Origin of the sequence: Acinetobacter sp. YH12145, assembly GCF_013418335.1 — a bacterium.
Classification (GTDB): Bacteria; Pseudomonadota; Gammaproteobacteria; order Pseudomonadales; family Moraxellaceae; genus Acinetobacter; species Acinetobacter amyesii.
Genome location: NZ_VPCE01000016.1, coordinates 1 through 57671, shown reverse-complemented (window position 1 = coordinate 57671; position 57671 = coordinate 1). Strand labels below are relative to the sequence as shown.

General features: G+C 40.7%; 41 protein-coding genes, 5 tRNA genes and 1 other RNA gene (1 of these 47 running past the window's edge). 25 read left to right on the top strand and 22 right to left on the bottom strand.

Features of this window, described 5'->3' with window-relative positions; translation table 11 throughout:
* Nucleotides 1-91: the start of an L-lactate permease gene (gene lldP / locus FTU80_RS14620; RefSeq protein ID WP_180085832.1), read on the bottom strand. It extends 1577 nt beyond the left edge of the window; the window shows 91 of its 1668 coding nt (coding positions 1-91); the start codon lies at nt 89-91; the stop codon falls past the left edge of the window.
* A 618-nt stretch (nt 92-709) separates the two neighbouring features.
* Between lldP and argG the strand changes: the two genes are divergently transcribed.
* On the top strand, nt 710-2053 hold the full coding sequence (gene argG, locus FTU80_RS14615) for an argininosuccinate synthase (RefSeq protein WP_180085830.1): 1344 nt from the start codon (nt 710-712) through the stop codon (nt 2051-2053).
* A gap of 82 nt (nt 2054-2135) precedes the next feature.
* On the opposite strand, the gene FTU80_RS14610 is transcribed toward argG, so the two are convergent.
* Nucleotides 2136-3392 (bottom strand): diguanylate cyclase, encoded by a 1257-nt coding sequence (locus FTU80_RS14610; protein ID WP_180085828.1) that lies wholly within the window; start codon nt 3390-3392, stop codon nt 2136-2138.
* A gap of 151 nt (nt 3393-3543) precedes the next feature.
* On the opposite strand from FTU80_RS14610, the gene pyrC reads away from it, so the two are divergent.
* From pyrC to FTU80_RS14535, 16 genes are all read left to right on the top strand, one after another.
* Entirely contained in the window at nt 3544-4578 is a 1035-nt protein-coding gene (gene pyrC, locus FTU80_RS14605; RefSeq protein ID WP_078192914.1) for a dihydroorotase, read from the top strand.
* Nucleotides 4563-5222 (top strand): ribonuclease T, encoded by a 660-nt coding sequence (gene rnt / locus FTU80_RS14600; RefSeq protein WP_078192915.1) that lies wholly within the window; start codon nt 4563-4565, stop codon nt 5220-5222. Before pyrC ends, rnt begins: the two co-directional genes overlap by 16 nt.
* 20 nt (nt 5223-5242) lie before the next feature.
* A tRNA-Glu gene (locus FTU80_RS14595) sits at nt 5243-5318 on the top strand.
* Between the two features lie 201 nt (nt 5319-5519).
* Nucleotides 5520-6254, top strand: coding sequence for a Plug domain-containing protein (locus FTU80_RS16455; protein WP_257221558.1), 735 nt, complete (start codon nt 5520-5522; stop codon nt 6252-6254).
* A 47-nt stretch (nt 6255-6301) separates the two neighbouring features.
* Nucleotides 6302-8062, top strand: a complete 1761-nt coding sequence (locus tag FTU80_RS14590) for a hypothetical protein (RefSeq protein WP_257221555.1) — start codon at nt 6302-6304, stop codon at nt 8060-8062.
* 60 nt (nt 8063-8122) lie between these two features.
* On the top strand, nt 8123-8959 hold the full coding sequence (locus FTU80_RS14585; RefSeq protein WP_180085826.1) for a hypothetical protein: 837 nt from the start codon (nt 8123-8125) through the stop codon (nt 8957-8959).
* Nucleotides 8956-9219, top strand: coding sequence for a hypothetical protein (locus FTU80_RS14580; protein WP_180085824.1), 264 nt, complete (start codon nt 8956-8958; stop codon nt 9217-9219). Before FTU80_RS14585 ends, FTU80_RS14580 begins: the two co-directional genes overlap by 4 nt.
* Entirely contained in the window at nt 9212-9724 is a 513-nt protein-coding gene (locus tag FTU80_RS14575; protein ID WP_180085823.1) for a hypothetical protein, read from the top strand. Before FTU80_RS14580 ends, FTU80_RS14575 begins: the two co-directional genes overlap by 8 nt.
* A 65-nt stretch (nt 9725-9789) precedes the next feature.
* A complete protein-coding gene (locus tag FTU80_RS14570) occupies nt 9790-9942 on the top strand; it encodes a hypothetical protein (RefSeq protein WP_180085821.1) in 153 nt (50 codons plus the stop codon).
* 128 nt (nt 9943-10070) lie between these two features.
* On the top strand, nt 10071-11501 hold the full coding sequence (locus FTU80_RS14565) for an amino acid permease (RefSeq protein WP_180026815.1): 1431 nt from the start codon (nt 10071-10073) through the stop codon (nt 11499-11501).
* Nucleotides 11502-11692: 191 nt separating this feature from the next.
* Nucleotides 11693-11768: transfer RNA gene (locus tag FTU80_RS14560), tRNA-Glu, on the top strand.
* Between the two features lie 123 nt (nt 11769-11891).
* The gene (locus FTU80_RS14555; protein ID WP_180085819.1) at nt 11892-13310 is read left to right on the top strand and encodes an amino acid permease; all 1419 of its coding nucleotides are present in this window, start codon (nt 11892-11894) and stop codon (nt 13308-13310) included.
* Nucleotides 13311-13419: 109 nt separating this feature from the next.
* Complete coding sequence (locus FTU80_RS14550; protein WP_180085817.1) at nt 13420-14325, top strand: alpha/beta fold hydrolase; 906 nt, start codon at nt 13420-13422, stop codon at nt 14323-14325.
* 132 nt (nt 14326-14457) lie between these two features.
* A tRNA-Glu gene (locus FTU80_RS14545) sits at nt 14458-14533 on the top strand.
* 24 nt (nt 14534-14557) lie between these two features.
* Nucleotides 14558-14633: transfer RNA gene (locus FTU80_RS14540), tRNA-Glu, on the top strand.
* 58 nt (nt 14634-14691) lie between these two features.
* Nucleotides 14692-14767 (top strand) — tRNA-Glu (locus FTU80_RS14535).
* A 66-nt stretch (nt 14768-14833) separates the two neighbouring features.
* Here the strand turns inward: FTU80_RS14535 and FTU80_RS14530 are convergent.
* The 7 genes from FTU80_RS14530 to FTU80_RS14500 all read right to left on the bottom strand — a co-directional run bounded on the left by FTU80_RS14530 (nt 14834) and on the right by FTU80_RS14500 (nt 25760).
* Nucleotides 14834-15433, bottom strand: a complete 600-nt coding sequence (locus tag FTU80_RS14530; protein WP_180085815.1) for a YiiX family permuted papain-like enzyme — start codon at nt 15431-15433, stop codon at nt 14834-14836.
* A gap of 88 nt (nt 15434-15521) precedes the next feature.
* Complete coding sequence (locus FTU80_RS14525) at nt 15522-16766, bottom strand: NADH:flavin oxidoreductase/NADH oxidase family protein (RefSeq protein WP_111885862.1); 1245 nt, start codon at nt 16764-16766, stop codon at nt 15522-15524.
* Nucleotides 16767-16878: 112 nt separating this feature from the next.
* Nucleotides 16879-18480: an ABC transporter ATP-binding protein gene (locus FTU80_RS14520; RefSeq protein ID WP_180085852.1), complete on the bottom strand. Its 1602-nt coding sequence runs from the start codon at nt 18478-18480 to the stop codon at nt 16879-16881.
* Nucleotides 18455-19468, bottom strand: coding sequence for an ABC transporter permease (locus FTU80_RS14515; protein WP_180085813.1), 1014 nt, complete (start codon nt 19466-19468; stop codon nt 18455-18457). Before FTU80_RS14515 ends, FTU80_RS14520 begins: the two co-directional genes overlap by 26 nt.
* Entirely contained in the window at nt 19468-20535 is a 1068-nt protein-coding gene (locus FTU80_RS14510; RefSeq protein ID WP_180085811.1) for a microcin C ABC transporter permease YejB, read from the bottom strand. The genes FTU80_RS14515 and FTU80_RS14510 overlap by 1 nt, the downstream gene beginning before the upstream one ends.
* A gap of 33 nt (nt 20536-20568) precedes the next feature.
* Nucleotides 20569-22407 carry an extracellular solute-binding protein gene (locus tag FTU80_RS14505; RefSeq protein WP_180085809.1) on the bottom strand — a complete coding sequence of 613 codons (1839 nt, stop codon included), beginning with the start codon at nt 22405-22407 and terminating at the stop codon, nt 20569-20571.
* Nucleotides 22408-22433: 26 nt separating this feature from the next.
* Nucleotides 22434-25760 (bottom strand): LysM peptidoglycan-binding domain-containing protein, encoded by a 3327-nt coding sequence (locus FTU80_RS14500; protein WP_180085806.1) that lies wholly within the window; start codon nt 25758-25760, stop codon nt 22434-22436.
* 206 nt (nt 25761-25966) lie between these two features.
* On the opposite strand from FTU80_RS14500, the gene dnaQ reads away from it, so the two are divergent.
* The 3 genes from dnaQ (at nt 25967) to nudC (ending at nt 29918) form a co-directional block, all read left to right on the top strand.
* Nucleotides 25967-27370, top strand: a complete 1404-nt coding sequence (gene dnaQ, locus FTU80_RS14495) for a DNA polymerase III subunit epsilon (RefSeq protein ID WP_180085804.1) — start codon at nt 25967-25969, stop codon at nt 27368-27370.
* A gap of 128 nt (nt 27371-27498) precedes the next feature.
* Nucleotides 27499-29145, top strand: a complete 1647-nt coding sequence (locus tag FTU80_RS14490; protein WP_180085802.1) for a chemotaxis protein — start codon at nt 27499-27501, stop codon at nt 29143-29145.
* Complete coding sequence (gene nudC / locus FTU80_RS14485) at nt 29145-29918, top strand: NAD(+) diphosphatase (RefSeq protein ID WP_180085800.1); 774 nt, start codon at nt 29145-29147, stop codon at nt 29916-29918. Before FTU80_RS14490 ends, nudC begins: the two co-directional genes overlap by 1 nt.
* Before the next feature lie 84 nt (nt 29919-30002).
* On the opposite strand, the gene FTU80_RS14480 is transcribed toward nudC, so the two are convergent.
* Genes FTU80_RS14480 through FTU80_RS14465 form a run of 4 tightly spaced genes read right to left on the bottom strand, consistent with a single transcriptional unit; the run spans nt 30003 to nt 33058 of the window.
* On the bottom strand, nt 30003-30875 hold the full coding sequence (locus tag FTU80_RS14480) for an alpha/beta hydrolase (protein ID WP_180085798.1): 873 nt from the start codon (nt 30873-30875) through the stop codon (nt 30003-30005).
* Nucleotides 30876-30900: 25 nt separating this feature from the next.
* Complete coding sequence (locus FTU80_RS14475) at nt 30901-31599, bottom strand: BON domain-containing protein (RefSeq protein WP_180085796.1); 699 nt, start codon at nt 31597-31599, stop codon at nt 30901-30903.
* A 60-nt stretch (nt 31600-31659) separates the two neighbouring features.
* Entirely contained in the window at nt 31660-32067 is a 408-nt protein-coding gene (locus FTU80_RS14470; RefSeq protein ID WP_111885865.1) for a YraN family protein, read from the bottom strand.
* A gap of 46 nt (nt 32068-32113) precedes the next feature.
* Nucleotides 32114-33058, bottom strand: coding sequence for a penicillin-binding protein activator (locus tag FTU80_RS14465; RefSeq protein WP_180085793.1), 945 nt, complete (start codon nt 33056-33058; stop codon nt 32114-32116).
* 10 nt (nt 33059-33068) lie between these two features.
* Between FTU80_RS14465 and rsmI the strand changes: the two genes are divergently transcribed.
* Nucleotides 33069-33911: a 16S rRNA (cytidine(1402)-2'-O)-methyltransferase gene (gene rsmI, locus FTU80_RS14460; protein WP_078189168.1), complete on the top strand. Its 843-nt coding sequence runs from the start codon at nt 33069-33071 to the stop codon at nt 33909-33911.
* Between the two features lie 104 nt (nt 33912-34015).
* Nucleotides 34016-34438 carry a hypothetical protein gene (locus FTU80_RS14455; RefSeq protein ID WP_180085791.1) on the top strand — a complete coding sequence of 141 codons (423 nt, stop codon included), beginning with the start codon at nt 34016-34018 and terminating at the stop codon, nt 34436-34438.
* Nucleotides 34439-34571: 133 nt separating this feature from the next.
* Here FTU80_RS14455 and FTU80_RS14450 read toward each other — a convergent pair whose 3' ends face one another.
* The 6 genes from FTU80_RS14450 to FTU80_RS14425 form a co-directional block, all read right to left on the bottom strand.
* Nucleotides 34572-34820: a hypothetical protein gene (locus FTU80_RS14450; RefSeq protein ID WP_078189169.1), complete on the bottom strand. Its 249-nt coding sequence runs from the start codon at nt 34818-34820 to the stop codon at nt 34572-34574.
* Between the two features lie 174 nt (nt 34821-34994).
* A complete protein-coding gene (locus FTU80_RS14445; RefSeq protein WP_180085789.1) occupies nt 34995-36239 on the bottom strand; it encodes an FAD-dependent monooxygenase in 1245 nt (414 codons plus the stop codon).
* Nucleotides 36236-37444: a 2-octaprenyl-6-methoxyphenyl hydroxylase gene (ubiH, locus tag FTU80_RS14440; protein ID WP_180085787.1), complete on the bottom strand. Its 1209-nt coding sequence runs from the start codon at nt 37442-37444 to the stop codon at nt 36236-36238. Before ubiH ends, FTU80_RS14445 begins: the two co-directional genes overlap by 4 nt.
* 1080 nt (nt 37445-38524) lie before the next feature.
* A complete protein-coding gene (locus tag FTU80_RS14435) occupies nt 38525-39700 on the bottom strand; it encodes a tetratricopeptide repeat protein (RefSeq protein WP_180035394.1) in 1176 nt (391 codons plus the stop codon).
* Between the two features lie 185 nt (nt 39701-39885).
* Complete coding sequence (gene pepP / locus FTU80_RS14430) at nt 39886-41208, bottom strand: Xaa-Pro aminopeptidase (protein ID WP_180085785.1); 1323 nt, start codon at nt 41206-41208, stop codon at nt 39886-39888.
* A gap of 131 nt (nt 41209-41339) precedes the next feature.
* Nucleotides 41340-41957, bottom strand: a complete 618-nt coding sequence (locus FTU80_RS14425) for a UPF0149 family protein (protein WP_111885849.1) — start codon at nt 41955-41957, stop codon at nt 41340-41342.
* Nucleotides 41958-42021: 64 nt separating this feature from the next.
* Between FTU80_RS14425 and FTU80_RS14420 the strand changes: the two genes are divergently transcribed.
* The 3 genes from FTU80_RS14420 to ssrS all read left to right on the top strand — a co-directional run bounded on the left by FTU80_RS14420 (nt 42022) and on the right by ssrS (nt 43145).
* Nucleotides 42022-42573 (top strand): hypothetical protein, encoded by a 552-nt coding sequence (locus FTU80_RS14420; RefSeq protein WP_078192940.1) that lies wholly within the window; start codon nt 42022-42024, stop codon nt 42571-42573.
* A 2-nt stretch (nt 42574-42575) separates the two neighbouring features.
* The gene (locus tag FTU80_RS14415; RefSeq protein WP_168378082.1) at nt 42576-42863 is read left to right on the top strand and encodes a cell division protein ZapA; all 288 of its coding nucleotides are present in this window, start codon (nt 42576-42578) and stop codon (nt 42861-42863) included.
* Nucleotides 42864-42962: 99 nt separating this feature from the next.
* Nucleotides 42963-43145, top strand: a non-coding RNA gene (gene ssrS / locus FTU80_RS14410) — 6S RNA.
* Between the two features lie 154 nt (nt 43146-43299).
* Here ssrS and FTU80_RS14405 read toward each other — a convergent pair.
* The 3 genes from FTU80_RS14405 to FTU80_RS14395 all read right to left on the bottom strand — a co-directional run bounded on the left by FTU80_RS14405 (nt 43300) and on the right by FTU80_RS14395 (nt 57615).
* Nucleotides 43300-43767 (bottom strand): hypothetical protein, encoded by a 468-nt coding sequence (locus tag FTU80_RS14405; protein ID WP_180085783.1) that lies wholly within the window; start codon nt 43765-43767, stop codon nt 43300-43302.
* Between the two features lie 88 nt (nt 43768-43855).
* Nucleotides 43856-45055: a YncE family protein gene (locus FTU80_RS14400; RefSeq protein ID WP_257221562.1), complete on the bottom strand. Its 1200-nt coding sequence runs from the start codon at nt 45053-45055 to the stop codon at nt 43856-43858.
* A gap of 260 nt (nt 45056-45315) precedes the next feature.
* Complete coding sequence (locus FTU80_RS14395) at nt 45316-57615, bottom strand: Ig-like domain-containing protein (protein WP_180085779.1); 12300 nt, start codon at nt 57613-57615, stop codon at nt 45316-45318.
* Nucleotides 57616-57671 lie beyond the last annotated feature (56 nt).

The following is a 57671-nucleotide window of genomic DNA, read 5'->3' as shown; positions in this document are numbered from 1 at the left end:
AAAAAAAGATAATCGGAATGAGCGCAATTAAACTTGATATCCATATATTCCCCATTGGGTCATATATTTGCTGCCATTGAAGCATTGTCATCTCCTTGAAATGCTTACTAAGATTTAATTATTGAGCAATATCAGCATGTGGTCTTTTCTCATTGGTATGACCAAAACAAGAATCAAAGACATAAAAACTCATACTATTGCTGAAATACTCCGCAATTTTTAATTATTTCAACTCAATCATTCAAGCTTTTCTTGTTTTTGGTATGACCAATATAAAATACAAAAACATTATTTTTCCGTTTAAAAACCTCCATATCAACTTTTAAATATCTGTTTTGTATTTATTATTTACAGCTAAACTTTATAAAATATACTTTAGTCTAATAACCAAGCTTTGTTTGACCTCAGTCTCATTTCAATGGGAAGTATAAAAACCAAATCAACACCATATTGGTATGACCATTTATTTAAATCAAATAGATTTCTTTATATTTGCATCCTATTTCTTTCAGAAAATGCATTTTCCGCCTGCAAAAACTAGATAAAGTATTCAACAATAGATTTCAACGATCATTTTTTTCCACCTCATTGCTTGTATCTCATGATTTTTTAGAAAAACCCTGCAGAAAAGTGCTACAATTGCGCACATATATGTATTCTTTCAGGCCACCCATTCTCGGTGCCTATATTTATATCGTTAGGATTAACAATGACTGATAATGCAACTATCTTGCAGAATGTCCCAGTTGGCAAAAAAGTTGGTATTGCCTTCTCTGGTGGTCTAGATACTTCAGCTGCGCTTTTGTGGATGAAACAAAAAGGTGCGGAACCTTATGCTTACACAGCAAACTTAGGTCAACCTGATGAAGACGACTACGATGCGATTCCAAAAAAAGCGGAAGCGTATGGCGCAGTTAAAGCTCGCTTAGTTGATTGTCGTTTACAACTTGCTTTAGAAGGTATTGCGGCTATTCAATGTGGCGCTTTCCACATTTCAACTGGTGGTATGCCTTATTTCAACACGACTCCTCTTGGTCGTGCAGTTACAGGTACGATGCTTGTAACCGCAATGAAAGAAGATGACGTAAACATCTGGGGTGACGGTTCGACTTATAAAGGTAACGACATTGAACGTTTCTACCGTTATGGTCTATTGACTAACCCAGCACTTAAAATTTACAAACCGTGGTTAGACCAAACCTTTATTGACGAATTAGGTGGCCGTGCAGAAATGTCACAGTTCCTAATCGACAACGGTTTTGACTACAAAATGTCAAAAGAGAAAGCGTACTCAACTGACTCAAACATGTTAGGTGCGACTCACGAAGCAAAAGATCTTGAATACCTTAATGCGGGTATCAAAATCGTCGACCCAATCATGGGCGTTGCTTTCTGGAAAGATGACGTAGAAGTACAAGCTGAAGAAGTTTCTGTAACTTTCGAAGAAGGCTTCCCTGTTGCATTAAATGGCAAACGCATCGAAAACCCAGTTGAGTTCATTCTTGAAGCTAACCGTATCGGTGGTCGTCATGGTCTAGGTATGTCTGACCAAATCGAAAACCGTATCATTGAAGCAAAATCTCGTGGTATCTACGAAGCTCCGGGTATGGCACTTCTTCATATCGCTTATGAACGTTTAGTGACTGGTATTCATAACGAAGACACCATCGAACAATACCGTATTAACGGTCTGCGTTTAGGTCGTCTTCTTTACCAAGGTCGTTGGTTCGATTCTCAATCATTAATGCTTCGTGAAACTGCGCAGCGTTGGGTTGCTAAAGCAATCACTGGTACTGTGACTTTAGAACTTCGTCGTGGTAATGACTACACTATTCTAAACACTGAATCTCCTAACCTCACTTATGAAGCTGAGCGTTTAACTATGGAGAAAGGTGACTCTATGTTTAGTCCTGCTGACCGTATCGGTCAATTGACTATGCGTAACTTGGATATCACAGATACTCGCGCTAAATTAGGCATCTACACAAACTCTGGCTTACTTGCAGTAGGTACAGGTTCTGCAGTGCCTCAATTAAAAGACAAAAACAAATAAGATTTGTTGAGTCATAAAAAACCGCGCATTTTGCGCGGTTTTTTATTGCCGATTTCAGAGAAGTTCTCAATTTTATTAAACATTAAGCCACATGTGCTGAACGAATCGATTGATAGTAAATTTGATTCCGTCCGAGCTGTTTTGCACGATATAAAGCCTGATCAGCGATCGTTAATAGCTCTTCCTTGGTCAGCATCTCCGCACGATATACGGTTATTCCCAAACTGATGGTGACATGATTGGATACCAAAGATTTTGCGTGTGGAATCTCTAAACGATCAATTGCTTTATAAATATTCGAGGCAACCGCATAAGCGCCATGTGCATCGGTTTCAGGTAGTAAAACCACAAACTCTTCTCCGCCATATCGTGCCACAAAATCCATATGTCGAATGGCATTTTTAATGGTTTTGGCAATGGTTGAAATTACATCATCGCCTTTTTGATGACCGTAGAAATCGTTATAGTTTTTAAAATGATCAACATCGATAAATAGCACAGCAAGCGAGGTGTTATTACGTCGAGATTGCTCATAAAAGGTATCAAGCATTTCATCAAAAGTACGTCGGTTTGAAATCTTGGTTAATTCATCATGCTGACTTAAATGTAAAAGCTCTGTGGTATGAATACGATGGATTTTTTCACTAATATCCGCGCGCAGCATATTCAAAAATATCATCCGTTCACGCGCACAGAGCATCTTACTGATTGCAAAACCCAATACACAGCTTCCAATCAGTACACGCCCCAACACCATCACATCAAATTTCACTTCTAATGAAAAAAGCATCAACATGGTGACCACAGCAGCCAACAATCCAGACATCAACATTTGGACCGGTTTTACCCCCGTCAAAATATAGCTCAAGATGTAAATCATACAAAGGATCATCATGGCCTGATGTTTAAGTGCTTCGGTATACACGGTCATGGTGAGCCAAGACATTGAAATAACAGCCCAAAACACTACAAACATACTGGCATGTGAAAAATAAGGCTTCAGACGGTCATAACGGGCAAAGGTATATAAAGCCAAAAGACACAGCGCACCATTGAGCTGACCGACCAAACAACGAATAAAATCATGCACAAAATGCTGTTGATTAATTATCCAGTAATCTCCGGGAATGATCAGCATCGTGAGCACAAAGTAGATCAACACTCCCATCCAAAAAAAATGACGTATGTTGGTTTGCGCACGATCGAGGCTTAAAGTCCAAAATTGAGTTTCCAGTTTTTTAGGAAACATTTCCCCTACACGACGGGTTTGCCGTGTAATCAGTTCCTCTATTTTTTCTTTATCGTATTGCAACTTTGCAAGGTTATACTTGTATTCCATTTCCAAGCATTTATCTAATTCTTTTAGTCATTTAAAAATACCACAGTTTTATTCTATATTTATATCTGTTCAGTCATTTGTACAGAAATCTCGTTACCATTTTCACATTATTTGCATTATCATTTGTTTTATTTCCAAGCTTGGAATCGCTGTGAACACGATTACTCTTCTTCAGCCAGATGATTGGCATGCACATTTACGTGACGGTCTAGCCCTAAAGCGTACAGTTCCTGATTTAGCACAACAATTCTCTCGCGCGATTTGTATGCCAAATACCGTACCACCGGTAAAAACCGTTGAAGAAGCAAATGCATACCGTGAACGTATCATGGCAAATGTTCCTGAAGGCGTTCACTTTGACCCGCGCATGGTGCTCTATTTCACAGACAACACCCCAGCGAGTGAAGTTAAAAAAATTAAAGAATCTGAGCATGTTAATGCCATCAAGCTCTATCCAGCAGGTGCAACCACGAACTCAGACAGTGGTGTCAGCGACATTAGTAAAGTCTATGGTGTGATTGAGCAACTCGAAGAGCACCAAGTGCCATTACTCTTACATGGTGAAGTGACCCATAACCATGTCGATATTTTTGACCGTGAAAAACGTTTCCTAGATGAAGTGCTATCTCCACTGTTAAAACAGTTCCCTAAATTAAAATTGGTACTAGAACACATCACCACCAGTGAAGCTGCGCATTTTGTATTAGAACAAGACCGTAATGTCGCTGCGACAATCACACCACAACATTTATTATTTAACCGTAATGATATGTTGGTGGGTGGTATTAAACCGCATTTCTATTGCTTACCGATTTTAAAACGTCAAACCCATCAGCAAACTTTGCTCGAAGTCGCGACCAGTGCGAACCCTAAATTTTTCTTAGGTACAGACAGTGCGCCGCACTCAAAAAATGCTAAAGAAAATGCATGTGGCTGTGCAGGATGTTATAGTGCACCAACAGCAATTGAGCTATACGCTCAAGCATTTGATCAAGTCGGTAAAATCGACCGTTTAGAAGGTTTTGCAAGCCACTTTGGTGCAGACTTCTACGGACTCCCTCGAAATACCAATACCATTACCTTGGTAAAAGAAGATCAAGTGATCCCTGAAAGTTTAGACTACTTGGATGGCGAAAAAATTATTCCGTTGTATGCGGGTAAGACCATCCAATGGAGAAAAGTGTGACAGATGAAACTCGACCAGTCATTGGTCAACGTTTCCGTGGATTCTTACCTGTTGTAGTCGATGTCGAAACAGCAGGTTTTAATTCACAGACCGATGCCTTACTGGAAATAGCAGCTATTCCTATTGTGTATGATGCAGAAGGTAATTTTGTACCGGGTGAAGCCCACCATGCACATATCAATCCGTTTGAAGGTGCCAACCTTGACCGTCGTTCACTGGATTTTATTGGTGTAGATCCATTTAATCCGATGCGTATGGCCATGGCTGAAGATGAGAAATCAGCATTAAAACGTATTTTTAAGTCAGTGAATGAAGTACGTCGTCAACAAAACTGCACTCATGCTGTTTTAGTTGGTCACAATGCACATTTTGATTTAGGGTTTGTACAGGCAGCTATTGCACGTACAGGGACAAAAAATCAAAATCCTTTCCATAGTTTTTCCGTATTCGATACAGTGACTTTGAGCGCTGTAATGTTTGGACAAACTGTGCTGGCAAAATCATGTATTCAAGCAGGTATTGAGTTTGATGGTAAAGAAGCACACTCTGCACTTTACGATACTCAGAAGACCGCTGAACTGTTCTGCTATATTTTGAACAAACTCGGCCCTCACCTACTTGACACTATGATGGCGGATCAATAAGATACCGCCATCTTCTAAACGTCCCTATCGTCTAGAGGCCTAGGACATCGCCCTTTCACGGCGGTAACCGGGGTTCGAATCCCCGTAGGGACGCCAATTCTTATTCAGACTTTCTCCAAGCTGAATATTCAAGTCTATTGAATACATATCACCATCTCTCCTGATTATTCAAAATTTTCATTGAATTTGTTGTGTATTAAAAAATCACTTATTGCAAATAATTCTCATTTCTATTGATTATTCTTGTAAAGTTAATGATAATCGCTATCGTTTTTATCTGCATAATTGTTGACAGCCATGCGCTTTGCCTATTCTCCCCTTAATATCGCAATTTTGACTGCTTTAGCATCTCAAACGTATGCAAATGAAAGCCAGATCTCCGAAGAAATCAAAACCAATACGGTGTCGATGACACCTATTGAGGTTGAAGTCAAAGCCAAGCAAGAAGTAGGTAAAACCGTCTACACCAAAGAAGATTTAGAAAAAACGCCGAATAGCTCAAAAAATATCACAGACTTTTTAAAAGTTAATCCAAATGTGCAGTTTAGCAATGATCATCTTGCTGCCAGCTCACAAGCAGACTTAAAAGCAGCAGAAATATCAATTCACGGCGCTCAATCATTCCAAAATAAATTTATTATTAATGGCGTGAGCAATACCAATATATTAGACCCAATGGGTTCGGGGGATGTCACTAATGGACTAGTCTCTGGGGGCTCACAAGGGATCGCGATCAATACAGATTTGCTCTGTAAATTAGAAGTTTTAGACAATAATGTCAGTGCTAAATATGGCAGCTTCACAGGCGGTGTGATTCAGGCGGATACATGTGCGCCTAAAACCGAAATTGGTCAAGTTCATGGCAGCGTGACTTATGACTATACCGAAAGTGATTGGAATCGTTATCATCTCAAAACCGATGCTGACAAAGCACTTTTGAAGGTGATTCAACACAATCAAACCAAAAGGAATATACCCGTCAAGGCATCAGTGCCAATGTATACAGTAAACTTTCCGAAGTTTATGGCATAAATCTATATGCTTCTCAAAGAAGCTCAGAACTGCCTGTATACAGTGGTTTGCCCTCACCTGACATCATTAAACAAAAGAAATTAAACACCAACATTGGTGCAACACTTTTTGCAAATACCAATTCTGATACATCGATCAAACTCGGCTTTAACTTAGGCGATTTAGAAAATAATAGCTATGCTGAGAAACGTCGTAATTCATACAGTACAACCAACAATGAATCGGCATTGATCTTTGCTGAAATAGCTAAGGACTACCAATGGGGTAAATTAAACCAAAAATTAAATTATCAAAACATTGATAATTCACGTGTTAATGAAGCAGATATTGGTATTAATTGGCTGTATGCCGCAGGCAGTAAAGACTGGAACAACACTGAAAAAGTTTGGGAAGGCGCATCTTCAGCAGACATTGATTTAAAACAATCGACTGTCAATTATGAAATCGATAGTGTTTTTAACACTTTTAAACTGGCAGACACACAGCATCAAATCAGTACCGGTTTTGCTTACCATTATGATGAAGTTCAATGGGAACGTACCAAAGACTTCTCTACTTTCTACGGCGTTACTTCAGGCAATGCTAAAAACCTGTATGACCTCGAAGGCGGACAATGTCAAATCAATGACCCACTTTGTGATGAAAATACAACTGCTCCTTTTATAAACAATAAAGTTCCTACAGTGTTCCAAGGACAATATTTCAAAAAAGGAAGTTTATATCGTGCCGGTGAATTTAATAAAAAATATCAACAAGCTTCAATTTATGTAGAAGATGATATTCGCTGGAATAATATAAGAGCACGTTTAGGACTTCGTGCAGATTATGATGAATCAAATAATCACCTGAATTTTGCACCGCGTACCAATATTAGTTACAAACCTTTCAGTAATGATACTTTAACCTTAGTTTCAGGTTGGAACCGCTATTATAGCGCTCCGACGTATATGACTGATTTAAGACAGTCCTTATCTGATTTAAATTTTGAAGTAACTCGCGCAGATCAAAATTCACAATGGATTGAATCCGAAAGCTCAGGTTCGCAAGATACACGTAAAAAAAACCTAAAAACACCTTATGCAGATGAGTTTGTGATTGGTCTTAGTAGCGAATTCAAAAATGCTTATTTCGCTTTAAAATGGGTCAATCGCCAATATAAAGATGAAATTTCGAGAAATAAAACCTCTATTCCCCACAATGGGTTTAACTTTTCTTATGAATATGGAAACAGCGGTTACGGCGAGAATGACACCGTAACCTTTGAACTCGAGACACTTGAACCGTTAGAATTCTTGGGTACACAGCATAATTTAGGTTTAGCAGTGAATTACACTGACTCTTACCGCAGCACCCCTGATTACACAGAGAATCTAACTGAGGAAGACTTATATAAGTTAATTTCTTATGATGGAAAAATTATGCATTTTGGCGATAAGCCTGCATCAAATTATAATCAGCCCATCACAGCACGTTTCACTTGGGATATTGGCTTTGATGCAGTTCCTGTAAAAATTTCTAACTTCTTTAGCTATAAAGATACCTATGAGCAAGTGCTGACTGCCAGCAGTGCGGACAAAGTGATTCATGATGGTGTAAAAATTGATACTTATACCCTTCAAGATGTGAAACCTCGTTTTAGTTGGGATATGCGTACCACCTATGATTGGAAAATCTCGAAAGATTATTCAGCTGTATTAGGGCTAACAATAAATAATATTACCAACCGTAACAATCTCTATGTAAGTGGTAGCAAACTATATTCCGAAATAGGACGACAGTTCATTGCTGATGTCACATTTAAATTTTAAACTTTCCCCTATCAAGCGCGCCTCAAAACGCGCTTGATTCATTTTTAAATAGACTAAAACATGAAAAAAATAATCTTACTCTTTGGCCTGTGCCTTGTATCTCTCGGTATCTTCATCTACATTTTTAGACCAGAAGCCAGCCTACCGATAAATCATTCAAATAATGTTGAGCACGATGCCAATCATACAAATCAAACAGCATTGAATGATGACCAAAAATCTTCTATTCCCGAAACCAACGATCATGACTCTCAAATACAAGCGAAAAAAACCAAAAAATTGAGCGAAGAAGCAATACAGTATTACCGAACAGCAAGCAAATACGGTTGGGAATATGCCGTTCTTGATTTCGAAAATGGAACCATTCTAAAAAGTAAAATGCCTAAAGGGGAAAAAGAAAAACTTTGCGAAATTGCATTGAGTCAAAGCACTGCCGATCAAACCAAACGCTTATTTAAAGCAAATTGCAAACCACTCAATGGCCGTTCATCCTCTATGATTATTAATGGCGCATTAACCAATGCAGAAGGCAAAATAGATCAAAACGAAATCATTGAAAAATTAAAATTCTACAAATCGGAAAATGTTTTACAAACTCACGTTACGTATAAATTTGGCCCGTATGAAGAAAAAAGCTCTTTGCAATCTAACGCAATTGGTTGGGGACTTGAAGTCGTTTCTGATTATTTGCTGAGTATTGGTGTCGATTACACGGGCGTGGATGGTAATTTAATTTTAGACAATATCAAAGGCCGTAACCCTTCTGTGAGTTTGGTTCAAAAACTACTGAATGCAGGAATCGAGCCCAATAGTAGCGTATATAAACAAATAGAACAGAATGACTTTTCCACCAAACATCCTGATGTTTACAATTTATTAAAAGCACGTAAACCATGAAAAACATCGTTATTACCAGCTGCCTGCTAATGAGTATGCATTGCTTTGCAAATGCTCCAGTGCCACAAAATCACGCTACCAATGCACCATCAGTGAAAAACATTCAAGACTTTAAAGAGATCAAAGGGATGACAAATGATGCATCTCGTTATTATAAATTTATAAACATATATGGTTGGTCAGCCATAGTGCAGGAATTTGAAAATAAAAATATTCAAAACAGTAAAATGAAAAATAAAGAAGTTAAAAAAAATGTGTGACACAGCGCATCTTGTACTTCCACTTCAAGATATCAAGCGACTGATTGCTGCTAATTGCAAACCTAGCTCTAACGATGTCACTTTTAATACCATCAATAGGACTTTAAAAAATGGCGATGGTTCTATTAATGAACAAGAAATTATTGCCAAGTTAGAATTTTATAATGCATTAGGATTATTAAAAACACATCAAACATACGGCCGTGGCTATCGTGCAGACACATATAATTTACTCTACAAAGCTGCCGGTTTTGGTTTGCCTGATGTTTTTGATTATCTCCTGAATATCGGACTCACAGTAAAATATACCGATGGTAACTTACTAAATACACATTTTGATGGTCGCTCCCCTCAACTCGCTTTAACCCAAAAAATTTTAAAACTGGGTGTCGAGCCAAATGCCTCAACCATTACGATCATGCAACAACGGAACTTTAGAAAACACTACCCTGACATCTACCAAGTCATCCTGTCCAATCTAGAACAGAAAAACCGTAAACTTTAATTAATTACAGCCTGACTGGTTTTGTTTATACTTCAGCTTGATCTATTTTGATGTAAGAACACCCTATGTTTAAAAAGTTGCTCTTGGTTTTAGCCATCTTATTTCCATCTGCACTCTATCTGTATATTGTGAGCCGCGATGACAACAAAGCCCCTGTAGCTGAACAAATTCAAGTACCTGCAACTTCCGAAGCCGAGTATCAAACTCCTGACCATTAATCCAATGGTCAGTGCTAAAGATTTAAATTTTAGATCAGTATTATCACATTATAAGAAAAATTCGATTTATCAATCATTTCACTGCATTCAATCATAAAATATACCTTTCGTTCAATTTTCATTTCACTATGCAATCTCCCTCTGAACCTTCGCAACACTCGTCTGCTGAAGGTAAAAGCCCATCGCTTAAACGTGCGATGACGACTCGACACCTTGTGATGCTCTCACTTGGTGGTGCAATTGGTACTGGTTTGTTTATGGGTTCAGGTGAAGTTATTTCACAAGCTGGGCCTTTGGGCGCTGTACTTGCCTACATTATTGGCGGTTTGATTGCCTACATGGTCATGCTCTGTTTGGGTGAACTTGCCGTACATTTACCTGTTTCTGGCTCTTTTGGTGCTTTTGCGACAAATTATATTGGCCCGGGTACCGGTTATATGGTGTCTTGGATGTACTGGTTGGGCTGGTCTGCCACCTTAGGTACAGAATTTACTGCGGCGGCTATTTTGATGCAGGAATGGTTTCCACAAACCTCTATTTGGTTATGGACACTGATCTTCGCTGCGGGTGTACTGATTTCTAATTTAAGCTCTACACGCGCATTCGCAGAGTCAGAATTTTGGTTATCCATGGTGAAAGTTGCAACAGTGTTGATTTTCATCATCCTTGGTTTTGCCTGCATCTTTGGTTTCGTACCTTTCCAAGGCTATGAATCAGCTCCAATGTTCCACAATTTGACAGAACATGGTTGGCTGCCAAATGGTTTGTTCCCTCTGTTTGCCACGCTATTGATCGTGAACTTTGCCTTTAATGGTACGGAGATGATTGGTATCGCTGCAGGTGAAACTGAAAACCCTGAAAAGAATGTGCCTAAAGCCATTCATGCTGCGGTATGGCGCTTAATCATTTTCTTTGTCGGCACTATTATCGTCATCAGTTCACTGTTGACCTATACCGATGCAGGTTTAAATGTCGGCGGACATGGCGGCTTAAGTAGTAGCCCATTCGTTTCCGTATTTAACCTGATGGGCATTCCCTATGCAGAAGACTTAATTCGTTTCGTCATTATTACGGCTTTACTGTCTACAGCTAACTCTGGTTTATATGCTGCATCACGTATGATGTGGGCGCTGTCCGCACAAAAACAATTACCACGCGCTTTCGGCAAATTAAGCAAAACTGGTGTGCCTTATATTGCTGTATTGGTCACTATGATCGGTGGTTTACCGGGTCTATTGTCAGAACAATTTGGGGCAGATGTCATCTTCAAGAACTTGATGGGGGTTGCTGCCTTCACCATGGTGATCGTCTGGATGAGTATTTGCTGGAGTCAATTTAACTTCCGTCGCCAATGGCTGAAACAAGGTCATAGCGTTTCAGAGCTTAAATTCCGTACACCATGGTTCCCGCTGGTTCCAATTCTTGGCTTTGTCTGCTGTACCGCAACAGGTTTAAGTATGGCTGCAGATCCTGAAATGCTTTCTGGCTTTATTGGCTGCCTGATCTTTATGGCGGCATGTTATGCAGGTTATTATTGGTTATATCATAATCAAGATTAAGCTGATTTAATGATTAATCTTTAAAGCGAATCCAAAGCCATTGGGTTCGCTTTTTTATTTTCACTGCCTTTCTTTTCTATAATTTATTAATCGTTGATTTATATGTATAAATAACAGACAAATGAGCTGAAATTTAAATTTTTTCTTTGACTCACATCATGTTTATTCATACTATGACAGCACCTCAAAACGTCCCTATCGTCTAGAGGCCTAGGACATCGCCCTTTCACGGCGGTAACCGGGGTTCGAATCCCCGTAGGGACGCCAATTCTTCTGTCAGCTCTGACAAACTTAAAGTTTATTTATCTATAATTTATATTAATTGATTGCATCATCATTGCATTCTTCTCTACAATTACTCGCTTCATTATTTGATTCTCCTTTTTCTCTATGCAGTCATCACATTCTCCGAATGATGCTTCGCATCAGGGCAATTCTGCGCCGTTAAAACGCGCTATGAGTACTCGACATCTGGTGATGATTTCGCTTGGCGGCGCAATCGGTACTGGTTTATTTCTTGGTTCGGGTGAAGTCATTGCACAAACGGGGCCTGTAGGTGCCATTATTTCGTATTTTTTAGGCGGTATTATCGCCTATATGGTGATGCTTTGCTTAGGCGAGCTCGCTGTACATATGCCTGAATCTGGTTCATTTGGCGCTTATGCTAAACGCTATATCGGACCGGGTACGGGTTATACCATCACTTGGCTGTATTGGCTGACTTGGTCCGTAACGCTAGGAACTGAATTTACCGCTGCTGCACTTTTAATGCAGGAATGGTTCCCAGACAGTTCTATGTGGATGTGGACCTTAATCTTTGGTGCTTTTGTATTCTGCTTGAATATGATTTCAACCAAATGGTTTGCTGAATCTGAATTTTGGCTAGCCTTAGTCAAGGTGATTACCGTTGTAGCCTTTATTATTTTAGGTCTATTGGCCATTTTTGGTATTTTAGACTATCGAGGCTATGAAGCTGCACCGCTGTTTAGCAACCTCACTGCACAAGGTTGGTTCCCTGAAGGCTTATTTCCAATCTTCGCTACAATGTTGATTGTGAACTTTGCATTCTCAGGTACTGAACTGATTGGTGTTGCTGCGGGTGAAACCAAAGATCCAGCTAAAAATGTACCTAAAGCCATTAACACGGCGATTTTCCGCTTGTTGATTTTCTTTGTAGGTACCATTGTTGTTATTACTGCATTATTGCCACACCAAGAAGCCGGCTTATCTGCCGAAGGTGTAAGTAGTTCACCTTTCGTAACGGTATTCCAGCACATTGGTATTCCTTATGCAGAAGACATTATCCGCTTTGTGATTATCACAGCCCTACTTTCTGCTGCAAACTCAGGTTTATTTGCTGCATCTCGAATGATGTGGTCATTGTCCTATAGTAAGCAATTACCTGCAGTGTTCTCTAAAGTGAACTCACGTGGTATTCCTTATGTTGCAGTAATTGTGACCATGATCGGTGGTATGCCGGGCTTACTTTCTGAGCAATTTGCACCAGAAACCATCTTCAAAAACTTGTTAGGTGTTGCTGCATTTACCATGGTGGTGGTGTGGATGAGTATTTGTTTAAGCCAATTCAACTTCCGCCGTCAGTGGTATAAAGAAGGCAAAACTGCAAAAGATTTAGCTTTTGCTGCACCACTCTTCCCAATCGTGCCGATACTCGGTTTTGTATTCTGTCTGATTACCTGTATTAGTATGGTATTTGACCCTGAAATGTTGACTGGCTTTATCTGCTGTATGATCTTCATTGTGGCGTGTTATTTCAGCTACTACACCTTGTATCACAACAAAGATTGATCTGCGTTGTCATACCAAACACGATAAAAGAGTAACTTCGGTTGCTCTTTTTTTATGGCTATATTTTAATAAAAGTAGAATAAAAACTGGTCCGTCGATGAGGTGCAATATGCAGATCATCTTTATCCATGGCATGAATCAACAGCAACAAACTGCACGTTCGCTCGAACAGCATTGGCTTGCACTGTTGTCTCAAGGCTTAAAGCAAAGCCATCAAGAGACTTTTTTATCGTATATACAGCACCATATGCGCATGCCTTTTTATGGAGACTTACTCACGCGTTATCATTTGCAGAATATGCTTCAAGCCAGCACCTTGACACCTCAAACGTGGCCACATTTTCCGTTTATCCATCGCACTGAACTCCCAGAAAAATCACCAAAAGTACTTGAGCATCATGCCGTACAAAACAATCTACCTGACATCACCCTCAATGATGCTATTGGATTGAGCCAGTCATTCAAATCGATCACCGCACTCGGCAAAGATCTTGCCCTACGCGATTTTGCAGTTTTAATGAATTATTTCCCAAAATTACATGCCATACTTTTGCATAAATTTTTGGTCGAAACTTATCTCTATTTATCCAATCCACACTTTATTCAGGCAGTTCACACTCGTCTGCATGAGCAATTACATCAAACGAAACCCACCCTGTTGATTGCACATTCATTAGGCAGCGTGATTGCATATCATTTTTTACTGTTACATCCTGAACTCAATATACAGCGCTTTATCACCTTAGGCTCACCTTTGGCTTTTCGTGTCATCCAAGCCCACTTACCTCAGCCTTTACAGCGACCTGATGCAATTTCAGGCGATTGGTTAAACTTTTATTCACATGATGATTTTCTCAGCGCTTTTCCGCTGAGTCAGGCACCATTTGATTTTCAACCCGCCATTATTAACCAGCAAATTCAGACATCGATTGAACACCGACACGATATTGCTGGATATTTAACACATCCAGAAGTTATTGCTACAATCTTACAAGTGTTGAAAAAATCGACATAAATAATGTATTTTTCAAACATTTTTAGCAAATTGTTTTAATTTTATGCACTCAACAACAAAAACTGAATTTATTTATAGAAAAGCGTTTGACACCCCCCGATTTTCACCCTAATATACGCCCACCTCTGAAACGTCCCTATCGTCTAGAGGCCTAGGACATCGCCCTTTCACGGCGGTAACCGGGGTTCGAATCCCCGTAGGGACGCCAATTTTCAGAAGTACATTTTATTAAGTCCCTATCGTCTAGAGGCCTAGGACATCGCCCTTTCACGGCGGTAACCGGGGTTCGAATCCCCGTAGGGACGCCATTATTTAGTCTAAAAACTTACACTAAAATAAACGGTTTTAAAATTTGCTTTCTGTACTGTCCCTATCGTCTAGAGGCCTAGGACATCGCCCTTTCACGGCGGTAACCGGGGTTCGAATCCCCGTAGGGACGCCATATTCGAGTTGGTTTTAACCACTCATTAAAAAGCTCAAGCATTGCGACTTGGGCTTTTTTATTGCCTTAATTTCTAAATATTTCTTTTAATAGTTTTGAATCATAAATGGCCTTAGGGGCAATCACCTGCTCATTCAGCGGAATATTTTGACCATAGCGCTGCCGCATTAGACGCTGGACTTCATTTTGTTTTAAATCAAATTGTTTAAGTTGTTGTAATGGAGAAAGTTCGATTCCTAAAGCATGCTGATAAGCTTTCCAAACAATTTCAGAACAGTAAATTGCACGGTCATCCCATTCAAAATAAATATCATAGGGTTTGCCCAAGTACTTTTTTGCATTTTGTACTAGCTTCGTTTTCTGCGGCACATTTAAGGGTTGTTTGAGCCTTTTTACGACATAGTGAGCATTCTCCCCACGCGCGATCCATTGATTTAAAGCGGTATATTGCACAGGTTGAATAGCTTCAAGCACCCACGTTTGGTTATTTTTATTTACGATCATGCCCATGTGACTATAGGGCGAATGTGTGGCCTTTTGAATGCTTAAACTTTGCTGTGACTTTGAGATATGAAAAATAATATCTCCCGTCTGAAATGTAGACTGAGCATAGAGGGCAGAACTGAGCCCCGAAAGAATGACTATTAATATTAAAATTTTAGACATTTTTATTGTAAGCAATATTGATATGAATGAAGGCAACCATAACATGAATATATGTCGGTTGCCCTGATTCTAAAAATTCAATGATTGATTAAGCCGACTTACGTGAATTGACTTGCCCTTTAATGACCGCGGTTAAATTACCTTTGAGATATTTAAAAAACACTTTTAAGGGTGAAAGTTTAGGATTTGGCTGTTTGCCTTCACCAATCGATTTAAACTGAGCGGCATACCAAATAATTTCCATAATCGCCATTTTATCAATCATCGGTATGCCAGTTTTAATTTTGTCCACACCGTAACGAACATCCTGCCCTGCCAATAAACGATCAGCCAAATCGACTTCTACAGCGAATGGACGTGCAATACCAATAAAATCACAAGCTCCACTGTCTAGTGCAGCATTCATGCCTTGCACGGTTCTAAACCCGCCGGTAACCATTAATGCGCATTTCACTTCTTTACGGATATTGTCCGCAAAATCGAGGAAATAAGCTTCACGCGCAATGGTACTAGCTTTACGTTTTTCTTCTTTAGCACCCGCCATCGCTGGCGCTTCATAGGAACCGCCCGAGATTTCAATCATATCAATCCCTGCGGCATCTATAGCTTTAAAGACCTCAATCACATCTGCTTCGCTAATTCCGCCGCGTTGGAAATCAGCAGAATTCAGTTTGACCGAAATGATAAAATCATCGGTCGTCGCTGCACGAACTGCCTTATAGATTTCAAGCAAAAAGCGCATGCGATTTTCATTTGAACCGCCCCACTGATCTTGACGTTTATTGGTCAGTGGCGACAAAAACTGACTAATTAAATAACCATGCGCACCATGCAATTGCACGCCTTCGAAGCCTGCCTTTTCACAAATGTGTGCGGCACGTGCAAAACGCTGAATGATATCTAAAATTTCATCTTCACGAAGTTCGCGTGGTGTTCCAAACGTTGTGGCTAGCATCGGACTAAATGGTACAGCGGACGGCGCAACCGTTTCCTTATTTAAACCTTTAGGACATTGACGGCCCGGATGTGAAAGTTGAACCAATTGCACCATGCCGTGCTTCTTGCCTAGCTCAGCCCACTGTGTTAACTGTGCTAAATCTCGCTCAGTTTCAGCGACAACAACCCCCGGCTCATTTTTAGCACGAAAATCCACCATGACATTACCGGTTATGGCACAGCCTAAACCACCTTTCGCCCAAGCTTCATATAATCCAAAATGTAAGTGATTGGGTTGGCCTGCGGTATTGGCCAATGCTTCACTCATTGCACCTTTGATGATGCGATTTTTAAACGTGGTATTACGAATTTTAAAGCTTTCAGCTAAATGGCTCATGACAATGTCCAAAATGAAATAATAAGTCCTGAGTATTTACTCTAATTACTATTTTCTAAAGGTCAAGGATATTTTGACAATGACACTTGTCAAAATATCCATAAGTTTGATTTTAGTATTGGCTGGCTTCAATTAATTTACGGGTATAGTCCGTTTGTGGTCGTGCAAATAGATCTGCGGTGTCTTGAAATTCCATGACTTTGGCATGACGCAGTACCAACACTTTTTGACACAAGGCTTTGACCACGTGTAAATCATGACTAATAAATAAATAACTCATATTAAATTCTTGCTGCAAACGCCGTAGCAGCTTCACGATGGCTTTTTGTGTCGTCCGATCTAGTGCCGATGTGGGTTCATCGAGAATCAGCAGTTTAGGACGTAATACCAACGCACGTGCTAAGGCGACTCTCTGCCGTTGCCCACCGGATAACTCATGTGGATAACGCTGCTTGAATGAGCTTGCTAATTCGACTTTCTGCAAAGCTTCATCTATACGCTGTACAATTTCATTTGCAGATAAATGCTGTAAGGCCAGACCTTCGCCAATGGTTTGCTCTACATTGAGCCGTGGATTTAAACTACTGAATGGATCTTGAAAGACGATTTGAAATTCACGACGTAAAGGTCTGAGCTGTTTTTCTGAAAGTTGATTGATGGCGTGTTGATTTAACATAATTTCGCCATCACTTTCTATGAGCCGAGCAATAGCCAGTGCTAAAGAGCTTTTCCCTGAACCACTCTCTCCAACAATACCGATCGACTCACCTTCAGCCACAGTTAAATCCAAAGCTTCTACCGCAATGACATAATCTTTGATGCGGTTCAATAAGCCTTGTTTGACTGGGAACTTCACTCCTAACTGGCGTAATTCTAAAAGTTTTTGAGTTTGCGAAACCTGTATCGCTACTCCAAAATCATGGTCTAACAGATTTTTGGTATACGCCTGCTTCGGTTGCTCAAAAATTTCCTGAACACCACCTTGCTCCACCACTTGCCCACGACTCATCACAATCACATGTTCTGCATAGCGCTTGACCAAATTCAGGTCATGGCTGATTAAGATCATGGCCATATTACGCTGCTGTTGTAGCGACTTTAATAAATTTAAGATTTGCGCTTGCAAGGTGACATCTAAAGCCGTGGTTGGCTCATCAGCGATTAAAATATCAGGATCTAAGGCCAATGCCATGGCAATCATGACACGTTGACGCTGCCCGCCTGATAACTCATGTGGATAGCGTCTTAATTTATCTTCAGCATCAGGAATACCCACATCATTTAATAACTCTATAACCCGCTGCCGAGTTTTTGCCTTCGACCATCCCTGTAACAACAGCGACTCACCAACAATCTTTTCCACCCGATGTAAGGGATTTAAGGCCGTCATCGGCTCTTGAAAAATCATGGCAATTTTCTGTCCACGAATGTTTCGGTGCTGCTCAGGACTCAGTCCAAGAATATTTTGTCCATTCAGGCTGACGCTGCCTGTGACCTGCAGATCACTTGGCAACAAACCGAGTATAGCTAGGCTGCTAATCGATTTACCTGAACCACTTTCTCCAACAATGGCTATCGTTTCACCTGCATGCAATTTAAAATTCAGGTCTTCAACCAAGACCTGTGCTGCATGTGAAATATGTAAATGCTCCACCGCTAACACGATGGGAGGTACATTAACTTGATGATTATTGACGTCTAGGATCGAATGCATCACGTGTCGCCTCCCCAATGTAAATCAGTAAAGACAGCACAATCGCTAAGGTAAAAAACCCCGATAAGGCAAGCCATGGTGCATTCAGATTGTTTTTCCCTTGAAGCAATAACTCACCTAATGACGCGGCATCAGGCGGTAAGCCATACCCTAAGAAATCTAAGGCTGTCAGTGCTGTAATATTTGCCGTAAGCATGAAAGGTAGCTGTGAAAGACTGGAACTCATCGCATTTGGTAAGATATGCCGAAAAATAATGGTGCTATCTGTAACACCAAGACTCCGTGCTGCACGTACATAGTCAAAATTACGCGCCCGCAAAAACTCCGCACGAACCAAGCCAACTAAAGTGGGCCAGCCAAACAACAGCATAATGACAAAGAGCCAATACACACTCGGCGTAAACATGCTGACCAAAATCATCACCATGAATAGCATCGGTAGTCCACCCCAGACTTCCAAAATTCGTTGACCAATGAGGTCCAGCCAGCCACCATAATAGCCCTGTATCGCCCCAACGATGATGCCCAATATGGCTGAAGCGAAGGTTAATGCAAAGCCAAACAGGAGCGACACACGTAATCCATATAAAATACGTGCGAGCACATCACGTCCTTGGTCATCGGTACCGAGCCAATTTTGCGCAGTCGGTGCAGATGGCACAGGCACAGCCAACTCTAAATTCGGTGTTTGATAGGAAAATTTAATTAGTGGCCATACAGCCCATCCTTTATCATCAATCAGTTGCTGTACCACAGGATCTTTATAATCTGCCTCAGTTTCAAATACGCCACCGAAAGCAGTTTCTGGATAACTTTTTAATACGGGAACGTATAAAGAATCATCGTATTTGACCAAGAGCGGTTTATCATTGGCAATAAACTCGACAGCTAATGACAACATAAAAATCAAGGCAAAGTTGATAAAGCATGTAAAGCCTAATTTATTTTCTTTAAAACGTTGAAAACGTGCTTGAATGATCGGAGACATTATTTTGCCCCTTGTGAATCAAAATTAATTCGTGGATCAATCATTTGATACATGACATCACTGATTAATCTTAAGATCAGCCCCATCAAGGTAAAAATAAACAAGGTACCGAAAATGACTGGATAATCGCGCTGCACGATGGCTTCAAACCCCAACAATCCCAGACCATCTAGATTGAAAATAATTTCAATAAATAGATTTCCCACAAAGAAGATCCCAATCAATGCTTCTGGTAGACCCGCAATGACTATGAGCATTGCATTACGAAATACATGCCCATACAGCACACGTGATTCAGTCAAACCTTTAGAACGAGCAGCAAGAACATATTGCTTATTCAGTTCTTCCATAAAAGAGTATTTGGTCAGATAAGTTAAGCCTGCAAAACCACCAATTACCATAGCAAACAAAGGCAACGCCATATGCCAAAAATAATCTGCAATTTTACCAAATACACTTAACTCAGCAAAATTCTCTGAAACTAAACCTTGTAGAGGAAACCACTGAAAATATGAACCACCTGCAAAAAAGACAATAAGTAAAATGGCAAAGGCAAAAGCAGGAATGGCGTAACCTATAGCCAATAAAATAGACGTGCTTTTATCAAATAGCAGACCATGTTGACGGGCTTTTTTAATGCTTAAAGGAATAGACACCAGATAGATCAGCAAGGTACTCCATAAGCCAAGGGATAAGGATACAGGCAGCTTTTCCCAAAGCAGCTGAGTCACAGACTTATCTTTAAAAAAACTGGTACCAAAATCTAGCGTTACATAGCCCTTTAACATGAGCCAAAAACGTTCGAATAATGGTTTATCGAAACCATATTGTGCCTCGATTTTTGCCACCATTTCTTCACTTAAGCCTTTGGCACCTTGATATTTGATGCTAGACGTTGCCGTTTCGCCACCGCTCCTTGTCCCAATACCCTGAAAAGCTTCGGCTTGCTGAATTGCTTGCTCAACTGGCCCACCCGGAGCAAGCTGAATTACCACAAAGTTAATCAATAAAATGAAAAACAACGTCGGAATAATCAGGAGCAAACGCTTTAATATATATGTGCCCATGTTGCTTTCACATTCCTTGTCCTTCAGGTGTATTCATTGCTGCCGTAGATATTGTGTTATGTGCTTGGTTTGAGCTGCATCACTCCACCAATAGTCAATCCCAACAGAAAGTTTAGGTTTGACATAAGGCTGCTTATACATATGCCAATAGGCAAACCAGTTTTCACTTTGCCCAAACATTGGGATTTGATAATAACCCGCTCTGAGCAGGCGGTCTAAAACACGCGTACGAATAATCAATTCTTCCCGATTTGGAGCATTGATCACCTGTTGAATGAGCTGATCTATTACAGGATTTTTAATCCCTGCGTAATTATAATTACCCACTTGGTCAGCTGCTTGACTGCCCCAAAGTTGAGCTTGCTCACCCGCTGGAGTGAGCGATTGAGGCATTTCATCCACGATCATATCAAAGTCAATATTTCGCATCCGCTCGGTGTATTGCGGTCCATCTACTTGTCGCAATAGCACCTGAATACCTAAACGTTTCAAATTTCGTATAAATGGCATTAAGGTTCGCTGCAAATCTTGTTGCTGAATCAAGATTTCGAATTTCACAGGCCGAGATTTTGCATCCACCAATCGGCCGTCTTGATAAAGATAACCCGCATTCAATAACAGTTGGCGTGCATGCAGCAGATTTTTTCGATTAAATCCACTGCCATCAGAAACGGGATATTGCCAATTGGATAAGACCCCCTGTCTTTGAATAGGATCAAGTTGCGATAACATCGGTTTTAAAATATCCAACTCTTGGATAGAGGGTTTCCCCTTCGCTTCTAGCACACTATTACTAAAATAACTCTGCAAACGCTGATACTGCCCATAAAATAATGCTTTATTTTGCCATTCAAAATCATAAGCATAGGTTAAAGCTTGTCGAAAGCGAATATCACTAAATGGCGCACGACGAGTATTAAATACGAGACTTTTTGTGGGAATCGGTCGTTCATGTTTAAAGCGATATTTGACAATTTTACCGTCTTTAAAAGCAGGAAAATTGTACGCTCCCACCCAATTACGTGCAGTCTTTTCCTCATATAACGTAAATTGACCTGCTTTAAAGCCTTCAAAGGCAATGTCAGGACTGCGGTAATACACATATTTCAGATGGTTAAAATTATAGCGACCACGATTGACGGCTAAGTTCTGCCCCCAATAGTCAGGATTTCGCTTGTAGCGAATACTCCTACCTGCATCGATCGTCTCAATCGTGTAAGGGCCTGAGCCTAATATGGGCTGCAATGTAATTTGAGTAAAATCTTTTTTTTCCCAATCTTTTTTGGAATAAATCGGCATTTGCGCCAAAATCATGGGCATATCAGTATTATGACCAGATTTAAAACTCATCCTCACCTGATATTTAGATAAAACATCTGTTTTGTCCAAATCCGCTAAGTACATTTGTAGACCGGGATTTGATTTAGTTTGAAAGGTATCAAAACTAAATTTAACGTCTTCAGCAGTGAGTTCAGAACCATCACTAAACCGTGCTTTTGGGTTTAAATGAAAAATAACAAAATTAGTTTTTTTCGGGTCAAATGTCACCTTTTCGGCAAGCAATGGATACATCACACCCGGTTCATCTAAAGATGAACTCATCAAGCTATCAAAAAGATAATTGATACCTTCAACAGAACGCCCTTTTCCATTCATGCTGTTTAAATTATCAAAACTCCCAATACTCGAGGTCGTGATATATCCCCCTTTATTGGCAAGAGGATTGGCATAGGGCATTGCCTGTAATTGATGATATTGAGGGCTACTATGTATGGCAAGAAAAGGCGTGGTCTGCAACGCAGCCCACGCCCCTGTTGAAAGTATGCTCAAAGTCACACCAAACACGTAACGCGAAGTTGAAGCAGAATACATTCAACTTAACTCCTTAATGTTTGGACTCAGTTTGGTACTTTAATGACTTCACCAATACGTAACTGAGCAGACGGTTGTATATCATTCATTTCAGCAAGTTTTGATGTATCAAGTCCATAACGGCTTGCTAAACCAATCAATGTATCGCCGCGTTTAATACGGTATTCACTGATAGTTTTAGGGACTTGTAAATTTTGACCGACACGCAGTCCTGCACGGGGGTTCAAGTTATTTAATTCAGCCAATGCTGCCACAGTTAAACCTGTCCGACTAGCAATCGAATTTAAAGACTCGCCTGATTTCACAGTATAGCTTTCAGTATTTGTTGGTTTCACATTGCTCGTAGAGGATTTAGCTTCCGTTTTTTTGGTTTCAGTTGCTTTACTAGCTACATCAGTAGGTAGTTCACCATCTACTTTTAAACGCTGCCCTACACGAATCGCACTATTGGTATTTAGGCCATTTAATTCAGCTAAATAACGTAATTGAAGATGATATTTCTTCGCAATCACACCCAATGTTTCACCTGATTTCACCACATGAATATCGGTCGCATCAACGGAATTCGTTCGTGTATTGGTTTTGCTTTCAATTTTGGTCGCCTCAGCTTTGGTTTCTACTTTAACCGGTGCGACATCACCTGTTAATTTTAATTTCTGCCCAACGCGTAGACCAGAACTACGCTCTATACCATTTAAATTTGCGACATAGTCCATGCCTAAATCATAGCGACTAGCAATGCCCGTCAGTGTATCGCCAGACTGCACCACATATGTATCCGGAACAGTTGAACTTGCAGGAACTTTAATGCTTTGCCCAGCCATCAGCCCACTATTTACCGACATATCATTTAGACTCGCCAATTCTGACAAACTGATTTTTGACCGCGTCGCAATACTGTAAAGCGTATCACCACGCTGCACTTTATAGCTTTCAACTTTATACGCAGGATCAACTTTGACATTTTCAATGCGATTCACGACTTTGCTTTCGAGCTTCTCAACTTCTGCTACAGCTTGTAATGGCACATTAATTTTTTGCCCCACCATCAAGCTACTGCCAGCCGTTAAACCAGTTGTTAAATCTGCCAACTCTTGATTTGACAGCGCATAACGATCTGCAATGAGTTTTAGATATTCACCACGTTTTACCGTGTAGGATTTGGTTTGAACTTTTGCAGGTTTTTCGACAACTTGAGCTGCTTTCTTGTCAGCTTCCAATTTTGCTTTAGATGCAGGCGTTTCTTTTAAGGATAATTTCTGCCCAACATATAAACCACTCGTGGTGGTTAAACCATTGTAGTCTGCGAGTTGCTTCGTACTTAAACCAAATTGACTCGCAACAGCTGTAAGACTGTCATTTGCTTTCACCACATAGCTATCTGCAATAGGCTTGGCTTTCGATTCTTCATTATTTTGCACAATCGGTTTCGCATCATATAAATAGATGGTCGTACCGACATACAAGGTCGAATCTGGCGAAATTTGGTTCCAAGCTGCAATATCACGCCAATTTACGCCATTTTTCATCGCGATCAACGCTAATGTGTCACCCGCCAAAACTGTATAAGTACTGCGTTTACCTTTAGGTGGTACAACTACAATTTCAGAATCTGTACGAATGACATTTTTACCTTGGTTGCGTTTGGCTTCTTCGGAATCTGCACCTGTATTTTCAGCCACGCTTTTCGGGTAAGAGAACCCTTTCGTCAGTTCTTTACCTTGTTGGTCTGCAATTGACTGACTGGTCTGAATCGCAGTCAACTTAATCTTGCCATCATAAGGATCGACAATTTCAGTGCCTTTCGGCGCAATAGCTTTAATTTCCTGAACGACTTCTTCTTGTTCTGCTTTAGTCGCTACTGGTTTTAATACCTCATCTATTGTTTTGGTCTCACCTTCAGCTTTAATAGCCGCCATGATTTGCTCACGCTCATTTGCGCTGAGTGGTGGCTCGACAGACACGGCTTTCACAGGCGTCGAAGGTGTTACAGCGACTGGAATACGCGGCGCACTTGGAATATCACTATTCGATGCAAAAGCAGCCAAAGCAGATGATCCTATTGGCGTTTTGCCTTTCGTTCCTGATGGAACACTCGGCGTTACCGTTGCAGCGACTACAGGTGGTTTGGCAGAAGCTGTCACTGTCGGCTGTGTTTTAAGCGTAGGTGGCGTCACTTTAGCGGGCTGAATAGTTTTACTATTTAATTCCGGCGGAGTAACACGTGACGGTGTTATTTCAACATTATTTTTTGGTAAGTTATAAGTTGAATTACTTGCCCAATAACCTGATGAACCACCTGATTGTAATTTCTTCAAACGTGCATCGACTGATGGACTCACATCCGCAGGAATTAAAATCCGCATTGGGCTACTGCTGTCAATCACATCGCCACGATGCCCGGGATTTAGTGCATAGAGTTCTGCACGGCTTAAACCGGTAATAGATGCAATTTCATTTAAATTTGCAGGCCCTACAGCCACTTCACGAAAGTGTGGACGGTTGGCAATTGGCGGTAAACTTACGCCATAAGCACTTGGATTTTTAATAATTTGAGCAACAGCCAAGAAACGTGGGACATAGTTCATGGTTTCTTGGGGCAGTTTTAGTGACCAATAATCCGTTGGCAAACCTGCCGCACGGTTACGGTTAATCGCCTGTTGAATGCGGCCCGGCCCTGCATTATATGCAGCCAAAGCCAATTCCCACGAACCGAACTGGTTATGTAGCGCACCTAAAAACTCATAAGCTGCACGCGTTGATTCCACTACGTCACGACGACCATCATACATTGAGGTTTGTTTTAAGCCGTAAATACGTCCAGTACTTGGAATAAATTGCCATAAGCCTGCTGCGGCTGCACTTGAGGTTGCTGCTGGGTCATAAGAACTTTCAATCACTGGTAATAACGCCAACTCAGTCGGCAAACCACGACGTTCTGCTTCTTTAACCGTGTGATATAAATAACGGGACGCACGCGCACTTAAACGATCAATATATGGTTGACGTGAAATAAACCAACCACGCTGCGCTTCAATTCGCGTATCCCAGTGGTTCAAATCCATTTTGAAACCCACGGTCATACGCTTCCAGACATCACCATGCTTAAGTACTAAAAGGCGATCGCCTTCTACGGCACGCATGTCTGTTGCAGAAAGTAAATCTTCGAGTGAATCTAAACTATTGGCATCGAGAAAGTTTGAGCCAACTTGTTTACTTGCTGAGTTCTGCTTAGTCGTTTGCGATGAAGAACAGCCCGTCAGACCAAGAGCTGCGAGTGCAGAACCCAAGACTGTAAATTTAAAAATTTGTGGTAACGTAGGCTGCCAGACAGTCGCAGTTGATTTATACATAAAAAAATCCAGACAACTCATATAAAATTTATTTTTTAGATATGCCATTGTAGTGAAGCAGAACACAGACACAAGGCGTTAATTTAACGCTATTTCAGTATAAATGTTACAAGAAATTAAAAAAATCGCCAGAAATGGATTTCTCTCTGTCATTTGCGTTATACAATATACGGTTCTGAATGCTCGTTTTTCTCCGGATTTGATTTATGTCTCAAACAATCACGCTTTATGTTGATGGTGCATGTAAAGGCAACCCTGGCTTAGGGGGTTGGGGGGCGTATATCATCCGTGAAACTGGAGAAGAAAAACTCTGCGGCGGCGAAGCTGAAACCACCAATAACCGTATGGAATTGACTGCTGCAATTGAAGGCATTCAACATTGTCCGTCCGATGCAAAACTGATTATTTGGACAGACTCTAACTATGTCAAACAAGGCATTACCGAGTGGATCCATGGTTGGAAAAAGAAAAACTGGAAAGATGTTAAAAATCCAGATCTGTGGAAATTACTGGATGCAACTTGTCAGGGTCGGGAAATTGAATGGAACTGGATTAAAGGGCATGCAGGCCATCCGGGAAATGAAATGGCCGATCAATTGGCCAATCTAGGCGCAGAAAAAACCCTCGAACAGATCAAACTAGCGGCATCAACTACAGCTGAAGCACCTAAAAAAAAAGCTGAACCCGACTGGCTATTAAATGATCCATTTGGACTCGAATTTGCTGATAGCGAGGATGAAGCAGAAGAAATCTCTGCTGAGAAAACTATTGACGCAGAGCAGATTGATGACATTGCGATAGAACAACAAGCAACAGACACTGCTTCAACGTTGAATGAAGCTACCCCTATACAGTCTAAGCAAGCTGCTGAAATCCATCCAATGATTGTCATTACACCAGCAACCGTCGATGTATCTGGCCCACGACAATTAATTTTAGATACGGAAACCACAGGTTTCTATTTCCAAGATGGCGACCGTATTATTGAAGTCGGTGCGGTGGAAATGATTAACCGCAAACTGACCGGTAGCTCAATTCATATTTATATCAACCCGCAAAAACCTGTCGGTGAATCTGAAAATATTCACGGAATCAGTGATGACTTTCTAAAAGACAAACCACTGTATGCTGAAATTGCTGATGTCTTATTTGACTATCTAAAAGGCGCAGAAATCATTGCGCATAACGCAACCTTCGATATGAACTTCCTTGATATGGAGTTCAAACGTGCCGGTTTTGTGGCATTATCTGAAGTTTGCGAAGTCACCGATACCTTGGCTATGGCCAAAGCCAAGCATCCAGGCCAGAAAAACTCACTCGATGCGTTAGTGCGTCGTTACGAAATTCCACAACGTGACCGTACCTTCCATGGTGCCTTACTCGATGCGGAAATTCTGTCTGACGTATACCTAGCAATGACGGGCGGTCAGGTTTCCTTTGATATCGATGCCCTGACCCACTCGCAAAATGAAGATGGTTCGCAAACCCGCGCCGCTGTTGAAATAGAATTACCTGTGATTTTACCTTCAGCAGATGAACTTGAAGCCCATGAGACATGGGTCAAACAATTTGAAGAAAAACATGGTACACCTTGCCTTTTTGCGAAATAAAATCTAAATTTCGTGTTACTTTTTGTATATAAACAATTCTTACATACGCTATAGTAAAACCATAAACATGGACCGCCTTAAGGGGCGGTTAATAAACAAGATAAAACATCTAGGAAAGGTGCAGATACATGTCTTACCAAACCTCTATCCATTTTGATCCAACGGCTTTGCTGATAATAAAAAATGAGGTTGATAACTCAATCAAGTTAGTCGAATCAGCAGTCAGCACCTTAGTTGAAGATCAAACTTTACCTTTCGGGATTGATGATGCACTGATTCAATTTGAACAATGTGCTCAAGTACTAGCTTTAGTTGATATGCCAAGTTTGGCAAAAATCGCTCAATATTCAGCAGAGTTAATGCGCAAGATCATGGGGAATCCTGCGCAAATTAACACTCAAGAGGTCATCGCACTGAGCGAAGGCACGACCATGCTGAAACGCTACATCGAATTTATCTGCCTACGTGAAGTTAAAATTCCACAATTCCTGCTGGACAGTCTTAATCGTCTAGAACTATCTTTAGGTAAACCTCTAACGTCGGAAGGCCAACACATTGAGTCCCTACTCGATTGTATTACCCCTGACTTTGACTTACCTCAAGCTCCTGCACTTGAAAAATCAAAATACGTTCACCGGCTGTATAAGTTGGCTTTGAATAAATTGATTAAACAAGAAGAAACTGAGCTAGATCTGCAAGCGATTAAATTGGTCGGTGCGTATTTAGCAGGTCTTTCAGACAAACATCTAAGCAAACAATATTGGAACTTGGTTTTTGTTGCGTTTAATCAAATTGATCAAATCTTAATTACCGATGCTCGCTTACGTACCTTGGTGAGCATTGAGCGCAATATGGCTCAATATTTTGCAGGAACTGAGCGCTTTAAAGCATCCATTTCTGATTTAGCCAATGTCTTAAGTCTAAACATTAGCCAAGAAGATGACATTTCTCATCATATTCGTGGCAAGTTAAATATCGGTGAAGACCTTCTTACCGACACCCAATTGCAAGTTTTCAGTCGTCATTTATATGGTCCTGACTTCGAAACCATGCATACCATTGGTGAATTGGTTACGACTGAAATGACGCAAATTCGTAATGATATTGAATTTAACTATCAAAATATGACGCCTGAAAAAACCCAAGAACTTCAAGCGAAATTGAACGAATTGGCAAATATTTTCAAAGTCTTGAACTTAAATGAAGCTTATAACGACCTGTCGCGTCAAGCCGCGTCATTAGGAAATGCTGAGATTTTACAAGATGAAAGCTTTGCCCAGCAGTTGATGAACAATATCTTGTCTGCCATGAACTCGATTGGTGTGCTTGAGCGTCATCACACCTCCAGCCGCTTACAACTTCGTGTGAATAATATGAATATTTCACTCGACCGTTTAGATGAAGCACATGCTGCCCTGTTAAATGAGACCAAGGTTTTAATTGATGCTGCTAGCCAATCTTTGGTTCAGTATTTACAAAATCAAGATTTAACACAACTTGAAGCGACTGCAACTCAATTCCGTGAAATTGGTGGTGCAATGTTGTTCCTCAATGCAGATGCAGCTCAAAATGCGCTGAATTCAACTGCTCAATTCATTTTGAAACGAGTTGAATCATCAACAGCGATTGATGCAAATGAAGTGAATCAAGCATTAGATTCATTGGCAAGCGCAGATATGTTGATTGACAATTTAAAGAACAAACAACCTGTTTTACAGGGCATGTTTAAGGTAGCATTGGACAGTAGCGAAAAACTGAAATCAGCAGCGGCCTAATGTCTAAATTATCACTTGCGTATATCTTCAAACAACAGCAATTGCTGGTCGATGAAAACTTTCAACTTCCCGAAGTTGAGCAACTCGCAAGTGATTTAAATATTGGCACGGGTGATCAAGTGATTGCCCGTGACCTACTTGAAAATGAGCCAATTCCTGATGGCTTACAACTCATTCCTATTCGCCAGCTTCTACAACTTTGGAATGTTCAGCAATTTGAACAAGCCAGCCGTGCTATTCAACTCTTAGAATGGCGCCGTAATCATAAATTTTGTAGCCACTGCGGTACAGCAACTCAAGTCCACGCCACAGAATATGCCATGGTTTGTCCCGCTTGCGGTTATCACCAATACCCTCGTGTCAATCCTTGTGTCATTACCGTCATTACCCGTGGTGAAGATGAAATATTATTGGCAAAAAATGCAAAAAATGTCCGTGCTATGTATGGACTGATCGCAGGTTTTGTTGAAGTGGGTGAAACTCTAGAAGAAGCGGTTCGTCGTGAAACTGAAGAAGAAGTTGGGCTGAAGGTCAAAAATATTCAATATCTGGCAAGCCAACCTTGGCCTTTCCCAAGTAATTTAATGATCGCCTTTAAAGCAGAATATGCTTCAGGTGAGCTTCAATTACAAGAAGAAGAAATAAGTGATGCGGCTTTCTTTAAATTTGATGCATTACCTGAAATTCCGTTCAAAGGAAGTATCGCCCATTCGATGATTATGCATGTCATCCATGGGTCTGCTGTTGCAGATGACACCGAAGCATGGTTATAAGTAGCTATTTTTAGTAAATAAATCATGCAATAAAAAAACCGCCATACTTGGCGGTTTTTATTCTCAATCATTTAACCAAAGACATTAAGGTGGACTAATTTCATCGAGTACACGCATGATTTCAGCTTTGGTTTTAAAGAAGCGACTAAATAGACTCGAAACTGAACCAATCATCGTAATGTGCCCAACACGAGGGATTTGAATCAATTGACTATGGTTGCCTGAGGCTTTTAATCGACGATCAAAATCTTCACTATTGCTATGGCCAACGATATTGTCTTTATCCGCAGTGAATAGATAATGCTTCACTTGATTGTGCTCAACAAAATAATACGGCATCACTTGTTGATACGGTATATTTTGATCAAAGGCATCTGCACAAATCGGATCACCTTTATAATCAAAATGATATGGCCCTGCCAAACCCACGATTGCACGAATATTCTCTTTCACTTGTAGCTGATAAGGCGTCGGATGATACAGTGCAGACATGACATTAAATGCCCCTGCCGAATGTCCCATTAACACCACATTTTCCACTTCAATCTGCAACTTATGCTGAGACTGCGTCAAATAGTTTAATGCAAGGCTAAGATCATCAATTGAAGCCGGAAAAATATATTCAGGTGCGAGATGGTAATTGATGACAGCAACATCGAAGCCTTCTTTGGCAAAAGCTTCACCAATGAATCCATAATCCTTTTTGTCACCATGCATCCACGCTCCACCATGTACAAACACGATGAGTGGACGTTGCTGACGAGGTGCTGACGTGCGATACAAATCTAGGCGATGGCGCGCTTTTAGACCATAAGGGATATTGTTTTGAACATGATATCCTTGTTTGGGTGTCAGTCGATTTAATGCATAACTGCCAAAATCATATAACCGAAAATTTCGGTATAAAGATTTAGCCAAATCCATTTTTTGCTGAAGCCGCAGAGACCATTGATTCATATTTTACAGCATCATTTCCGACATTTTATTGAGCATTTGGATCGACAGCATCCGGATCTATCGCTACAGGCGTTTGTACTTCAGGTTGCACATTACCTACAGCAGGTGTGGTGTAACTTGAGTTAATTGAACGTGCCTGTGGATTTGGGTTCTGATCAATATTATCGATTAAAGTGACAATTCGCGTTACATTACCCACTTGTTGCAAGATTTGATTTAAGTCTGTGATTTCCGCACTGTTTAAACGGCCCATCACATAAAGAACAGCATCTTCAGTATGAATGTGTACTTTGCTGTCAGATACCACAGGCGCTTTCATAATCAAACCACGGGTATTCGCAGTGACCGCAGTATCTTGCATGATGGTGCTATAGCTGATCTGATTACCCACTGTAATATAGTTATGTACAGTTTTGACATCACTCATTGAACGGACATTTTCTTCTGCCAATTCTTTTAAATGATTATCCGGCACTTGCCCAGTCAATAAGACATTGCCATGAAAACTTTCAATATTGACACGTGACTGTTTAAAACGATTATCTAATTTATATAAATTAATTTTTGCTGTTCGAACAATGGAAGAGTCAATAAAAACTTGTCCCAATGAGCGTGCGCCGCTTTCAGTTCCTACAGGTGCTGATCCTGTTCCATTCGAAATAAAACTCGCACAGCCAGATAAACTTGCGACACAAAGCATCATTATTGCAATACGCTTAACCACTCAGCACGACTCCTCAAATTTCCACTCGTATTTTTCTATGCGTTTACACAGTTTGTTTTATCAAAGATTAATCAACTCTTGATCAAAAGTAAAAGCATTTTCAATCCATTGCTGATGATACGGGTATTTAGAAAAGTCTTGCTGTAGTGTTTTTGCAAAGTGTTGATAAAAATCAAAACAAATTGCATCAAAGCGACAATAATAATTTTGAAAATGTGACTGTTCATTTAAAAAATGCAACGCAGTCTTCATCATCTTACGTTGTTTGTGAATTGAGATACTTTCGATGGCTTGGGCATAGCGGGTATTCGAACGGGCTTTAACTTCGATAAACACCAATTCTTGACCACGTGCAACGATCAAATCAATTTCACCATAACGACTATGATAATTCTGTTGCACCTGTACATAGCCTTGCTGCTTAACCAAACGCAGCGCTTGCCGTTCTGCCCACTGCCCCAGATTCATCTGTCCCAAATTCTTCTGCTCTAAGTTTAGCTGCATCGTTTCATCCCTAAAGTGAGATCGCTACGATGCCTTTTTTACTTCGCTCATAGCAGTGAGGAACACGCTGAATATTGTTTTGACTAATTTTGATTAGCCCTGTTCGCCCCTGAAACTCAATGCTTTTTAATTTCGGTTCTTGCAAATATTGTTTTGCGATATGCCATGTGTCTCCGCCAAAAGCTAAAAGACGTTGATATGGCATATCTACTGGGTTTTCCTCATAAGCTCGGATCAGGTCAGGCCAACGCGCGTCATGCAATGCAGGTGCATCACAAAATTTCAGCCCTACAGGAATGGGCTTTGTGGCTTCAATCGCATTGGCAACGGTATATAGTTTTGCTTTAGGTAGTTTTTTTTGACTATTTAACCATTCATTATTGCCCAGCAACAGCACCCCTTGATTTTTGTCCAGCTTCGTTGGGAGCTGTTCAACCACTTGAATCGGCACTGAACTTTGGCTGATTAAGGACATGAGCAATAATTCATGTTCTGCCTCAGTTGCAGGCTGACGTAACACTAACACTTCCGCTAATTTGTCTTTTTCGAAGACTTTTTGGAGTGCTAGGGCATCATCCCGTTTCGATAGACTGTACTGCCAGACGTTTGGAATTTGGCTCGTCGTTTCATTTAAAGCCAACACGCGGACTTTAGGCTTTGCTTTTACAAGTGCTTCAACATCTTGGCGTGCTAAAGGGCCAATCACCAATTGAGTTTTTTTATTTACCTGTTGCTTCAATATCGCAGCAATTTGCTTTTGATTTGAATCCACAAACTTAATGGGTACTTTGTAGTCTGACGATTGATATGCGCTATTGAAACCTTGCTTAATACTGGATGCGGCTCGCGCCATAGGGCCAGATTCAGGTAGAATGACCAAGACGTCTGCCTGTGCAGCAGTAAACAGACTGCTTAAAAGGCAAAGACCCAAAATTTTGTTCTTATTATCCAACATGGAGAAACCTATGAGTGCTCAGTTATTTGTTGTTGCAACTCCAATCGGGCACTTAGATGATATTAGTTATCGTGCAATTGAGGTATTGAAGTCGGTTAAAATTATTGCCGCCGAGGATACACGAACTTCCGCACAATTACTTAAACATTTTAGTATCAATACGCCTTTAACTGCATGCCACGACCATAACGAAAGCAACAAAATTGACCAGCTGATTGAACGCCTAGAAAAGGGTGAAAATATGGCGCTGATTAGTGATGCAGGCACACCATTGATCAGTGACCCCGGCTTTAAACTGGTTCGTGCTGCACAAGAAAAAAATATTCGTGTCATTCCTGTGCCGGGTGCCTGTGCTGCCATTGCAGCTCTCAGTGCTGTCGGCCTACCCAGTGACCGTTTTAGTTTCGAAGGCTTTTTACCGTCTAAACAGTCACAACGTCTTTTAGCACTGGAAAAACTGAAAGACGAAACTCAAACCATGATTATTTATGAAGCGCCGCACCGTATTGTGGACTGCCTAAAAGATATGTCGAATGTCTTTGGTGCAGATCGTCCTGTGGGCTTTGCACGTGAAATTACCAAAACATTTGAAACCATTAAAAAAATGTCTTTGGGTGAATTGGTTCATTTTGTCGAATCTGATCATAATCAGCAAAAAGGCGAAATCGTTTTGGTAATTGGTGGTGCGACCGAAGAAAAAGACCTAGAGCAAGAAAAGTTAGACAAATTGCTGACGCGTTTACTTCAAGATTTGTCCGTTAAAGCTGCCTCTCAGTTGGCTGCAGATTTAACTGGAATTAAAAAGAAAGTAGCCTATCAACGTGCTTTAGAATTAACCCAAGCGAACGATTAAGCTTAATTTTTTTTATTTTTAATTTGAACCGCTTATGGGACCTACGGGTTCCATAAGCTATCCCATACAATAATTTAAATAGAATGAAAAAAGTTGCTTATAACATGTCCATAAATCTATCTGTCAAAAAACCGCTGATGTTCATTCTCTTTAATCTGGTTTGGCTCACGGCCCTTGCATATATTATTTATACTGGCATTCAACCCTATCCGCACTATATTAGTGGCGAGCAAATGACGGCCGATCATAGCGCGATTGCGATGGTCTGTGGGTATTGTTCCCTCTATTTTGTAGTCGGTAATTTACTCAAACTGAGCCAATTTTGGGATAGACATCGTTATTGGGCTTATATCATTTTGAGTGCGGTATTACTTTTTCAATCTTTTGTCGCTGCTGTGGCGGCCATGCATGCACCGCCGTATATTGCTGCATTCATTATCAATTGTATGTTTTTGCTTTTACTGCATTTTGTGTTTTATCCTATTTTCGCGATCAGTCGTAAATATATGAAGCCAAAGACGGCTTGAAGCGACTTCACATCTTATTAACGACTTAACTTCTTGAGCAAACATGCTACAGAGTTAAAAAATGAATGACGTTCATCATCGCACAAGCGAATGAAGCAAAAAAAAACACCACATGACGTGGTGTTTTTTCATTTTAATCTTTTGCCGATTCGTCTGGAGGGACTTCGGTAATACGACCACCACGCGCTAAGAACGCAGCAACTTCATCTTCAAGCGCCTGACGTTGTTTTAGTTTTGCAGTCACTGTTAATGTTTCAGCTTCAGAAGTGTCACCATCAGAGGCAGAATCAGCTGCGTCACCTGCACCTTTTTCAGCTGCTTGTGCTTCATCTTCATCAACTACTGAATCTTCTGGATCATCATAATCGTTCATATCAGTCATTGTGTTCTCCCCGCGAATGACTTCTGTTTGCCAGCGAATGGCTGGTTTTAAATTAACAGAAATTTAGCAATCTCTGAGCATTTCGACTAGTACCCATAATCAAAAAATCGTATCTTTTTTAATCAAAATCGTAACCTTGTTTATACGACTGTCTAAAAAATATCTGACTTTGACCTAAGCTGCGTAGATTGTATCTTTTAAAATACTCAGACCATTGGCTTGAGCCATAAACGCATCTTTTAGAACAGTCTGATTTTCCACTTGTTTTAAACCAAAGTTTCGCGCCCACACCACAGGTGAAAAAGTGGTGGTTTCTAACCAACCAATCGCGGACATACTATGCATCATGGCATCGTTTTGCCCTTTACGGCGGTGCTCATAGCGCTTCAAACTTTGTTCATGTGCCCACACACCTCGTTTTTTATCGGTCAAAAGCACATCGCAAAGCACCGCTGCATCTAAACAACCAATATTCACGCCTTGTCCTGCAAGCGGATGAATCACATGGGCCGCATCACCAATCAACGCCAGACCATCATGCACATATTGCTGCGCAGCTCGTGCCTTCAATGGAAATTTAGCACGCGGAGTTGCTTCTAAGACTTCACCGAGCATGTGATGACTTTCTCGAGTGAGCAACGCATTAAATTCAGCATCGGATAAAGCCACATATTCATCGGCGTAATCATCTGGTAAGGTCCACACAATGGATTGCCAATAACCGCTTTCCTCTTTTTTTAGACTCGCCATCGGCAAAAATGCTAAAGGGCCAGTTTCTAAGAAAATTTGACGTGCTAAATGCTGATGCGGTTGGGAGGTTTTAATTGCACAGCTCACACCGGCTTGCTTATAGTCCAATACATCTAGATCGATGAAAGCTTGCTCACGGACAAATGAGTTTGCACCATCAGCACCTATCACCAATTTTGTTTTGAGCTGTGTACCATCTGCGAGGTGGATGATCCACACACCAACGCCGCGCTCAACACGACTTACCTTGACTTGGGTTCGGTAGTCTACAAGCTGTTCTAGCATTTTTTCTTGAATGGCTAAATTCAATACACTTGGTTCAACCATTGAACCTAAAGCTTGCTCAACTGATGGTGTTTGCTCTGCAACATGACCAAAATTGATTTCTCCATAGCCATTTTTATTCCACACCTGCATGCCTGTATAAGGCTGCTGACGGGCAAGCTTTTCCCAAACGCCCACAGTCTTGAGTAAATGAATGGTGGCTTGACTGAGCGCCAAAACTCGAGGATTCGCAACACTTTTGGTTTTTTCTGCATCCAAAATAGGTGCCGCATCCAATACCGTAGCTTGCACACCGCCTTGCGCCAATAACAATGCCGTTAAGCCACCAACCAAGCCGCCGCCGACAATCACGGCATCCAGTACATCTGTTTGATTTAAACTCATGCTTTTAGCCCCATTGCATAATTCGCGACCAAAGGCTTGATACCCGGAATGGTGTCAAAGGCAACTAATCCTGTATTACGGATCAATTTTAAAATTGGGTTCTGGTTGCTAAAACCACGAACGACTGAATCACAGAATTTAATCACACGCTGCTGATCGGTCAGGCGCGATTTTTCATAATCCAGCAGCATAGCTGCATCACCCAAATCAGCACCTTGGGTACTTTGCTCTGTTAAATAACGGCGCAGTACATAGGCATCGCGCATACACAAGTTAAAGCCCTGACCCGCGACAGGATGAATGGTATGTGCAGCATTGCCCATCAGCACTACACGGCCGACAGCTTGTTTTTCTGCAAGCACTTGGGACAATGGGAAGCTGAAGCGTTTACCCGTTTTTTGGAATTTACCTGCACGGTCACCATAAGTTTCTTGTAAGGCATCTAAGAAATGCTGATCATTTTCATCACCCATCCACTCGCCTTCAGTTCCTTTAGGAACAGGCCAAACCACTGAGCGGCGGTATTCACCCGGAAGTGGCAACAGCGCTAACGGGCCAAGTGGACTAAAGCGCTCAAAGCCGACATGAGCATGCGGTTTAGAGGTTTGAACTGTAGTGACTATCGCCACTTGGTCATAATCATGCACCGATGCGCCAATACCTAAGGCTTTACGGCAGAATGAATCACGGCCATCGGCGGCAATCACAATTTTAGATTGTAGTTTGAGCTGTTCTTCAGCACGCTTTGCTTCAATATAGGCATGGTCTGCATCCTGCGTCAGCGAAGTCACTTGTACGCCGTCAATTAATTCAATGAATTGTTGTTTTTTGACTTCTGTGAGCAGCACACGGCCTAACCATGCATTTTCAATAACTTGTCCAAAGCTTTCGACTTTTTCTTGTTCTGCTTTGAGTCTTGCCTTACCAAAACTGCCTTGCTCTGTAATATTCACTTCTAAAATAGGTGTGGCGTGTTCCTGCAAAGCATCCCAGAGACCTAGTTCTTGATAAATTTGCACCGTACGGCGTGACAATGCGCTGTTTCGTGCATCAAAACTCGAGTGATAAGGCTCAAGGTTTGCATCATCATAATTGGGGTATTTAATGGCTTCTAAAAGTTTTACGCCAATTTTGTCTTTGGCCAACATGAGTGCCAGACTTAAACCGACCATACCACCACCAACTATGATGACTTCTTGCTGCATGCTTGTTTCCTTTTTTATCAAGTATTCGAATTTAGGACATTCACTCGAAATACATATAATCTGTAATGAATTTTATCTTACATCAAGGGCATGATTTTTTATAATGAAATACAAATTAGTTGCAGGTATTTGCACTGATTAAATACAAAATTAATCATCTCTTACCGTAAATATTGATCTTTAAAAAAGAGAAAATCACAATAAAAATGGCTAAGTCCATCAGAATCAACCATCATTTGCGTAAATCAGCGTCATTTGAACATGTCATGTTTTGATGCATTCAAAAGGATGATATCAAGCTAACAACCTGATGATTAGCCTTTAGCCATTGCTCAATTAGTTGAATAAGTGATTGCAGCTGCAGAAACCACTTATGTTACACCATTCGGTTTAATGAGCTTTTCATTACACAACATTTTCTGGATATATTCCGCAGCAGAATATATCCAGAAAATGTAATTTTTGTTGTGTTATTGGCGCCTTATCCTAAAGTTGATGCACGTACCAAGCTTTAATTTGAGTTAGGTACAGAGCAACTCTAAAGCGATGTCGAGCACTATTATTCAAACAGGTTTTAGCGCAAACTTTACCTTGGCATGGTGTGAAAATACTATGGCGCAAACCTTAGAAAATACGCTGCAAACCAATAATTGAGAAAGATTTACCCACCAAGCTGAGTTGTAGATTCATACCGATATGACTGAGACAGCGAAAAAAAAAATCAACAAACAAACATTAGTGAATGGCTGTAATTATGATTATATGCACCCGAGTGTATGGTCAAATATGCTATAGATCTGATTTCACATGCTGAACCGGCAACCGGACATTTGGCCGTATATGAAAAACCGGAAGAGTTTTTAAAATTAGCGACAGAATTTTTACAAAAGTCTTAATCGCAAAGTGAAGCTAAAAAGCCGATCAATAGATCGGCTTTTTTTATATTTATTTAATATTTTCCATGATTTGGTCAAAATATTGCGCTCATGTATTCAATTTATTTTCATAGCAATAGATAAAGATATAGAACACAAAAGACAGAAATGATCTCCTTAATACGGAATAATTTAAATGAATGGCTTAAGTATTAAAATGCTGGATTAATTTCTTCAATCGAATTTCTGCATCTTGATTAAAAGCATTCGCCGCTTGGTGATACCAGCGTTTCGCCATCTTTAAATCTTGAGCTGCGCCATTGCCTAGCTCATACATTAAGCCAATTTTATAGGGAGCAATTGCACAGCCTTGTTTTGCCGATTGCTTGTACAAGCTCATTGCTACATTATAATCTTGATCAAGAATTTCGCCCTTTTCATATATTTCAGCAAGAGTCGTTCTTGCGTTTATATTTCCCTTTTCCACTGACTGATTCAGTAGATCTAAAGCGATATGAATATGTGTTTTAAATGGCTTTTTGAACAACAGCACGGCTAACTTCAGCATCGCTGCATCATCACCCTGATCAGCCGCTTTTTGATACCATCCTTGTGCTGTAACATCATTTTTTTCGACGCCGCATCCCGTTTCATACATTTCACCCAATTTAATTTGGGCTGCAATATCCCCTCTTGAGGCTAAACTCAAATAATCATCATAAGTACGCTGATTGTTATACTTAAACTTTATTTTCTTTACTGGATTATAATCACTATCAAAGATTTCAAAACCGACATAGTTTTTAAAGAGTTCAATCAATAACTGCCGAACCAATTGAGTATGATAAATTAAATGATCCTTTTCGCTAAAATAATAATACTGATAATAGCTTTCCAAATCTTGATTGATTTCTTCTTTTAAACTGTTTAAATCAGTCGTCCATTTTTTTTGAACTTTGCCATTTTCAACATATTCGTATAAATACCTTGTTGAAAAGTTTAACCATTCCTTTTCAAAATCTTGTCTTTCTCCATCCATGTAAAGTTCCTCTTCTTCCGCTTGAATGACACATCTGATTTCTACACCCTCTTTATAAAGCGCATAGCTATAGCTTGAATTTGTGTCTGCAAAATCAAAGAAGATCATCCATTTCATCGGCAACTGACTGCTTAGCAAACTGCTCCATTTTTCAGGTTCAGTAAAAGCAAAATGTGCTAATCCGGCACTATTGATACAAACAATATGATCCGTCAGCCACTCTATATCTAATGCAGATTTTGAGTTTTCTTCAAAATAAACCAGCCAATCATTTACCAGTCTTTCAATATCCTGTTGATTGCCATTAAAGGGAATAACCACCCCAGCTTTTCTAACGCCCATAATTATGATTAAAATAAAAAATTTATACGATTAATTTAAAAAGACTTATATCTAATTTTTGTAAAAACTTAACATCAGAAAATCAACTACATTGCTAATTAACCTTATTTATATGACTAGTATTTATATGACTGCTTATAGATAAAAAAAGCCGATCATTTGACCGGCTTTTTATTTCGTAAATTTTACTTTGCCATCAAGGCTTCAATGTCTTCCACCGACTTGACTACTGCAGCCGTCAATACACGTGGACCATTTTGAGTCGCTATAACATCATCCTCAATACGGATACCAATACCACGCCATTTTACATCCACTGTTTCATCATCTGGCGCAATATAAAGACCTGGCTCAACAGTCACAACCATACCTTCTTCATAGGCACGCCATTCACCCTCTTGCTTGTATGAACCGACGTCATGCACATCCATACCAAGCCAATGACCCGTACCATGCATATAGAATTGGCGGTAACTTTCTTTTGCGATGATTTCGTCAATATCTCCTTGCATAATGCCAAGATCCAATAAACCTTGAACTAGAATACGCACTGCAACGTTATGTGGTTCTTTATAAGAGTTGCCGATACGCACCGCATCAATCGCCGCAATTTGTGCATCGAGTACGATATTATAAAGTGCTTTTTGTTCAGGGCTGAATTTACCGTTGACTGGGAAAGTACGGGTAATGTCTGAGGCATAGAGCTGATATTCACATGCTGCATCAATCAGTACCAAATCACCATCTTTGAGTTCTTTGTCATTTTCCACATAGTGCAAAATACAGCCATTTTCACCGCCGCCGACAATGCTGTTATAGGAAGGCACACAGCCATTTTTACCAAAGACATAATTCAGTTCTGCTTCTAGTGCATATTCCATCATGCCCGGTTTAACCGTTTGCATGGCACGAGTATGCGCTTCTGCTGAAATATCCGAAGCAATTTGCATCAATTCAAGTTCATCATCAGATTTGTGCAGACGCATTTCATCAATGATGCGATCTAGTTGAATGACTTGAGCAGGCGCACTTGCACCCTTACGTGATTCACCACTTGCAGCCGAAATCCACTGCGCCACACGAGCATCAAAATCTGGTTGCTGCCCAATACGGTAGAATAATTTATCTTTATTTTGTAATTTTTCTAAAATTTCTTCGTCTAATAAATCAATGGCATAAGCCTCATCAGCTTCATAATCTTCTACAGCCCCATCTACACCCGCACGGTAGCCATTCCAAATTTCCATTTCACGGTCACGTTCACGGCAGAACAAACTATAGCTATAACCTTCTTCTTCGCTATCAAAGGTTTCAATCACTGCAACCGCTTCAGGTTCAGCAAAACCTGTTAAATAAAAGAAACTACTATCAGCTCGAAATTTATAATCTGCGTCGCGATTACGCATGGCTTCTTTGCTCGTGGCAATAATTGCAATACTACGTAGTCCCATTTCACCCGCAAGGATGTCTCGACGTTCTTGAAAATCCGCTTGAGTTAATTTCTTCATTTAAATACTTCTTATACCTGCTAGCTGATATTGTTTAAATTTTGATTCAATGGAATATGAATCTCTCAATCTATGTGAGGAATGTATAAAAACACGTAATACCTCACATAGATATAAGCAAAATTAATGCCTTAGCTTGGACGATGTGGGGTGAACATTTCAACCACATTACCCACTTGAGCCGATGAATTTTTAGCGCTCAGTTGTAGCAACGGTGTTTCTGAAACATCAACTTTGGTACGTCCCATAGAAAGGCTCACTGGGATTAAACGAACAAATTCGTATAATTCCTGATAGCTTTCTTCACCTTCTTCATCATCATCTGAATCTTCAAATTCTACTGAAGCGACATCCTGTAAATGCTCAATCAATTCTTGTTCATTGGTGCGCAGATGACCTGCCGCCAAACCAAAACCAAGAACCACACCTGCACACCAATCTGCCAAGGCTTGCACACGCTCACCTAGCAAGTGATCATCATCTGGTAATAAAGGAAGATAGTCGAGTTCATCATCTGAAAGTGAATGAGCTACATCTTCTGCTTCTTCAGTCAACAATGCCACCGCATCTTCGTCTAATTCAGCTACATCAAGCGTTGCTAAAATTTGTTGCCACTCTTCACGACTCGGGGGTTGTGACACACAAACTATACCAGTGAGTAGACCGTGTAACTCACTTGGGCTTGAAATTTCTTCAATTTTAGAAAAATTCTGGGACCAATCTGACCAACCTGAAATATCGTCTTGCATTCGCTTATCCAATCTCTATACTTCGTATATATTACCTTTGTTTGCAAGACTGTGCGACTACGTTATGTTAGAAGAATTACAGCGTCTCCAAGCGCATATTAGCGTTTTAAAAAAGCGACTGGCGCAATTTGAAAGCGAAAATAATGCCCTACAAGATGAGAAAAACTCGTCTGATGAGCACCATCATGCTCAAATTGTACATAAGAACGGTATTATCACCTCCAAACAAGAAGAAATTGATACGCTGAATGAGCAATTAACTGATTCACGTGCTCAACTTCAACAGCTGAATACTGATGCAACTGCTTTGGCTGACCGATATAGCCGTCTTGAAAAAAGCTGTACTGATCTAAAAAATCGTTTTCAAGAAATTTTGGCAGAACGTAATGAGCTACGTATCGTTAAAGAAAAGATGCAAAATGAACAGCGTCATGCTCAACAAGAAATTCAAGGTTTGCAGCAAGAACGTGAACGTTTATTACAAAAAAATGAACATGCCAAAGCAAAAGTTGAAGCGATTATTCAACGTTTAGCTATTTTAGGTACAGCTCAAGATCAACATGCGCAAGAAATTCAACAATTGGCACATCCGACTGAAAGTAATGAGGAAGTTTGATCATGAGTGAACAAATTGCAGTTGATTTAAAAGTTCTAGGTCATAGTTTCCGTTTAGCAACTACTTCTGACCAACAAGCCGATTTAGAACGCGCAGCACAATTACTGAATGACAAATACGATGAATTTCGTCGTAAAGCACCACGTATGGAACCGAGTAAGCTGATCATTATGGTCGCACTTGAATTAATGCAAGAAGTCCTGTCAATGAATAAGAGTTTGCAAGAATATGCAAACTGCGAACTTTTGTTGCAAAATATTTTGGAACAAGTTGAAGAATTGACTGATTAATCGGTGGTTTAGTGATTATACTTTGCCCGATTGCTTCATTTTAAACACTTTGTCAGTGTTTGGTGATTTGCCAATAACGCTGAATTCGTTATACTGAGCACATCTCTGAGATGTTCGCCAGCTAGGTCTAATCCCCTGCCGATACTTAAACTTATGGATGTGTTCTGTATATTCTGAGCGTATGCCCTCCTCGAGTGGGAAACCCAGCGAGTGTACGTCGCGTCCACCTTGAACTCATCGGGTTCAGGGTCACGACATTTGCAGCGGCATCTTCGGAGTGTTTATTTTCAAAATCCTTATTTAAATTACAAGCATTTGATTTAAAAAAACATTTTTTAATTTACTATTCTATTTCCGTGCCACTCTACTTTTGTTCTTCACCTTAATTATTTCATTTAAGTTTGGTTAGTTTAAAAGTTTATTTATTCAAGTTAATTCATTTTTTGAGTTGTTCCAGTTTAGCTAACTGTCTATCCAAAGCTCTGTCCATTTCAGGAAGTATTTGTCGTAAATATTGAATTGATGAAATGGCTTCATCCAATTTCACGACGCCTTTTTTAACCAAGTTATATTGTTGCTCGAGTAGAGCGAGTACTTGATTTTGATTCGGCTGCTGTCCCTGACTCATCAGCGTGTTTAATTGCTGAAATTGTTGAAATACCTGTTCACGTTGCTGTAATAACTGGGTGTGCATTTCCTTATCTTGTCTTTCTTGTGTTTGTTTTGAACTTTGATCATTTAAAGCATTATTAGTGGTTTGCACTGTAAGCGGGCTAAGAACTTTTTGTGTATCCAGTTGAGTCTGTTGCTGCTCTACGTGCTCTTGCTTTGGCTTTAAAAATAGAATCATCAACCCTAAAAACAAGCTAAACGTTAATCCTAAAGCTATCAATTTTTTATTCATGATGCAGTCTCTAGATACATTCTTATATTTAAAAAATTCAGAGCCGATTTGACTCTGAATTTTACATTTTCATTTGAATTAAACTGTTTTACTGACTGCCCCATCCTGCTGGTGCATAACCTAAACGAACGCGCTGTGGGTGATTGCCAACAGGCACAGTGATGACTTTTTCACCTGTCGCGAAATCAATCACGGTTACTGCATCTGTCGCACTTTCAGAAATTACACAGCGTTTACCATCTGGGCTTTGCGTTGCCCAATACGGTTTGCCCGCAGCAATCAGTTTCGCCGCGGTCAAAGTTTTACGATCGACGATGGTGGCATAATCATCCATGGTTCCTGCAACACATAGTTTTTCACCATCTCCACTGATTGAAAGCCCATGATGGCGTGAGTCATTCACCCATTTAGTGCGATCTGAGGGAATAGTTGTACTTCCCGGAAGCTGTGCAATGCGCGTGACTTTGTCTTGATTGAGATCATATTCGACCAGACCATTAAAAAATGAGACCTGAGCATAGATTTTGGATTCATCTTTACTAAATACAATCGGTCGAACTGAGTTAGACAGGTCTTTACGTCCTACAGCATCTAAAGCAGGTCTAAAATCGATTTTTTTGAGGACTTTATAGCTTTGAGCATCTGCGATCGTGATGTAGCGTTTGCCTTTGGTAAAGTCTTGCCAAGATGCATCCATGGCTGTTTCGACATTACCAATGGCTGAATTTAAGATTTTAGTACCGTTGGCAAAATAGATATTTTCATGTGGTTTATCGCCCGTCGCAAAACGTCCTAGTTCTTTGCCCGTGTTGATATCAATTATATGTACAACATTCCCTGAAGATGCTGAAACAGCAACTTGTTGCCCATCAGGGGATACTGCCATATGGTCTGCTCGGAAACCTTCAACTGGTGTGCGCCAATTGATTTTCCCTGTTGCAATGTTAATCGAGACTACATCTGCATAACTTGGGCGTGATGCAACCACCGATTTGCCATCTGGTGTGGAATACATGTCATCGACCAATTGATCATTTCCCTCTCCTGCCGTATTACGAATATAGCTATAGGCGATCAACTTTACTGGATTGAGGTAAATCTCAGTGAGCCGTTCTTTTTTGTCAGGCACCATATTGATGACACCAACTTTTTGATAGTTTTTTGAAGGATTGATGACTGTAACCGTACCATCCCAGTTATTACCCACAAAAAAAACTTGCTGGCTATTAGGTGGAATTGGCGCAGTGCTAGTCGCTGCGAAAGTGAGTGGAGACACCATGATTGTCATCGAAAGAAGTGTCCTAATCCAGAGATTCTTATTCATTTTTATTGTCCATTGATTTGTTTTTATGCATACCTTTTGAGCTACGTCATCAGATAAGTGTCGCTTTTTAAGCACAAAGAAAGCTTATTCAATATACAAGTGTAGATATAGCGTATTTGTTTTAATTCCGATGAGTTGTTGATTAAAATTAAGTCTTCAATCTGCATTCACTTTTTGGGAAGCAAAAAAAAGCACCCGAAGGTGCTTTTTAGTTCATCAAATTATTAGTAAATAATTTGATTATTGTTGATTAGGTCATCTAGTTCGACTTTGCTCGTTTGATTGAGCAAGACCACAAGATCTTGTGATTCATATTCCGTACCTGATGTGCCATCACGGTCAATTGAAATCACAGCTGAATCAGTTTCTTCGTCATATGCTACTGTTACAAACTCTGCGAGATTCGCTTCAGTTGCATCGTCAGAAAGTAATGATGAGATGTCGATTAAGTCTGCTGAGTCACCGACAGTGAAACCGTTTACGTTTACAACACCGTCATTAGTATCATGTGTTTCATTGAGAATACTAAAGATATCACTAGACTCTTCAGCAAAATCAAAGCTCATCATGCGTGCTGCAACTACTGGTGCATCCTGTACTGGTACAACACTGCCTTCTGCATGTAAAGCTGCGTCTAATGCATCTTTAAATGCTGTTGCACTTGTATAAATACCAGTATTGTCAGCATATAAATGATTTGGAATTTTGATTGTGACATCAAATTCTTTTGCAATAGATGAAGTTGAATCAGTAATTGTGAACCAACCATCCGCATCAGGTTTGATTAGCTGCCCCTTGTAATACACTTCTGGAGAATAACTAACATCACCAACGTTCTGAATATTTACGGTAACTGATTTTAATAGCTCATCTGCTTTAAATTTCACACCATATAGAGATTCTGATGTTTGTGAAGAGCCTAATAACTCAGTACTCAATGTTAAATCAAAACTTGAGTAAAGTGTTACGTTACCTTTTTCATCATATGTCAAAGTGGTTCCATCATCAAAAATTACACCTTGAACATTGTTCAAGACATATTGATAAGTCTGGCCATTTTTAGTGACGTTGATAAAGTAACCATCAAAACGGTTTAGGTTGCCTTCCGCAGGGTTAAGCATCTTAGATGTAATTTCAAACACATTTGGATCAAATGCTTCTTTGAATACCACCCAATCACTGTCTTTTCCACGAGAACCATTCATACGAGTTGGTATTTTATCGGTACTTAAACCTAATGAAATTAATGCATCCAAATCTACTACATAAATATTATGAGTATTTTCTTCACCACTGTAATTACTTAAGTTTAAGTTATTGATTGCATTACCAAACTCATTATAAAGCTGATCATCCGTTTTTCCTGGATTTGCAGCACGGACAATATCCATAGCAGCGACATATTCTTTATAGTAATCCGTTACTTTTGTATCCACAGCATCGGTAGTAACTACATAATCACCATTAGCCTTGCGCTCTAATTCAGAGAGACCAGGAAGTGTGCTATCAAAAGTCCCGTTCGCTGCTTCGACAAGTTCTACCACATTAGCCACGGCGCCGTTTTCTGTTGGATCTGTTGGATCTGTTGGATCAACGATCGCCTCCTTACTCGTGGTATCAAGAGGCACTCGACCTGATGCATCATCATAATTTGTAGTTGTAGTAATTGGTTTAGATGGCACGCCATCTTCATCATATACAGTAATTTCAAATTTACGTTGACCATCTGTTGATGCTTTAAAGATTAAGTTCTGTAGAGCATCCTCAAAATCAGCAGCAGATAGAGTGCTATTTGTAGCTTTCAAAGTTAACGATTTACCATCCGCAGAAAGCTCTGCAATCATACCTTTTGGTAGGACAGGTGTCATAACGACTCCATCCCCTTCGGTAAGTTTCACTACAACTTTTGAATATTGTGCATCAGGGTTATCAGCATCGCTTAATTGGAAAGACTCACCAGAATAGACATTCAATGAACCACTCATACCATCGATATTGACACCATTGTAATTAATCACATCGATCGTATTCGTTCCAGTCTTAAAGTCAGGCAATTTAATGACACTTGAGTCAGCCAAGAATAACTCTACTAACTCTGTTGCTTTAGTTGTAACAGTACCAAAGAAACGGACACCATCTTCTGTTACCACGATTTGAATACGTGGTAAACCATTTTCATTTTTCGTCCATGGTTGAGTTGTAGAAACATCACCTAAAATTTTACCGTCAGCTGTTTGTAAGAAAACTTGATTTTTACTGTGTGTCGTATCACTGGTTTGTAACTGGATAACTTTATTTCCAGTTAATGATACTCCATTTACAGTTAGACCAAACGAGTTATCAATTGTATCTAAATTAATAACAGCTCTTACCTGCGCACCATCTACCCCAGTTAAATCCACTTTCATTGAATGTGTTTTATCTGATGTCAATGTTCCATTTTCAAAACTATTTGTCCCAGTTACAGGAATCGATACTGATGGCGTATTTAATTCAATCACAGGTGCAATAAGATTATCCACATCACCTAAACCTTGGTTTATAGATGCATCAAAATAAGATCCATCAGGAATTTTTGCAGAAACATCACCGCCAGTGTAAGTAATAGGTGCAATCCAAGTAAACCCACCATCATTAGATGTTAATTCTGCATCAAATTCAAATCCTGCTTTTGCGACTAAATTTTTAATTTGAGCAGCATTCAATGGCTGACCATCTGCACCGCAAGGAACTTCTGAAAACTTAATAGTAACTTCAGGATCAGTTAGATCTTTCTTTTCAAGCTCAATTTCAACTGATGGAGGAATGGTATCGACAGGTGTTTCTGTCGTTGTAACGTCCTCGCCCGGATTACCTGATTTATCTTCATAGCTATCTGTTGGGACAGTTACTGTAATGTCACCATCAACACCCGGAGGTACTTCACCAGTCACGATATAAGAACCATCTGGTTGTTCCACTGGCGGCGTAAATGGTACTTCGATTGGACCATTTGGACCTTCTACAATGATCTTCTCTTCTGTAATTGTTGATGGATCAACATCATCAGGATAAGTCACAGTGATCTTACCGTCTGGTGTAATCGTCACTTCAGCTTTTGGTGGAACAGTATCTACAGGTGTTTCTGTCGTTGTAACGTCCTCACCCGGATTGCCTGATTTATCTTCATAGCTATCTGTTGGGACAGTTACTGTAATGTCACCATCAACACCCGGAGGTACTTCACCAGTCACGATATAAGAACCATCAGGTTGTTCCACTGGCGGCGTAAATGGTACTTCGATTGGACCTTTTGGACCTTCAACAATGATCTTCTCTTCTGTAATCGTCGATGGATCAACATCATCAGGATAAGTCACAGTGATCTTACCATCTGGTGTAATCGTCACTTCAGCTTTTGGTGGAACAGTATCTACAGGTGTTTCTGTCGTTGTAACGTCCTCACCCGGATTGCCTGATTTATCTTCATAGCTATCTGTTGGGACAGTTACTGTAATGTCACCATCAACACCCGGAGGTACTTCACCAGTCACGATATAAGAACCATCAGGTTGTTCCACTGGCGGCGTAAATGGTACTTCGATTGGACCATTTGGACCTTCTACAATGATCTTCTCTTCTGTAATTGTTGATGGATCAACATCATCAGGATAAGTCACAGTGATCTTACCGTCTGGTGTAATCGTTACTACAGCGACAGGCGGTACAGCATCTACATCAGCAGAATCTTGATCTAAAGTACCTTTGTTACCTACATCATCTTGATAACTACCCGCTGGAACAGTCACCACGATACCAGTTTCAGTACCTTCAGGAACACGACCTACCAATACAAGCGGATCATCTTGACTTGGGACAAATTCAACAACGATAGGATTACCAGACTTGTCAGTAACTGTGATTTTTCCAGTTTGGATGGTACTTGGAACCGTATCATCGTCAAACGTTAAAGTAATCTGACCATTTGGTGTGATATCGATATCAACATTAGGTGCAATGGTATCCACTGGTTCAGTGACATCAACCTGAGCGCCCGGATTACCCGTTTCATCGGTATAACTACCAGTCGGAATACTAACTGTAATATCCGTATCATTTCCGTTCGGTACTTTACCTGTAAAGGTCTTGCCATCTGTAGAAGGTGTTAATTCAACCACTACTGGATCGCCATCTTTATCAGTGAAAGTGATCGTCGATGTATCAATCGAATCTGGGTTGGTATCTTCAGGGTATTTAATAACAATGTCACCATTCGGTTGAATTGTCACAATTGCAGTTGGTACGTCGGTATCGACTTTACCATTACCTGAATTTGGTTCACCAGGGTTACCCGATTCATCTTCATAAGAGGTACCCGGAACGGTCACTGTTACTGTGCCATCTACACCCGGAGGAACTTCACCCGTTACCACATAAGAGCCATCAGGTTGTTTTACTGGTGGATTAAATGTCACAGGTATATCGATTGTTTTATTTGGGTCCGTTGGATCTGGAATAGTTACTGTTATTGACTCTTCCACAATCGTATTTGGATCTACATCATCTGGATAAGTCACAGTGATCTTACCATCTGGTGTAACAGTCACTTCGGCTTTAGGTGGAATGGTATCGACAGGAACCGTCGTGTCAACCTCTTCACCTGGATTACCTAAGGTATCTTCATAACTGTCTGTTGGAACTTTAACAGTCACATTACCATCTGTACCTTCAGGAACTTCACCTGTCACCACATATGAACCATCAGGTTGTTTCACTGGTGGGGTAAATGGTACTTCGATTGGACCATTTGGACCTTCAACAACAATTTTACCTTCTTCAATGCTGTCAGGATTGACATCATCTGGATAAGTAATGGTGATTTTACCGTCAGGAGTAATGCTGATTTCTACTTCAGGAGACTGAGTATCGACAGGTTTTGACGTGCTGCCTTTACCGCCTTTATTACCCACTTCATCTTGATACGAACCACTTGGTACAGTCACAGTAATTTGACTATCAATACCATCAGGAACTTGACCAACGAGAGTCAAGCCGTTTTCGCTCGGTGTAAATGTCACAGGTACAGATTTACCATTACCATCAACAATCACAATTTTTGAGGTATCAATGGTCGATGGAACAACATCATCTTCGTATTTCAGTGTGATTTGACCTTCTGGCGTGATCACGACCTCAACTTTTGGTGCAATCGTATCGACAGGGTCAGTTTTTACCGAAGTCGTATTGTCATTACCAGTGGTGTCTTTAAAGCTATTTTCAGGCACAGTTACTGTGATATTTTCATCAATCGCAGTTGGCACTTTACCTGTGTAAGTCAAGCCATCATTTGATGGAACAAAATCAACCACAATGGTATTGCCCTTGCTATCTTTCACCACAATGTCAGCTGGATCGATGGTTGTTTTATCCGCATCAGGTGAATATGTAACGATAATTTCACCATTCGGTTCAATAGTCACTTCAGCCGCTGGAGATTCAGTATCAATCGTTCCTTGTTTTTCAACAGGCTCGCCTGAATTTCCTGTGGTGTCTTCATAAGAACCCGCAGGGACTTTCACGACGATGTCACCATCTGTACCTTCAGGAACTTCACCAGTCACTACATAAGAACCATCTGGTTGTTTCACAGCAGGTGTAAATGGTACTTCGATTGGACCATTTGGACCTTCAACTACGATCTTATCTTCAGTAATTGTCGATGGATCGACATCATCTGGATAAGTCACAGTGATCTTACCGTCAGGTGTAATCGTCACTTCAGCCGTTGGTGTATCTGTATCTACAGTACCCGGTTGAGCAACTGGCTCGCCTGAGTTGCCTGTAGTGTCTTCATAAGAACCCGCAGGTACTTTCACTACGATTTCGCCATCTGTACCTTCAGGCACTTCACCTGTTACCACGTATGAACCATCTGGTTGTTTCACTGGTGGTGTAAATGGTACTTCGATTGGACCTTTTGGACCTTCGACCACGATCAACTCTTCTGTAATTGTCGATGGATCGACATCATCAGGATAAGTGACAGTGATCTTACCGTCTGGAGTAATGGTTACAGTTGCTGTTGGTGTATCTGTATCCACAGTACCCGGTTGTTCAACTGGCTCACCTGAGTTACCTGTAGTGTCTTCATAAGAACCCGCAGGTACTTTCACAACGATCTCGCCATCAACACCTTCAGGTACTTTCGCAGTGTAGGTACCATCTGGTTGTTTTTCGAAAGTCACATCAGAAATTGGGCCTTTAGGACCTTCAACAACAATACCTGTCGTATCAATCGTGTCAGGATCAGTATCTTCTGGATAAGTCAGTGTGATCTTACCGTTTTCATCGATTTGAACATCAACGACTGGAGATTCTGTATCTACCGTAGCTGGTTGTTTTACAGGTTCGCCTGAGTTGCCCATAGTGTCTCCATAAGAACCCGCAGGCACTTTCACGACGATGTCGCCATCGATGCCTTCAGGCACTTTCGCTGTATATGTACCATCAGGTTGTTCTTCAAAGGTTACACCCGGAATCACTTCACCATCTGGACCTTCCACAATAATACCTGTGGTATCAATAGTGTCAGGATTTGTGTCATCTGGATATGTAATAGTGATCTTACCATCTGGTGTCACAGTCACTTCTGCTACAGGCGGGGCTGTATCCACTGTAACTGTTTCAGAACCTTCTTCACCTGGGTTACCCGCTTTATCAGAATAAGATGCTTCAGGCACTTTTACTGTAATCGAGGTATCTACACCTGTAGGCACTTGACCGGTATAAGTCAAACGATCTTCAGATGGCGTGAAATCAATCACCACTGGTTTGCCGTCTAGACCTGTAATCACGAAGTCTTTTGGATCAATCGTTGCAGGATCAACATCTGGTGCAAATGTTACTTTGATCTCACCTTGTGGAGTGATGTCAATTTGAACTGTTGGTGCATCATTGTCTAAACCTGGGTTACGAATTGCAGGTTCTGAAGTCACTGTATCTGTTTTCGCAGTTGCAGTAATTGAGTTTTCCGGTTTGATTTCAGTTGCAGGAACTTTCAGTGTCCACTGACCTGTAGGCGTAATATCCGCAGGATCAACAGTATATTCAGTGCCATTAACATCGACAGTAATAGCCGCATTCGGGTTCGAAATTGTACCGGTGATAATGAAGTTACCATCTTCATCGGTCAATTCAGCCATTTCTTCTTCATTAATGACATCATCACCCGCAATCACATTGATCGAAATCAATGGTAAAGACACGGTGTCTTTCGTTGGGTTGCCATCTTGGTCTGTTGTAGACGCAGAAAGATCATCACCATCTTTTAATGGAAGTTCAGTCGTTGTTGTCCAAGTACCATCTAGACCTGCTTTCACTGGTGGTAATTCTGTACCATCAGGCAAAGTCACAACCACATCATGACCCGGCTCAGTTTTACCTGTAATCACTGTCACGTGCGTGCCGTCTTCAGTGGTATTTGGTGTAACAGCTGTGATATTAACCGTGATTAAACGATCACTATCGCCTGCACCTTTATTGCCTGCTTCATCTGTATAACTTTCAGGAAGAACTTCAACAGTCACGGTTTGACCTGGTTCAACTTTCAGTTCAACTGACCATAGACCTGTGGTTTCGTTATAGGTTGGCTGACCAACAATTTGACCACCTGTCACTTTCAAGTCAGCAGAGCTGAAGCTTGCAGGATCAATTTTCTCGCTGAACTCGAAAGTCGCTGTTGCTTTGCTATCAGTCGCTTGAGCAATAATATCGACAATCACTGTTGGCGCAATAGTATCTACATCTACAGTTTCTTTATCAGTTACACCTGGGTTACCCACCAAGTCAGTGTATGAACCTGTTGGAACTTCAACTGTAATTTGCTCATCCACACCTGAAGGGATTTTACCTGTATAAGTCAAACCATCTTCAGAAGGTGTTAGCGTCACCTCAACAGGTTTACCGTCTTTATCAGTGATAATAATTGTTTCAGGATCAATCGATTTCGGATCAACATCATCTTCAAATTTCACCACGATATCGCCTGTAGGCGTTAAAGTGATTTCAACAGTTGGCGCGATAGTATCGACAGGATATTTACCTGTACTTGGTGTACCTGGGTTTCCTGTCAAATCTTCATAAGAGCCTGCTGGTACATCAACAGTCACTTTACCGTCGATCCCTTCAGGTACTTTAGCAGTATACGTTAAGCCGTCTGGTGATGGCGTTAACTCTACAGTGATCTCGTTACCTTCAGGATCTTTCACCACAATCGCATCTGGATTAATGGTTTTCGGATCGGTATCTTCAGGATAAGTCACGGTGATATTACCTTGCGGATCAACCGTTACAGTCACTTCAGGAACATCAGTATCAACTAATTTACTGTCGATATCATATTGACCTTCATTACCTGTTTTATCTTGGTAACTGCCTTCAGGCACGATCACGGTTACTTTTGAATCTACATTTGGCGGAATTTGACCTGTCAGGGTTAAACCATCTGGAGATACCGTTAATTCAACTTTAATCGGATTACCATTTTCATCTGTAATCACGATGTCTTTTGGATCAATCGTAGTTGGATCGACATCGTCTTCATATTGAATAACAATCGAACCTTGTGGTGTTAAGGTGATTTCAACACTTGGACGGTCAGTATCGACATTGCCTTGAGTTTCACCTACTTTACCCGGATTGCCAGTCAAGTCTTCATACGAACCTTCTGGAACGGTAACAGTCACTTGACCGTCAACACCTTCAGGGACTTTCGCGGTCACAACAACAGTGCCATCTGTTTGTACTTCAGGCGTACCAAATTCAACTGTGATTGGGCCTTTAGGACCTTCAACCGTAATCGTGCTAGTACCAATAGTCGTTGGATCAGTATCTTCAGGATAAGTCAGGATAATATCGCCATTCGGAGTGATTTCTACACCCACTTGTGGACGATCTGTATCCACTGAGCCTTTGCCTTCGCCTGATTTACCCGGATTTCCTGTAAGGTCTTCATACGAGTTTTCAGGAACTTCAACCGTTACTGTACCGTCGATACCTTCTGGCACTTGACCTGTATACGTTAAGCCATCTTCTGACGGTGTTAAAGTCACAGTGATTTCATTACCTTCAGGATCTTTCACCACGATCTTGTCTGTCGTGATTGACGTTGGATCAGTATCTTCAGGATAAGTCACGACGATTTGACCTTCAGGTGTCACAGTCACTTCGACTTGTGGACGGTCTGTATCGACATCACCTTTGCCTTCGCCTGCTTTACCCGGATTACCTGTAAGGTCTTCATACGAGTTTTCAGGAACATCAACTGTTACTGTACCGTCGATACCTTCTGGCACTTGACCTGTATAGGTTAAGCCGCCTTCTGACGGTGTTAAGGTCACAGTGATCTCATTACCTTCAGGGTCTTTCACCACAATCTTATCTGTCGTGATCGACGTTGGATCGGTATCTGTAGGATATTCAACAATGATTTGACCTTCAGGTGTCACAGTCACTTCGACTTGTGGACCATCTGTATCGACATCACCTTTGCCTTCACCAGCTTTACCTGGGTTACCTGTAAGGTCTTCATAAGAATTTTCAGGAACTTCAACAGTAACTGTGCCATCCACACCATCTGGAACTTGACCTGTATAGGTTAAGCCGCCTTCTGACGGTGTTAAAGTCACAGTGATTTCATTACCTTCAGGGTCTTTCACCACAATCTTATCTGTTGTGATCGACGTTGGATCAGTATCTGTAGGATATTCAACGATGATTTGACCTTCAGGCGTTACCGTTACTTCAACTTGTGGACGGTCTGTATCTACAGTGCCTTCACCTTCACCCACTTTACCTGGGTTACCCGTTACATCTTCGTATGAACCTTCTGGTACTTCAACCGTTACTGTACCGTCGATACCTTCTGGCACTTGACCTGTATAAGTTAAGCCATCTTCTGATGGGGTTAACGTTACCGTGATGTCATTGCCCGCTGGATCTTTGACAACGATGTCTTTTGGATCAATGGTCGCTGGGTCAGTGTCTTCAGGATAAGTCACGATGATTTGACCTTCAGGAGTCACCGTCACTTCAACTTGTGGACGGTCTGTATCAACAGAGCCTTCACCTTCACCGACTTTACCAGGGTTACCTGTTACATCTTCGTATGAACCTTCTGGCACTTCAACCGTTACTGTACCGTCGATACCTTCTGGCACTTGACCTGTATACGTTAAGCCATTATCTGATGGTGTTAACGTTACAGTGATGTCATTACCTGATGGGTCTTTAACGATAATGTCTTGAGGATCAATAGTCGTTGGATCGGTATCTTCAGGATAAGTCACGACGATTTGACCTTCAGGTGTTACCGTTACTTCAACTTGTGGACGATCTGTATCCACATCTCCTTCGCCTGTTCCAGCTTTACCCGGATTACCTGTTAAGTCTTCGTATGAATTTGTAGGAACTGAAACCGTTACCTTACCGTCAATACCTTCTGGCACTTGACCTGTGTACGTTAAGCCATCTGCAGATGGTGTTAACTCAACAGTGATCACATTGCCTGATGGATCTTTAACAACGATGTCTTTTGGATCAATAGTCTTCGGATCAACATCATCTTCATAAGTCACCACAATTTTACCTTGCGGTGTAATGGTCACATTTACTGTAGGTGAAGTTGTATCGACAGATTCACTTGCAGAACCTTTAGTACCATTGTTACCACTGAAATCTTGATAACTGTCTTTTGGTACAAGTACAGTCACTTTGCCATCCACTGGGCTTGTGATTTTACCTGTAACGGTTAACCCATCTTCAGACACTGTGTATTCCACAGTAACTTTCTTACCGAACTGATCAACCACTGTGTAATCGGCAACATCAACCGTTGAAGGATTAACATCCGATTCGTATTTAATGCTAATCAGACCTTGTTCAGTAATTTCAACAGTCACAGTCGGTGCTTGATTATCTAAACCAGGTTGACGTTCAGCTGTATTTGACGTTGCTGTATCTGTGGTTGCTTGTGCAGTCACGGTGTTGCTTTCTTTTACATCTGCAACTGGAACACGGATGCTCCATTGGCCTTGTAGAGTCACAGTCACTTGTGAACCGCTATAAGGCGTACCATTAAAGTTCACAACCAAATCTGCTGCTGGATTACTGATCGTACCTGTCACTGTAATAAAGTTTTGACCGTCTATAGTTTCAGTTAAATCATCCAGTTCAGTTTCGTTGATGACATCATCACCGGCCACAACATCGATATAAACGAATGGCAATTCAACTTCATCACCAGTGCTAACGACATCACCATTTTTATCTTCATAAGTGGTTGTCGCAGTAACTTCGTTACCATCTTTCAAAATACCCGGAACTGTTAATTCCCACAGACCATCTGGGCCTGATTGTACTGTTAATGGTGTATCTTGACCCGGAATGAGCACACTCACTTCACTATTGGGTTCAGTCTTACCTGTAATAACAGTAATATCATCGCCATTCGAATCTGTATTTGGCGTTACACCGGTAATTTTAAGTGTAATCAATTGATCTTGATCACCCTTACCTGTGTTGCCCGCAACGTCGCTATAACTGTCATCTTTCACTTCAACAGATACGGTTACACCTGGCTCAGTTTTAAGTTCAACAGTCCACGTAAATTCATCGACTTGGGTAATAGTGCCAACAACCTTGCCACCTGTAACAATCAAATCATTCGTAGAGAAAGTTGCAGGATCAATTTTTTCTGTAAAGGTAAATGTAGCCGTTGCTGAAGTATGGTTCGTAGATGAAGAGGTCACTGTTACAGCAACTTCAGGCGCAATCGTATCTACAGTCGTTGTGTCCTGACCCTCAACACCCGGATTACCTGTTACGTCTTCGTATGAACCTTCAGGTACAGTCACAGTGATCGTACCGTCTATACCTGCTGGGACTTTACCGGTTACAGTGATTGTACCGTCCTGCTGAGTGACTGGTGTACCAAAGTCAACCACGATGTCATTGCCATTTGGATCTTTGACAATGATTTTATCGGTCGTAATAGAATTTGGATCAGTATTCTTCGGATAGGTCAAAACAATCGTGCCATCAGGCGTAATGCTGACTTCAACTTGTGGACGTTCTACCGGTGGTTTTGATGAACTGCTACCACCTGAACCACCAGCCAAACCAATCCCGCCAGCAACTAAACCACCACCCACTAACCATGGTACTAACCCACCAAAACTAGAAGATGCTGGTGGTAATAAAACTTCTAAACCTGCAATTTCTTTAAAGCTCGCAACACCATTCGTAAAATCGAACCATAAGAATGCACATTCATCATCTTCAAATACTAAATCAGAAACTAAACCGTCTTCATATTGTGCAAAAAAATTCTCAATGGTAATTACTTCACCATTTTTCAATTTAATTATTAATGTATTACCGTCTTGTAAAAATTCTTGAACATCTTCTCTATGTAATTGGCTTTGTTGCACAAACCTATCTGTAAAGGCTTTTTCAGCGATATAATTTTCAAATGAAGAAGCCTGCACACAAAATCTACCGCACAACCAATTGGCCCGCATATAACCGAGCACTTATGAGTCGC

Coding starts and splice junctions, on each gene's coding strand:
- FTU80_RS14405 (WP_180085783.1), bottom strand. CDS start 43,767: ATGAATAAAAAATTGATAGCTTTAGGATTAACGTTTAGCTTGTTTTTA.
- pepP (WP_180085785.1), bottom strand. CDS start 41,208: ATGAAGAAATTAACTCAAGCGGATTTTCAAGAACGTCGAGACATCCTT.
- FTU80_RS14480 (WP_180085798.1), bottom strand. CDS start 30,875: ATGAATCAATGGTCTCTGCGGCTTCAGCAAAAAATGGATTTGGCTAAA.
- FTU80_RS14455 (WP_180085791.1), top strand. CDS start 34,016: ATGTCCATAAATCTATCTGTCAAAAAACCGCTGATGTTCATTCTCTTT.
- FTU80_RS14510 (WP_180085811.1), bottom strand. CDS start 20,535: ATGGGCACATATATATTAAAGCGTTTGCTCCTGATTATTCCGACGTTG.
- FTU80_RS14425 (WP_111885849.1), bottom strand. CDS start 41,957: ATGCAAGACGATATTTCAGGTTGGTCAGATTGGTCCCAGAATTTTTCT.
- dnaQ (WP_180085804.1), top strand. CDS start 25,967: ATGTCTCAAACAATCACGCTTTATGTTGATGGTGCATGTAAAGGCAAC.
- FTU80_RS14580 (WP_180085824.1), top strand. CDS start 8,956: ATGAAAAACATCGTTATTACCAGCTGCCTGCTAATGAGTATGCATTGC.
- FTU80_RS14520 (WP_180085852.1), bottom strand. CDS start 18,480: ATGCATTCGATCCTAGACGTCAATAATCATCAAGTTAATGTACCTCCC.
- FTU80_RS14555 (WP_180085819.1), top strand. CDS start 11,892: ATGCAGTCATCACATTCTCCGAATGATGCTTCGCATCAGGGCAATTCT.
- FTU80_RS14515 (WP_180085813.1), bottom strand. CDS start 19,468: ATGTCTCCGATCATTCAAGCACGTTTTCAACGTTTTAAAGAAAATAAA.
- ubiH (WP_180085787.1), bottom strand. CDS start 37,444: ATGCAGCAAGAAGTCATCATAGTTGGTGGTGGTATGGTCGGTTTAAGT.
- FTU80_RS14450 (WP_078189169.1), bottom strand. CDS start 34,820: ATGACTGATATGAACGATTATGATGATCCAGAAGATTCAGTAGTTGAT.
- FTU80_RS14565 (WP_180026815.1), top strand. CDS start 10,071: ATGCAATCTCCCTCTGAACCTTCGCAACACTCGTCTGCTGAAGGTAAA.
- FTU80_RS14525 (WP_111885862.1), bottom strand. CDS start 16,766: ATGAGCCATTTAGCTGAAAGCTTTAAAATTCGTAATACCACGTTTAAA.
- FTU80_RS14585 (WP_180085826.1), top strand. CDS start 8,123: ATGAAAAAAATAATCTTACTCTTTGGCCTGTGCCTTGTATCTCTCGGT.
- FTU80_RS14500 (WP_180085806.1), bottom strand. CDS start 25,760: ATGTATAAATCAACTGCGACTGTCTGGCAGCCTACGTTACCACAAATT.
- FTU80_RS14490 (WP_180085802.1), top strand. CDS start 27,499: ATGTCTTACCAAACCTCTATCCATTTTGATCCAACGGCTTTGCTGATA.
- FTU80_RS14575 (WP_180085823.1), top strand. CDS start 9,212: ATGTGTGACACAGCGCATCTTGTACTTCCACTTCAAGATATCAAGCGA.
- FTU80_RS14610 (WP_180085828.1), bottom strand. CDS start 3,392: ATGGAATACAAGTATAACCTTGCAAAGTTGCAATACGATAAAGAAAAA.
- FTU80_RS14570 (WP_180085821.1), top strand. CDS start 9,790: ATGTTTAAAAAGTTGCTCTTGGTTTTAGCCATCTTATTTCCATCTGCA.
- nudC (WP_180085800.1), top strand. CDS start 29,145: ATGTCTAAATTATCACTTGCGTATATCTTCAAACAACAGCAATTGCTG.
- argG (WP_180085830.1), top strand. CDS start 710: ATGACTGATAATGCAACTATCTTGCAGAATGTCCCAGTTGGCAAAAAA.
- FTU80_RS14435 (WP_180035394.1), bottom strand. CDS start 39,700: ATGGGCGTTAGAAAAGCTGGGGTGGTTATTCCCTTTAATGGCAATCAA.
- FTU80_RS14445 (WP_180085789.1), bottom strand. CDS start 36,239: ATGAGTTTAAATCAAACAGATGTACTGGATGCCGTGATTGTCGGCGGC.
- FTU80_RS14505 (WP_180085809.1), bottom strand. CDS start 22,407: ATGTATTCTGCTTCAACTTCGCGTTACGTGTTTGGTGTGACTTTGAGC.
- FTU80_RS14550 (WP_180085817.1), top strand. CDS start 13,420: ATGCAGATCATCTTTATCCATGGCATGAATCAACAGCAACAAACTGCA.
- FTU80_RS14465 (WP_180085793.1), bottom strand. CDS start 33,058: ATGTTGGATAATAAGAACAAAATTTTGGGTCTTTGCCTTTTAAGCAGT.
- rsmI (WP_078189168.1), top strand. CDS start 33,069: ATGAGTGCTCAGTTATTTGTTGTTGCAACTCCAATCGGGCACTTAGAT.
- FTU80_RS14400 (WP_257221562.1), bottom strand. CDS start 45,055: ATGACAATCATGGTGTCTCCACTCACTTTCGCAGCGACTAGCACTGCG.
- FTU80_RS14470 (WP_111885865.1), bottom strand. CDS start 32,067: ATGAATCTGGGGCAGTGGGCAGAACGGCAAGCGCTGCGTTTGGTTAAG.
- FTU80_RS14530 (WP_180085815.1), bottom strand. CDS start 15,433: ATGTCTAAAATTTTAATATTAATAGTCATTCTTTCGGGGCTCAGTTCT.
- rnt (WP_078192915.1), top strand. CDS start 4,563: ATGGAGAAAAGTGTGACAGATGAAACTCGACCAGTCATTGGTCAACGT.
- FTU80_RS14415 (WP_168378082.1), top strand. CDS start 42,576: ATGAGTGAACAAATTGCAGTTGATTTAAAAGTTCTAGGTCATAGTTTC.
- FTU80_RS16455 (WP_257221558.1), top strand. CDS start 5,520: ATGCGCTTTGCCTATTCTCCCCTTAATATCGCAATTTTGACTGCTTTA.
- FTU80_RS14420 (WP_078192940.1), top strand. CDS start 42,022: ATGTTAGAAGAATTACAGCGTCTCCAAGCGCATATTAGCGTTTTAAAA.